This is a genomic window from Pseudarthrobacter sp. 1C304 (assembly GCF_052245515.1).
Taxonomy (GTDB): domain Bacteria; phylum Actinomycetota; class Actinomycetes; order Actinomycetales; family Micrococcaceae; genus Arthrobacter.
On the sequence record NZ_JBQQCH010000011.1, the window covers coordinates 56,921 to 114,591 of the forward strand.

Sequence of the window (57,671 nt, forward strand, 5' to 3'; positions counted from 1 at the left end):
GATTTCTTCGCGGGAGCGGGACCAGACGCGGGTGGCCCAGGCGGGGTGCTCGGCGAGGCCCACCACGTGGGTGGTGATCGGCGCGCGGCCGGCCGGGAGCTCGTCCAGGACGGACGTTTCAAGGTCGCCGAACACAGTCATGGCGACGGTCCTGGGGATGGGTGTTGCGGTCATGACCAGCAGGTGCGGGGGCTTGCTCGCCTTGGCCCGGAGCACGTCGCGCTGCTCGACGCCGAAGCGGTGCTGCTCGTCCACCACGATCAGGCCAAGGTCGTAGAAGGAGACGTTGTCGCTGAGCAGGGCGTGGGTGCCGATCACGATCCCGGCGGTTCCGGAGGCGGCGTCGAGCATGGCCTGCTTCCGTGCCGCGGTGGGCATGGACCCGGTCAGCAGGGTGACCTGGACGGCGTCGGGGCCGAGGCCGCCCAGGAGCCCGTCGCGGGAGAGCGGGCCCAGGGTGCGGCGGATCGATTCGAAGTGCTGCGCGGCCAGGACTTCGGTGGGCGCCAGCAGGGCCGCCTGTCCCCCGGCGTCCACCACCTGCAGCATGGCGCGCAGGGCCACAATCGTCTTGCCGGAACCCACCTCGCCCTGGAGCAGCCGGTTCATCGGCGACTCCCGGGCAAGCTCGGCGGCCAAGGTCTCGCCGACGGCGGCCTGGCCGGCAGTCAGCGTGAACGGCAGCTGCCGGTCGAAGGCGGCCAGCAGCCCCTCCGCGGCGGGGCGGCGGGCGGTGGCCTCCTCTGCGGCCAGCTGCGCGCGGCGACGGGCGAGGGCCGACTGGAGCACCAGCGCTTCCTGGTAGCGGAAGCGGTCCCGGGCACGCCGCCAGTCCGGCGGGGTCTCGGGGGCGTGGATGAGCCGGTAGGCGTCGGCGACAGGGAGGAACTTCTCCCGCGCCGCGATGTCCGCAGGCAGCGGGTCAGGCAGGGCGTCGAGGTCGGCGGTGGCCAGGAGCGTCTTGACCACTTTGTGGATGGCCAGGCTGGTGAGCTTGGCCGTGGCCGGGTACACCGGGATGGGCATCGCGGCGAGCTTTTCCGGGTCCATGCCGGCGATGTCCGGATCCTCGTCCAGCAGCTGGAAGTCTGGGTTGGTGAGCCCCAGGACGCCCTGGTACCGGGTGATCTTTCCGAAGAACAGGGCCCGTCGGCCCGGCAGCAGCTCGTGCCTGGCACGGTGCCCGTTGAAGAAGCTCACCTTCAGGGTGCCGTCGTCGTCGGTGATCACGACGTCGGTGAGCGAACCGCGGCGGGCGCGCATGGGACGGCTGTTGACGGAGAGGACCCGGGCGACGAGGGTCACCTCCTCGTCCAGCGGGACCTCGCTGATGCGCGTGAGCTCACCGCGGTTGATGTACCGGCGGGGGAAGTAGTTCAGCAGCCCGCCCACCGTGGTGATGCCGAGGTGCTTTTCGATGACCGCCGCGGAACGCTTGCCGATCCGCCGCTCGAGCCCCAGGGCCAGTTCATCGGTGCCGAAAGCCGCGCCGCCGGACGCGGCGCTCTTTACTTCAGCGGTCATGTCCGTCGAGGGCCGGGGCGGCTGATTCGCCGTGCGAGACGGCCAGCTCGCTGACGCTGATGTCCGAGGGGTCGCCGAGGGACCGGATCAGCGCCACAGCGGGTTCGGCATCCGGCACGTGGACGTGGATGCGCCAGCGGTACGCGCCGGCGGCATCGGCTGCCCCGCCCACCTGGCTCATGATGACGGAGTCACCCATTTCATCGAGCTGCTGGCGCATCATGGCGGCGTCCAGCGGCGAGAGGGTGATGGTGCACATGACCTCCACACCCTCGTCCCGGGGCATGGCCTGGTGGATGTGCGGGTCCTGGACGTCGTAGCCGTGGAGGCCGTCCAGGAGCTTGTCCTGGAGTTCCTCCCCCAGGACGGCGGAGCGGAGGCAGTCAAGGACCAGGAGCATCCCGACGCCGCCGGCATCCACCACGTGGGCATTGTGCAGCGCCTCGAGCTGGTCTTCGGTGCGCACCACGGCTGCGACGGCGGCTTCCACGGCGGCGTCCAGGGCCAGGCCCAGCGTGTGGTTGCTGTCGTCGCCGTCGTGCGCGGCGTCCACGGCAGCAGCGGCGCGGGCTGCGGCCTCCATGACGGAAAGCATGGTTCCGGGTACGGGATCGCTCAACGCGGACCAGGCCCGGATCTGGGCGCGGTTCAGCGCGGCGGCCAGCAGCGGGGCGCCCAGCCGGTGGTGGCCGGCCAGGGGTTCGGCGGCGGCGCAGAGGAAGACGGCGAACAGGGTACCGGAGTTGCCGCGGGCCTGTTCCATGGCGGCCTGCCCGGCGCGGGCCAGGACAGCGCCGACATCGTTCATCGCCGGGTCCGGCGGGCCGAACGCGTGGACCGGCGGCTGGCCGGCGGGCTCCGCGCCGACCTGCGGCAGCGCCGCCGTGTCAAGGCTTTGGAGCGCCTGCGCGGCGGCGCGGACGGTCAGGTACAGGTTGGTGCCGGTGTCGCCGTCAGCGACCGGGAAGATATTGATGGCGTTCAGGCGGTCGCTGTGGTTACCAAGGGTGGTCTCCGCCTTGCCCAACCACCGCTTCATCGCTTGCGCGTTGGCGGCAATCCTAGTCTGCAAAGTGATCCCATCCCACGGTGTCAGCGGGCCTGCCCGCGATCTTGACGCCCGTGCTGTCCGTTGGTGCAGGGGCTTCTACCGAGCCTATCGCAGTGAAACCGGCAGGCAGCTGAAGGTCCGGGGGGAATGTGGCCAGGAGGCCGTGGTCCTCCCCTCCGCCCAGGACCCAGGACATGGGGTCCGCACCGAGCAGGTCCGCCGCCGGGACCAGCGGAACTGCCAGCTCCTTCAGCGCCGCCGGATCCAGGTTCAGGACAGCGCGGGAAGCGGACGCCATCCGGGCGCCGTCACGGACCAGTCCGTCGGAAATGTCCATCATGGCCGTGGCGCCGGAATCGCGGGCCCGCGGACCGGCCGCGAGGGGCGGCCTGGGCCGGCACTGGAGGTCCAGCAGCGCGCGCTGCTCCCGGGTCAGGGACTCGACGGGAGTGGCCGATTCCAGCAGGGCGAGGCCGGCCGCGGCATGTCCCACGGTGCCGGCGAGCGCCACGGTGTCCCCGGGCCGGGCGCCGGAGCGCAGCACAGCGGCCCGGCCGTCGAGGGTGCCCAGGATGGCGACGCTGACGGCCAGCTCGCGGCCGCGGCCCAGGTCACCGCCGGCCACGGCGCAGTCGTGGGCGCCGAGTTCCCGGATCCCGGCGCTCAGGCCGTCGGCAAAGTCCTCCACCCAGGCCACCCGGGTTTCGGGCGGCATGGTGAGGCTCACCACCATGGAGGTGGCGCGGGCACCCATGGCATTGATGTCGCTGAGGTTCTGCGCGGCGGCCTTCCAGCCGACGTCGTAGCCGGTGGTCCGGTAGCCGTTGTTCCATTCGAGCCGGAAATCCTGATCCGTCACCTGCGTGTCGATGCTGAGGACCGTCCGGCCGTCCCGTGCCGCCACAATGGCGGCGTCGTCGCCCGGGCCCAGAATCAGGGACGGGTTGTGTTCCTGGCCGTAGTGCAGGCGCGGGAAGATCCGTTCCAGAAGCTGCGATTCCGAGAGGTCCGCGACGGTCAGGGGCGGCGTTATGTTCAAGCGTTCAGGCACAGCCCTACGCTACAGGCACGCGCTGACACCGGCTGGGGCCCCGGGCGTGGGAAACTCATAGGCATGCCCCCGCCACTGCCCGCGCTGACAGCCGTCCCCCGGCGCGTCCGCCGGGCTTTGGCCGCCGTGTTAGGCGCGGTGCTGCTGTGGCTGGTGGTCGCCGTCCAGCTGTTCGTGAACGTGGATCCCTTGAGTGTGCACCGCACGGACGCGGTGGTGATGCTGGGCGGAGCCGCCGCGGAGCGCCTGCCGGTGGCGCTGCGGCTGCAGCGGGAGTTCAACGTGCCGGTCCTGGCGCTGTCCCACACCGACACCCCGGGCAACGCCGCGGCGGATGAGCTCTGCAATACGGCTGCCTTCCCCAGCCCGGACCTGATCTGTTTCCGCCCCGGCGGCATGGACACCCGCAGCGAGGCGGACGTCATCGCTGACCTCGCCGCCGCCAACGGGTGGCGCTCAGTCACCGTGGTCACCTCCAGCTACCACGTCACCCGGGCCGGCCGGCTGATCGGGCAGTGCACGACGGCGGACGTCCAGATGGTTGCCTCGCATTCCGTGCTCAGCCCGGGGCAGTGGTTGCGCCGGTTTGTGATCGAAACGGGTGGCCTGATTGATGCCTCGCTGCGGCCGGAATGCACGGTTCAGGGGTCCGGAATGTAAGAATTGGAGGCGACCCAGGTTGAAGCCGTCAGCCTGGCACCAATGTTTTAAGGCGAGGAGGACCGGCTGTTGGACAACTCTGCCGACCACGCTCCCCGCCTGGTGGCGGCCCCGCGGCACCTGCGCCGCCGCATCCTCCAGGAAGAGATTCCCGACGAACTGCTGGTTCCGGGGGCGGAGCCGTTTCCGATGGCCCAGCGGAGCGCATCGCCGGCCAAACGCGCGGCAGAACTGGACCCCGACGACGAGGAAATCTCCTACCGCCGCAAACGCCTGGCGGCGCTGGTGGCGGTTATCGTCGTGTGCATCAGTGTGCCGGCATTGATCGCCGCGCTCCTCCTGCTCGGCTGAGCCCGCCCGGCCCGGCAGGCCCCTCCACCGCCCGCGTCTCTTTGGGAGATATCCATGCACAGCATCATGCCGGTCTTCGGCACCAGGCCTGAGGCCATCAAAATGGCGCCGGTGATCAATGCCCTTGAAGACTCCCCGCTGTTCCGGTGCATCGTGACGGTGACCGGCCAGCACCGGGCCATGCTGGACCAGGTCAACGAGCTCTTCGGCATCGTGCCCGACCACGACCTCAACATCCTCCAGCAGGGCCAGTCCCTCTCCGGCATCCTCACACGGACCGTCGACGGCCTGGAGGCCCTGTTTGCCCATACGCGGCCCGATGTGGTGCTGGTCCAGGGCGACACAACGACGTCCACCGCCGCCGCCGTCGCGGCCTTCTATCACGGCATCCCGGTGGTCCACGTCGAAGCGGGACTGCGCAGCGGCAATCCCCTCTCTCCGTTCCCGGAAGAAGCCAACCGTAAGATCACCGGCCAGATTGCCAGCCTGCACCTGGCACCGACCAGGGCCAGCAAGGCCAACCTCCTGGCCGAGGGCGTCAATGCCGCGGACATCGTCGTCACCGGAAATACGGTGATCGATGCTTTGCTGGCCATTGTCGGCAAGGAGCTGCCCTTCAGCGACCCGGAACTGGAACGCGTCGCCGCGACCGGCCGCAAGGTGCTCTTGGTCACCACGCACCGGCGGGAAAACCAGGGAGATGCGATGCGCGGGGTGGGCCGGGCGCTGGCCCGGATCGCCGACGCCGAACCGGACCTCGTGATCGTCCTGCCGGCCCATAAGAACCCCGTCGTGCGGGAGGCCGTGCTGCCGGCCCTGGCGGGCAGGCCGAACGTTCTGGTCACCGAACCCCTCGCCTACGGTGAGTTCACGCGCCTGCTGTCCCTGGCCCACCTCGTCCTGACCGATTCCGGCGGCGTCCAGGAGGAGGCGCCCAGCCTCGGCAAGCCGGTCCTCGTCATGCGGGACAACACCGAGCGGCCTGAGGCCGTCGATGCCGGAACGGTGACCCTGATCGGGACGGATGAGGACCGGATCGTCACAGAAGTCGACCGGCTGCTGAACGACCGGGAGCACTACGACTCGATGGCCACTGCGGTTAACCCCTACGGGGACGGATCGGCTGCGGCGCGGACAGTAGCGGCGATTTCGGAGCTTCTGGGCGTCGGCTCACGCCTCGGGGAATTTACCAGCTGATAGTCCGGCACCGCCCCCGTTTCCCGGGAAAGCCGCGCAGGAACGTTAACGCAGGCTGAACGTAAGGTTGCTTTCTTTCTTGGGGTGCCGGGGGGCTACCGGCTATGCTGGGCTGCGGGGGAAGCTCACCTTGGACCGCTGCACGGTTCCCGGACGCCCGCTCGAGTGATGCTACGGCTCGCCGCTCCCCGTCCCAAGCACACTCGTTGAAGAGGAAACCAATGAAAATTCAAGCCGTAATTCTGGCTGCCGGAATGGGCACGCGCCTGGCCCGTCCGCATCCCAAACCCATGACCGAGCTCAGTGATGGCAGGACCATCATGCACCAGCAGGTCCAGAACCTGCAGAGCAAGTTCGGCAAGAAGCTGCGCCTCACCATCGCCGTCGGCTTCAAGCTCGAAATGATCCTCGAGCACGTTCCCAACGCTTCGTTTGTGTACAACGAGAATTTTGACCAGACCAACACGTCCAAGAGCCTCCTGAAGGCGGTGCGGAACTCCTCCAAGGGCGGGGTGCTGTGGATGAACGGCGACGTCGTCTTCGACCCGGACATCCTCGAGATGCTGGTTCCCTACATCCAGCGGGATGAATCGTTCATTACCGTCGACATTTCCTCGGTGTCGGATGAGGAAGTCAAGTACACCACCGACGCGGACGGCAAGATCCTGGATCTCTCCAAGATTGTCCCCGCGGACGTGGCCCACGGCGAGGCTGTCGGCATCAACTACGTCAGCTCGAAGGACAAGAAGAAGCTCCTCAAGCGCCTTATCGAAGTCGAGGACCAGGACTACTTCGAGAAGGCCATCGAATTGACCATCAAGCAGGACGACGTCAAGTGGACGCCGGTCGACATCAGCGACTTCTACGCCGTTGAGGTCGACTTCCCGGATGACCTGGTCCGGGCGAACGCCAGCATCTGAGTGCGGCGCCAAGGCAGGAACCACGTATCGCGGCGGGAGGCCATCAAATGGTCCCTCACCGGCGCGACCGGAGCCACCCTGCTGGGGTTGACCGCGTCCTCCGGACCGGCGGGCAGCACGCCTGCCGCCGGCGCACACCGGACAACTCCGCCTGCTTCAGCGCTGACCACCCTGGACGCCACCGTGGTCCTCGGCGAGCAGTTGGCACCGGGGCTGCCCTACCGGCAACTGGCCTACGGGCCGCCCTTGGACACGCTGGTCCGTGAGGACCTGTGTGTCCGAGGGGACCAAGAGGACACCCGGCGGGCTGCGCTGGCCTCCTTCGGCCACCTGACAGACAGCCACGTCCTCGATGCGGCCAATCCCGGGCGCCTGTCGTTCTTTTGGCAGTTCTTCGACTTCTCCGACGGTTATCCTCCCTCCGGTTTGTTCCGTCCCCAGGACCTGCTGACCGTCCACGTGCTGGACGCGGCGGTGCGCAAGCTTAACGCCGTCGGACGCGGCCCCGTCAGCCGGCGGGCGCTGGATTGCCTCGTTCTGACGGGTGACCTCACCAATGCCTTTGCCCTGAGCGAGTTGTCGGCCGCCGTCGGCGTCTTCCAGGGACTCCCGGTGAGCTCCCACCCGGCCGAGAAATACGAGGGCGTCCAGGATCACGGACCGGCGCCCCTCGAGCTGTCCCGGAACATCTGGCATCCCGAGCCGGAACCGCTGCTGGCGCCCCCGGATGACTGGAAAGCCGTGCACGGTTACCCCACGGTGCCGGGCCTGCTCGCCGCAGCCATCCGGCCCGTGCCCGCGGAGGGTTCAAACTATCCCTGGTTCGTCGGCGTCGGAAACCACGACGAAGCCGGCCGTTCAACGGGAGAGCCGGTGTCGCCGAAGACCGACTTCGTCGATGAACTGCGCATCGGCAGCAGGCTGCCGATGCGGCTGCCTCCGGGCGTTGACGAACTGGACTTCTGGGACACCATCGACGGCTCCAGCGCGAACCAGCGCCGGGCCCTGATGGCGTCCATGCCGTCGCGGACGGTGGAGGCCTCGGAGCTCCGCCGCGAATTCAGCAAGGAAGACTTGCTGGAGGCTGTTGCCGGGACCGGAGCGTCCGGCACCGCGGCAAAGCCCGGCAGCCTGCCGTACTACACCTTCGACATATCGGCGCAGGTCGCCGGCATCATGTTGAACACCGCGAGTCCCGACGGCGGCGCCAAGGCAGTGCTGGATGCGGCACAGGCTGCGTGGCTGGAGGAACAGCTTGAGAAGGTGTCCCGGACGTCGTACGGTCCGGACGGGAAGCCGGCCGCCCGGACGGTGGAGGACCGGCTGGTGGTGCTGTTCAGCCACCACCCGTTGCCCTACTTCGACGAGGACACGCGGTCAGAGGGCAGCGGCGGCGCTCTGTCGGAGGAAAAGCCAGCGGAGGAAGAACCGGCGGAGGAACCTTCGCTGGAGGAGCCTCCGCTGGATAGGGCGGCCGTGCTGCGCCTGATCGCGCGGTTCCCGAACGTGGTCCTCTGGATGAACGGCCACACGCACCGGCACCAGGTCACACCCCATCCCGCCGAATTTGATGAGGGCGGATTCTGGGAAATCACGACGGCGTCGCTCATCGACTATCCGCAGCAGTCGCGGGTGGTCGAGGTCCTGGACAACGGAGACGGAACCCTGTCCATTGCCGCGACCCTGGTGGACCATTCCGCCCCGGAGCAGGTCGCCCGTGAGGGAATCCACACCCCGGCTTCGATGGCCGCGTTGAGCCTGGAACTGGTGATGAACCGTCCTGGCCTGGAACCGGCGGACGTAATGCGGGAGGCTGGGGACCAGAACGTCGAACTGGTCCTGCGGAAACCTTTCTAAACGACGTCCAACGGACAGCTGGACCCGGGGCCGTGCCACTATTGACCAGCCCCACCATTGACCTGCAGCACATGAAGATGACGGACAACCACGGGTTGGACACCGACGAGGGAAGCGAACCAAAGAATGCCAGGAGCCAAGCAGAGCCAAGCAGTAGCTGCGTTGAAAGCTGCCGCCGAGAGAAATCTCCGACGGGTGTGGCGGGCGCTGCCCCCGGAACAGCGGCAGCAGATCCGCAAGGTGGCGCACCCGGCCAGCCTGGCGAAGCTGCAGAGAACTGCTGCGGCGAAACCTGCCGCACCCCTGCAGCGGCCCCAGGTCAGCGTTGTCATCCTGCTGAACGACGCCGCCGGCGATCCGGCGGTGACGTTGCGCAGCCTGCTCAGCCAGGAACCTGCCGCGATGGAAATGATCGTCGTGGACACGTCCGCGGCCGGACAGGGCCGGGGGCCGGTCCGGACGTTCACCAAGCGGGACAGCCGTGTCAAATACCTGGCCCTGGAAGGCGCCACCGATGAAGCGGCCCGGGCCGGAGCCGCCGGGCAGGGCCGGGCGCCGTATGTGATGTTCCTTTCTGCGGGGGACGTCGTTGAAACGGCCAGCCTGGAGGCACTGTTCCGGTCCCTGCGCCAGACGGGCTCGTCCTTCGCCGTCGGGATGACCGGAATCCTCAAGGGCAAAACCAGCACCACGCCGGCGTGGCAGCAGGACCTCCATGCGGTCCCGCGGCCGGCCGTGACTGTTGCGGAGCTGCCGGCAGTCCTGCGGGACGGCGCCCTGGGCAACAAGGTGTTCCGGCGGGACTTCTGGACCGAAGCCACCGCGGGAATCTCGACCGGACTGCAGCACTGGCAGTACGAGGCCGTCCCCACCCTTTACTCCCGTGCGGCCTCCTTCGACATTGTTGACGTCAAGGTCTTCACCACCTCGGCGGACGCTTCCGTCCGGCCCATGGCACGCGAGCTGCTGTGCCAGCTGGACTACCTGGCGGACCGGCTCAGCAGGCTTGAGTCGCTCGCGGCCGGGCTGCGCCCCGTGCTGTACCCGGAGGCCTTCCGGCGGCTCCTCTCCCATGAACTTGGCAACGGGCTCTTCCGCTTCTACGAGGTGGTCCCCCGCACCGATCAGGCCTACTGGGACAAACTGCACACGACGGTCCGGCGCCTCAGCGAAGGCGTGGAGCTGGACTGGGATGACATCAGGATCCACAACCGGCTGATCCTCTCGGCGGTGCTGGCAGACCGGCGGGAGGACGTTGTCCGGATCTGCAACCACCGCAGCGACTACAGCTCCAGCTTCCCCACCCGGACCACCGGATCCACCCTGGAGGCCCAGCCCCAGTATCTTCCCGAGCTCTCACACTACGAGCCGGAGCTCCTGTCCTGCCGCGACATTGACCTGCGGCTGGTCAGCAAGATGACGCACTTTGCCTGGCAGGCGGACGGCCGGCTGGAAATCGGCGGACACGCGTACATCTCATCCGTTGACCCCGCCGCGGGCAGCCTGACGATCGAGGCGTCCCTGGTCAGCTCCGGCGGTGGGGACGCTGTCCCCTTGGCGGTGCAGCGCCACACGGACCCGTCCATTGACTGGGAATCCAGTGACAACTGGACTTCCTACGCCGACGCCGGGTTCCGGACCGTCATCGACCCTGCCGTCATGCTGGACGGCGTCACCGGGGCACCCTCCGAGTGGCATGTGCTGCTGCGCGTCTCCGCCGGCGGACGGACCCTCGAAGCGCCGTTGACGCGCCGCGACGTCAATGGCTCCACGGGCAGCCTGCCGGTCGGCCCCATGCTGGGCACTGCCCGGGCGGCCGTGGAAATGCGCCCGGCCACCACCGGCCTGACCTTCATTCCGGTCACTCCCCTGTACGTCGCCACCGCCCTGGAGCTGGCGGGACGCACCCTCACGCTCACCGTCGAAGCCCATTCGGCTCCGGTGGCCGCGAAGGTCTCGGTCGAATCGCCCAAGTTCGGCATCCGGGCGACGGCCACCTGCCTCGACGTGGTGGGAACCACGGCGCACTACTGCGTCGATGTGCCCGAGCTGGCTGCCGGCGCGGCCCCCACCGCTGAGTATGAGTGGCGCCTCCGCCTGGACAGCGGTTTCAAGACTCCGCAGCCCGTGGCCTGGCCGGACGATTCCACCGCATTGGAATCCCAGTCCGACCACACCCGGAGCCTTCGCCTGGGACTGACGGGCTACGGATTTGTGACTCTCAAGGAGCGCAGGACCCGCGTTATCGCCTCATCGGTCGAGGTGTTGGCGGATCAACGCACCCTGCGGATCGAAGGCACCGCGGACCTCCCGGTCATCCACGCACCCCGCATCGTCCTCTCGAGCGGTAAGGCAGTGATCCCGGCGACGGACGTGGCCCTGACCGTCCGGACCAACGACGGAAGCAACGCGTTCACCGCCGATTTCCTGCTCCCCCAGAACCCGTGGGGTGGCGAAGAAATCATGCCCGAGGCGGGCGCGTACAGCGTCCGCTTTGTCCTTCCGGGAGCGGCCGACCACCAGGGCTACTGGTTCCCGGTGTCGCCCGCGCTCCAGACGCAGATGCCGCGCAGGATCCCTGCCGACCGGGTGGAAGTCGGTGTGAGCCGATCCCCCAAGAACGCCGCCCTGACCATCCACCTGCGGCCTCCCTTCGCTGCGGATGAGGTGGGCCGGTACAACCAGCAGCTGATGCGCACTCCGGTGACGGCCGGCGGGGAGGCCGGGCTGAAGGACGCCATTGTCTTTATGTGCTTCGGCGGACGCCGCGCCACGGACAGCCCGCGGCGCCTGCTGGAGGAATTCCAGCGCCGGGGAAGCCAGTGGCCCATGTACTGGGCCGTTGCTGATTTCTCGGTGCCGGTGCCCGCTGGTACCGAACCAGTCCTCATCGGTTCCCGGCGGTGGTACCAGCTCCTGGTCGAGTCCCGGATCCTGATCAACAACAACAACTTCCCGTTCTACTTCCGCAAGCGCGAGGGCCAGGTCTATATCCAGACCTGGCACGGAACGCCGCTGAAAAAGCTCGGCAACGACGTCGCGCGCACCAACTTCTCGCTGTCGTATTGGAACCTTATGTGGCGGGAGGCGGAGTACTGGGACGCCCTGCTGGCACAGAACGACTACGCCGCCGGCGTGCTGGCCAAATGCTTCGGCTTTGACGGGCGCGTCGTCGCCGACGGGTATCCGCGCAATGACAGCCTCACCCCGGCGCGGATGGAGCAGGACAGGCCCGCCATCCGGAGCCGGCTGGGCATCCCCGAGGGGAAGACCGCCATCCTCTACGCACCCACGTGGCGCGATGACGCCAAGAACGCCTCGCGGCAGTACGAAATGGTCACATACCTTGATTTCGAGAAGGCCCAGCAGCAGCTGGGCGACGACTACGTCCTGCTGCTGCGCGGACACCACAACATCGCGGGCCAGCGGCAGACGGCGGCCAACAAGTTCGTCATTGATGTGACCGAATATCCCGAAGTCAACGACCTTTACACGGCGGCCGACGTCCTGGTCAATGATTACTCGTCCGTGATGTTCGACTTCTGCGTCACCGGCAAGCCGATCATCTTCCTGACGCCGGACATCGCCCAGTACCGCGATGAGACCCGCGGTTTCTACTTCGACCTGGAGGACATGGCGCCCGGGCCCCTCCACAACACCACCGAGGAAGTCGTCCGGTCGATTAAGAACATCGCGTCCGTGTCCCGCCGCTACGCACCCAAGTACGAGGCCTTCGTCGGGATGTTCGCGCCCTATTGCGACGGCAACGCCACCGCGCGGGTCTTTGACGCGCTGTGGCCCGACGGCCCGGGGCAGCCGGTGTCCCCCGGCACGGACCGGTCGCCGTCGTCGTCCCTGGGCTAAAGCGGCCCGGGCCGCAGCGAACGCAACAAACATTCCCGGCCCCGGCCGGGCCACGCCATCTGGCAGCTACACATTGAGGACGCAGTAAACAGCATGAGTTCCCCGCACGAAACGATCGAACACGGCCTCCTTCTTGAGGAGCAGAAAGACTGGACGGCGGCAGTCGGGCTTTATACATCACTGCTGGACAGCGGAAACGGTGACAACGCGGAACTTGCGTACCGGATCGGGCATGCCCACTTCCACCTGAGGCAATGGGCTGCGGCGGAAGACTTTCTCCGGCAGGCGACGGACTGGAACCCGCGGGTGGCTCCGTGGCACTACCGCCTCGGATTCGTCCAGGAACAGCTCGGGCTTTTCAGCGAAGCCGCCGACAGCTACACGGCAGCGCTGGACCTGGAGCCCCACCGGGCCCGCTGGCAGCATAAGCTTCGTGCTGCCCGGGCAGCAGCTGACCTTGCCGACCCGGAGGGTTCCCGCACCCGGCTGCAGCACGGGAATCCCGCGTACCACTCAGACAAGCTTGAGCGGCTGCGGGAGAACAAGGCGCCCCTGTGGCAGCAGCTGGAGGTCCTGGCAGCCGGAAAAGAAGCCCATGAGGCCAATGTGGACTGGACGGTCCAGCTCGCTGCCGCCCAGTACGGCATGAAGCGTTTCAGCGATGCGGCCGAGAGCTACGCGGCGGCCAACACGCGCCGTCCCGGCAACGCCGACTGGTACTTCCAGGCCGGCCATGCCTACGAGCTGAGCGGCGACGCGCGGGAAGCCGAACAGTGCTACGCCCAGGCCATCCTGCACGACAAGAGCCTTAAATCGGATGTCGTGGGAATCGGGGCGTTCTTCCAGAAAAAGGGCGCGTGGCCGGACGCGCTGGCACATTACCAGGAGAAACTTCGCCGGGAGCCGGCCAACGCCCAGGTTGCCTATCGGGTGGGCCTTGCCTTCGACCGCTGCTACCGGTGGGCCGACGCAGCCGAAGCTTACGAGTACGCGGTGGTCCTGTCCCCGGATGTCCCGTACTGGCACTACAAACTGGGGTTGGCCCGCGAGCGCTCCCTCCGCTGGAGCGACGCTGCAGAAGCGTACGGGCATGCCTGGCGCCTGGACAACTCCAAAAGATACTGGGCCTACCGGGCCGGCTATGCGCTGGAAACGGCCGGGCAGGCCCAAAAAGCCTGCGACTACTACTTGGCCTCAACCAACTATCCGCAGCCGGGAGCGACGGCCGACGGGCCGTCCGGCGCGGCCGGCAAGGACCGCGGCTACCTCCAGGACGTGCTCAGCCGGCGGCTGGGCGCTCTGGCATCGGTACAGTCGTCCGAGGTAATGCAGCGCGTCGGTGACCTGGCCGCGCAGCTGGGCGACTGGGACACCGCGGAGGCGGCCTTCGCCGACGTCGTCTCCCGGAGCAACGACTTCGATCCCCGTCAGTTTTACCAGCTGGGCGTAGCGCGCCACCGGGCCGGCGCCTTCACGGCCGCCTGTGATGCCTTCCGCCAGATGCGGCTGTTTAAGGCCTCCGACGGCATCGACGTCGAAAGCTACCTCAAGAACAAGGCCCAGAAGACGAGCCTCGAGTACGTGGAATATTACGAGTCCCTCCCCCTGGAGCCGCACACCATCCTGTGGGAGAGCAACCACGGGGCCTCGATCGGGTGCCACCCCCTCGCACTTTTTGACGAGGTCTGCTCGGACCCCCGGTTCCAGGACTTCAACCATTACTGGGCCATCAATAACCAGGACAACATCCCCGACCGTCTCCGCGGCCGGAAGAATGTCCGGTTCGTCCGGACAAATTCGGACTTGTACAAGAGGGTCCTGTCCTCTGCGGAGCACCTTGTTAACAACGTGTCCTTCCCCCCGTATTTTGTCCGGAAAGACGGGCAGAAATACCTCAACACGTGGCACGGGACGCCGCTGAAGACCCTGGGCCGCGACATGGCCGGCGGCCCCGTCGCCCACGCCAACATCGCCAGGAACTTCCTGCAGTCGACCCACATCATGAGCCCCAACAAACACACCACGCAGGCCCTGATCCAGCGGCACGATATCGAGGGCCTGTTCCAGGGCAAGGTCGCCGTCACCGGCTCTCCGCGGATTGACGGCCTGGTCAACGCGGGCTCAGCCAAACGCCGCGACTTGCGCAGCAGGCTGGGTATCGCTCCCGACGACCACAGGCCCGTAGTCCTGTACGCGCCGACATGGCGCGGTGCCTCGGATGACCGTCATGTGGACGCCGTCCGGCTTCAGGAGGACCTGAACGCCATGCGCGGCGCTGACCACCACGTGTTCTTCCGCGCCCACCGCCTCACAGAGGGCCTGCTGAGCGGATTCGACGCCGGCACGGCGATCGTTCCGGGGGACATTGACACGAATGACCTCCTCGCGGCGGTTGATCTGCTCATCACGGATTACTCGAGCATTTTCTTCGATTTCCTCCCGACCGGCAGGCCCATCGTCTTCTACGCCTTCGATCTGGACGACTACGCAGAGAACCGCGGACTGTATTTCGACATGCAGGAAATGCCGGGAACCGTGGTCCAGGAGCGTTCAGGGCTCACCGCAAGCATCCGGTCCTCGCTCGCGTCCGATCCGGCCTCCGACCCGCGGTACCTGTCGGCGAAGGAGCAGTTCTGCCCGCAGGAGGACGGGCGCTCAGCCGCCCGGGTGGTCCGCTTCTTCTTCGGCGACGATCCGGATGAACTGGCCGACGAGCCGGCCGATGCGAAGTCCACCCTTCTGTTCCACCACGGCCTGCTGCCCAATGGAATCGCGACGTCCTTCCGGAACCTGGTGGCGAGCCTTGACACGTCCCGTTTCCGCGCCGTGTTGGTGGTTGAACCGGCTGTCCTCGCAGCCGACCCGGCGCGCCTCGCGAAGCTCAGGGAACTGCCGGACCATGTCCAGATCATCGGCCGGACAGGGGTCCAGTCCCACACCCCGGAAGAGCGCTGGATTTCGCGCAAGCTGACAGCGACCCTGGACCTGGCCTCTGACGCGCAGTGGAGCATCTACCGTTCTTCCTTCAAACGGGAATTCCGGCGTATCTTCGGCGACAGTGTCTTCGACTCGGTCATTGAATTTGACGGCTATGCGCCGTTCTGGACGAGCCTTATCGCGTTCAGCCCGGAGGGACCCCACCGGTCGATTTACATGCACAACGACATGGCGAACGAAAAGCAGATGAAGTTCCCCGTACTGGAAATCATCTTCCGCCTCTACGCGGACTTCGATGCGCTGATTTCCGTGGCCTCCGGCGTCGCGGACAAGAACCGCCGCCTGCTGGCCGGCCCGTACGAGCTGGACCGGGAAGCTTTCACACACTGCGACAACCAGATCGATCCGGGCAGGGTGCTGTCGGGAGCCACAGAAGCCTTGGACGCGGACATCTCGGAATGGTACGACGCCGGACGCCAAAACTTCGTCACGATTGGCCGGCTGTCGCCGGAGAAGGACCACCGCAAGCTCATTCGCGCGTTTGTGCGCTTCCATAGCTCCAATCCCGGGGCCAGGCTCATGATCATCGGGGACGGCCCGCTGCGGTACGAGCTCGAAAAACTGATCCAAAACCAGAAGGCATCCGGGTATATCTGGCTCGCCGGCCAGCGCCAGAATCCTTATCCGGCTTTGAAGCACGCTGACTGCTTCGTGCTTTCTTCCCTCCACGAAGGCCAGCCCATGGTGCTCTTTGAAGCCATGATCCTGGGGCTTTCGATCATCTGCACGGATATGCCCGGGCCACGGGATGTGCTGCAGGACCGTTACGGACTGATTGTGGAGAATTCCGAGGACGGCGTTCTTGCCGGCCTGGCGGCGGCCGTGGGCGGTACCATCCCAACGGAACGCTTCGGCACATCACAGTACGTGCAAAGCGCCCTCGACCAGTTCCTTGCCCGCAACCTCAGCGGCCGAGCGGTGTCCCCTTGAAACTGGTCAGCCCCTATAGCGCTGGGCCGCGTCCGGTGCACTTCAAGTTCCGGCCGGCGCGGAAGGGCACCCGGCACCTGATCGTCATCTTTACTTCCATCCGGGCCGACATGGACTGGCTGGACTTCGACCACGATGGTCCCCTGCTCGCCCACAACCGGGCCAACCTGTTGTGGATCTACGATAAGTTCGGGGCCGAATACTCCTACTACCTGGCAGAGGGGCGCAGCTTCGACATCGAGGAATCTGTGGCGCAGCTCGTCCAGGAAGTGCTGGTGAGCCTGGAGCTCACCAGCAAGGATTGCACCATGGTGGGCATGTCGAAGGGCGGTTCGGCGGCGCTGCGCCTCGGAATCAGGTGTGACGCCAGGAACATTCTGGCGCTCACGCCCCAGCTTGCCATCGGTTCCTACCTGCTGAACCGGAAGAGAACAGAGATCATCAGGTTCATGAGCGGCAGTGCCGAACGGCAGGACGTGGAGTGGTTGAACTCCCTGGTTCCGGACAGGATCCGAACCGATGCCAACCGGGACCGGAACGTTTACCTGGTGACATCCCCTTACGACCCGCATTGCATCGATTATCTGGATCCGGTGCTGCCCCATTTCCGTGGCTACTCAAATTTCAGCCTGCTGTCGACGGCCTCGGACCTGGCCCGGAACCATCTCCAGACCCTGCACTACAATATTCCGATGGTTGTGTCGTTGCTGGGCATCCTGGCGGAGGGCCTCGCCCCTCGTTTCGGCGAGGACTCCAACGGTTTTGGCTTCGATGGAAGCGGCCACAGGGACCGCCACTTTAAACTCGGGCAGAAGTTCGGCGGGCTGCTTCCCGGACCTTCCCGGACCACCTAAGGAACGCAGCCCTGACATGACCAGCCAGCAGATCCCTGCGCCGGAGCAACCACCCGTTGCGGAAGCCGATGCCCACTCCTGCCTGCCTCCCCAGCACGGCACTCCCCGCCCTGACACCTACCTGGCTGCGGTCAGCCGGGCTTTGGCGCAGGGCCTGCCGGGCCTGCAGGCGTCGAAGTTATGGTTCTTCACGCCCCGCTGCCTGGTCCTCGACATGGAATGGAGCAGCCAGCGGGTCGCGGTCGACATGGTCCTGACCGACGACAAAGACATTCTCGTCAAGCTGCATGCACGGTCTGAGGACGGCTACGCCCTGCTGCAACGGGTGACCGCGCGGACAGGCTGCGTTCAGAAATCCGGGAAATACCCGATCGCCCGGGTGCCGCTCAGTGCCGGCGCGGACGCCACCGGCCAGGCGCTTCTCGGCGTGCTCCATAATCTCCGGGCGCGGAGCCAGGCGCCGTTGGACGCTTCCTAGTCTTCCCCGCCGGGGTGCCCCCGCGCAGTTCCGGGCGGGCGCCCGCCTGGTTAGCCGTCCAGCTGGTCGGCGGAAAAAATCGAAGGCACGCTGTCGGGGATCTCGTGCATTTGGAGATGCTTGCGGACCCAGTTGACCTTCTCCCGGTGGACCGTCGCTGGCGACCCCAGGGCCAGCGAATGCGGCGGCACGGGTCGGGACTTGGTGACGACGCTTCGGGCACCGATGACGCAGCCGCTGCCGATGGTGGAGCCAGGCATCACAAAGACCTCCTGGCCTATCCAGACGTGGTTGCCGACAGTGATGGACTGGGAGTGGTTGATCCGTGCGCCTGTCACTCCGTCATAGATCGGGTGGGAGTCGTCGGCCCGGATGCGGCACTGGTTGGCAATAAGGACATCATCGCCGAAAGTGACGTCCGCACCCTCGGCCGTTGTGATCTGCAAATCAAACCCGCTGTAGAACTTGTCCCCCATGGACACGGCGCAGTCCAGGCCCAGGGTAATGCGGCCCCGGTACCAGGCCCACTCCCCCATGGTCACCGAGGAATTGTCCCGATGAAAGACGATGGCGCCACCAAACTTGGACCCCGGCCCGAACGTGACCCGGCAGTTCGAGCCCTTGAACTCAACCGACGCGCCTGGGGAACAAGCGGGCGTACCCACCACGCTGTTGCCCAGCTCATCCGAATAGTTCTGGATGTCCTGGCCCTTTAATACAACAGTCATGGTCCTCCGCTGGTCGCCCGCCCGCAGCCCGGGCCACCAAATACCCTATCGCACGCCTCCGGCCGGGCTGTCGGGCAGGGACAACAGTCAGGGCAGGCCGACGGTTGCCACGAGCATGTTGTGGTCGGAGGGAATGATTCCAACGAACCTTCCCGCAGCGTCGATGTTGGCCACTGTTTCCCACTGCGAGACGCGCATCTTGGACGTCAGGATGTAGTCGATGTACGAACCGTTGGCAGCCGTGTTGGCCACTGCCGGCGCCACGCTCTGGAACCCGTTCCAGCTGTCCAGGTGCGTGTTGATCCGCTTCTCGGCGGTGGCCGCCATGCTGGGGAAATCCTGCCAGTAGTCATTGCCCAGCGGATCGACCAGCCCGAAGCCCGTGAAGACGTCGTAAGGGGCGTTGGACGGCTTCTGCCACTTGCTCGAGTTCAGGTCGCCGGCCAGGATGACCGGCAGTCCCGCGGTGTTCTCCTGCCTGATGACGTTGACAATGGCCTCCGCCTGCTGCTTCCGGAGTTCGTAGAATCCCTCGGCCTTGCTGGTGGACAGGTGGGTGTCGCCGAAGAAGAACAGTTTCCCCGTGGACTTCTGTTTGGCCACGGCCCAGGCGAAGAACCGGGGGTTCTCGGGGACACTGGCCTGGGGAAGTGCCTTGGATCCTGTTCTGACCAGCTCGACCTTGGCGGGATTGTAGAAGATCCGGGTGCCCTGGGAAGCGCCCTGGTCGGCGTAGACGCAATTGGTGGGGGTGGTGGAGTCCACGCAGTTGTTGCGCTTGGCGTTGCTGAGGGCGTAGTTGCCGCCGGCGCCGTTGAGGCGCTGCAGGAGGTCCTCGAACTGGGAGAGCCCGCCGGTCTGGCCGGGCTCGTTCAGCCAGCCCTGGGAAGCCTCCTGGACGCCGATGATGTCGGGCATCCTTGACGTGATGGTGCTGACGACGGCGCTGCGACGGTCCGCCCACGCAAGGGCGGTGGAAGTGGTGTCGCTTTCGGCGGTGCAGTTGGCGCACATGACGTTGTAGCTTGCCACCGTCAACGGGTTGCTGAGCGCCGGCGGAGCCGGCGGCTCCGCTTTGGTCGCGATGTTCAGCACCGGGGTGTAGGCACTCAGCCCCGTTCCGGCGTCGTCAATCACCCTGACCTGGAAGTAGTAGTTGGAGAGCGGATTCAGTCCCCTGATTTCCGCGGTGTTGGTTCCGTAGTAGCGGCGCCACTCGGCGTCGGACATATCGGGTTTCGTGGCGATCGCCAGCCGGTAGCCCGGCGCATTGGGTACAGCGTTCCACGCCAGGTCAGCTGTGCGGTACGTGGACGTGCCGGTGAAGCCGCTGGGCGTCGGATAGTTGTCCACCGGCGTCGAGAACGTCACAGCAGGTGAATAAGCCGTGAGGTTTTCGCCGTTCGGTCCAATGACCCTGACCCTGGCGAAGTAGGCGGTCTGCGGAACAAGCCCGGACATGGTCCCCGACGTCGTGGTGAACCGTTTGTAGACCGAGTCGCTCATGTCGGCCTTGCTGTAGACCTGCACCCGGTACCCCGGGGCACCTGCCACGGCGTTCCACGAAACGGAGATCGTGGAAGGACCGGTGGCAGCAGCTTTCAGGCCCGTCGGCACGGTGTACGTGGGCGCAGCAGGCGCAGCCGCCGTGGTCGCGGTGATCGCCGCGGAGTAGGCCGTCAGGGACACCAGCCCGTCGGCGCTGATCCCCCGCACCCGGAACTTGTACTGCGTGCTTTTCGCCAGGTTCGGAATCACCACCGCCGACTCCGTGAACCGGTAATACACCGCATCACTCATGTCCGCCTTCGTGTACACCTGCACCCGGTACCGCGGAACATTCGCCGACTTCACCCACGACAAACTCACCGTCGTATCGGTCTGCCCCGTCGACTTCAGGCCCGTCGGCACGGCGTAGGCCGGATCATAGGCGAACGACGCAGGCGCCACCGCGGCGCCGGAGAGGACCAGGAGCGCCGTCACAGCCGCGATTGCGAACTTGCGAAGCGCCCGGGGCAAGCGTTTGGTCTGCATCTGTCACCCTTTGATACTCGAGCAGCGGCCGACGTCGGAAACGGGTTCCGGAGCGGTCCTTCGTCCTGCTGCCGGCGACATCGCAGAAAGAACCGGGCAGGTGCTTTTACGTCAACTGTCGGCAGGCAGCCAAACGATGCTATCGGCCTCGGGCACAGCGGAGGCACAGGGAAGACGCAAATTTAACGCAAGCTACTGTGAGCCCTTTGCCGCCGCGGGGACCGGTGCTGCCCACAGTTTCCGTTCGACGGCTTCGCGCATGGCGGACCCCCAGGCCTTGACCACCATGTCGTCATTAAACGCATGGGCCCGGGCCACCGCGGCCCGACGCATGTCCTTGAGCTCCTGCTCGCCCATGGCGCTGAGCCGGCGGATGCTCTCGGCCAGTGCTGCGATGTCGCCCGCCTTCACCAGGAATCCGTTGACGCCGTCCTGGATGATGTCAGCCGGGCCGTAAGGGACGTCGTAGGAGATCGGGATGCAGCCGGCGCTCATGGCCTCGATCAGCACGAGGCCCTGGCCCTCCAGTTTGCTGGTCAGCAGCGTGAAGGAGGCACGCTCGAACTCCTTCCGGGCATCGATGGAATAGCCCCGCAGTGCGATGTGGTCCCTCATGCCGATTGAATCGATCAACGTCAAGAGTTTCGTCTGGTCCGGCCCTTGCCCATAAATCTCCAGCTTGTAGTCGCCGTCAGAAGATTGCCGGGCCTCCGCTACCGCGCGGATGGCGTGGTCCAGTCTCTTGCGCCCGGTCAGGCTGCCCAGGATGACACCCAGGTCGCGGGTATGCCCGTTTTCCGGATCCGACACCGCAGGCAGAGACCTGCTGTTCGGGATGACGCAGGTGTTGCGGGGGTTGTCGAAAACCAGATCCACGTCTTTCTTCTGGCTTTCGGTCAGGAAGACGACGGCGTCGAAGGTGCCCAGCCGCTCAAACACATAACGCCGTGTCGGGCTCAGCTCACCGTACGGCGGGAGGGCGCCGCTGGCCATGTGCGAATTGTGCACCAGGTGCATGGTGACGACGTTGTCCCGCCGGTACCGGGTCATGAAATTGGCAGTCGACTTGCTGTCCACGATCATGAAGGTCTCGCGGCCGTGAACCACGCGATCGAGCCAGAAAAGATAGAGCGGCCAGATTTGGTTCCAGGAGGCCACGGGACTGCCGTCTGATCCGCACAGGGTGATGAGCCGCCCACCCTCAGCTCCCTTGACGGTGACGTCCCGCCGGTCGGACGCCACAATCGTTCCGTCCGCCCGGAAATAGTCGAGCTGGAGGACCGTCGTCCCGTCGGAGGCGTAACGGACCCTGCGGCGCAGGACCCCGGCGCTCGTTTCGTCCGTCGATTCGTCTTCAGCACCGATAGGCGAAAATTCGCCGACGACGTTCTTGCCCGGTTTCGCGGTTTTCAACTCAGTGTCCGGGAGCTGGGTCAATTCCTCCCAGAGGTTTCGCAACCGCAGCCCTGGGACCAGCTCACCGGCAGCCTCCAGCTCGCACCGGATGTCGCCGTAGTCCAGTGACCAGGCAAAGGTCAGGACGTCGACCGGCATCCCCGATGCCTGGATAAATGCGCGCGAACGGTGCAAGAGGGCATTCGTCATGCCGCCGTACTCCGTGGGGATCCCCCACGTGATGGCACAGTGGTAGCCCTCGGGCAGCGCCGGCCGGCTGCCGGCCGCGTCATCGCGCACGTCCTGCTGGTTCATCATGATCTCCGAAAGTTTAGACTGCATTGGCTGTGGCTGGTGAGGGTACGGGCCGAAGGCTCAGGTTTCCGTGCACCGTCCCATAAACGTCCATCGGCACGGGGGCCGGTGCGGTGAAGGGCAGCCGCGTGGATACGCGGCGGCCCAGCAGGTGGGTTTCGAGGGAGGCGTCGACCGTGGATCCACTGAGCGCCCGCATCACCTCCGGCGCGAAGCGGAAGATACTGGAGAATTCCCCGCCGGACGTTGGTTCGGCAGTGGTCCCCGCCACCCTGAAGAAGGACTCGGTGCCCCGGACTCTGAGCTGGCACAGGAACCGGGGCGCCTCCGCGTCAAGGCTGTCGCTCTCTGCGGTCAGCCGGGCGGTGACGCGCACATCGAGAGCGCCATCGGACCATGTGCCCCAGGCGGTGTCCGTCACGGCCACTTGGAGTTCCGGGGCGGGGATGGCTTTCCTGGCGGCCGCGGCCCGGAAGGCTTCAGACCACAGGGCGACCACCGGGGCGTCGGAGAAGTCCGCTGCCCTGGCGATCGCGGCCGCCCTCAGCTTCGCCTTCTCTTCGGCCGGCAGGGCCAGGAACGCCGCCACGCAGTCCGCCAGCGCCCGCTCGTTTCCATACTCAACGATGTAGCCGTTGACCCCGTGGGTGATGATCGAGGACGGTCCGTAGTGGATGTCGTATGCGATCGGAATGCACCCGGCGGACATGCTCTCGAGGAGCACCAGCCCGAACGATTCGGAGGAACTGGTCAGCAGCGAGAACGAGGCCTCCCCGAACGCCGTGGCCGGCGAATGCGTGTGCCCCTTGAGCTGGACCTGGCCGGAAACACCCAGCTCCTCGATGAGTCCTTGCAGGTTGGGGCCTTCGGCACCTTCTCCGTAGACGTGAAGGCTGGCGGCGGTGCCGAGCCGGCGGTTCACGTCGGTGACGGCGCGGATCGCGTGGTCGATTTGTTTCAGGGGCCGCAGCTGCGCCAGGAGAACGCCGCGGGTGGCGTCGCGGTCCGTCTCGACGGGTGGAACCGAGAGCGAGCGGCTGTTCGGAATCACGTGGATGTTGCCGATATCCCCCACGCGCGATCGAATGTCCCCGGCCTGCTTGTGGGTCAGGATGGCCACACCGTCGAAACCGTCGAAACGGGGAACCACCACCTCGCCCGAGCCCGACAGCGGCGAGGCCGGTCCGTTGACTGCCGTGGCGAGGTGGGAGTCATGGACCATCAGGAAGACGGTGGCCGTCGGCCGCCGGTAGGTCTTCATGAAGGTCGCCGCGTGCTTGTTGTCGACAATAAAGAACGAATCGTCACCGCCGGTCAGGTGATCCAGCCAGGACCGGTACATTTCCCACGATGACGGCCACTGCTGCACCGGCAGGCCCTGGGCATTGCAGAGGGTGAGCGCCCGGCCCCCGTGCCGGCCGGGGGTGTCGGTGTCGTTGCGGTCCGACAGGAAGAGGGTCCCGTCCTCCCGCAGGTAGTCCGTCTGCAGCAGCGTGGTGCCGTCAGCGGCAAACCGCTGTGTCCGCCCGCTGGGGCCGCCCTCCACCGTGGTGACGGGGATCCCTGCCGCGCCGAGCGGACTGAAACCGGGGACCTCGCCGGGGAGGACCGGGGCGTCGCCGCCGAGGGAGGCCAGATCTTCCCAGATGTTGCGTAGGGTGACGCCGTCGGTGAGCTTCCCCTGCTCCGTCAGCGTCCTCCGGATGTCCGGATAGTCGCGGAAGTTATCGAACGTGAGAATCTCGACGGGCGCGCCGCCCTCGGTGGCGAAGGCGCGTGACCGGTGGAGCATGGAGTTCGTCCGGCCCCCGTGCACCACGGGCACGCTCCACGTGACCGCGAAATGCCTGCCGGGCGGCAGCTGAACTGGCTTCTCACTTCGGTTGTGCATTTATCTCCCTTGGGCCGGCCGCCGTCAGCGGCCTGTGCCCTCGTTTTTCGTTGACTCCCTCAAGCGCCTGTGCCGCCGAGGTCCCGTACTTCAGCGCCAGAAGCCCCGCGTGTCGATCACGGTCTTGCCTTCAAGGCTCGACGGGTCGATGTCACGGAACCTGTCATGGTCCACCAGCAGCACCACCACCCGGGCCGCGGCGACGGCATGGTCCGTCTCCGTGAGGCGGACGTTGGCATAGGCAGCCAGCTCCGGGGGCAGCTCATTCTTGTGTGGCGCAGCGACAAGAATATCGGCCGCCGGGTGCATTGCGGCCACCCGCCGGACGATCTCCACCGCAGGTGACTCCCGCACGTCATCAATGTTGGCCTTGAACGCCAGCCCCAGGCAGGCAATGACGGGCCGGCCGTCGTCGCCGACAGCTTTCCGGACCTGTTCCACAATGTGGCCGGGTTTGGCGTCGTTGACTTCGCGGGCGGTTCTGATCAGGGCGGAGTTCTCCGGATCCGCAGCCACAATGAACCACGGGTCCACGGCGATGCAGTGGCCTCCGACGCCGGGACCCGGCTGGAGGATGTTGACCCGGGGGTGGTGGTTGGCCAGGCGGATGAGTTCCCACACGTCAATGTCCAGGTTGTCGCTGATGACCGACAGTTCGTTCGCGAACGCGATGTTGACGTCGCGGTAGGCGTTTTCCACCAGCTTGGACATCTCCGCCGTCGCGGCGTCCGTCAGGTGGATCTCACCCTTGCAGAACACCCCGTAGAGCGCGGCCGCGGCGTCAGCGGCCTCGGTGGTGAGTCCGCCCACCACACGGTCGTTGGTGACCAGCTCGATCATGATCCGCCCCGGCAGCACCCGTTCAGGGCAGTGCGCCACCAGGACGGCGGGCCTGCCGTCCCGGCCGTCAAGGCTGAGGTCGGGACGCAGGCCCAGGATGAGCTCGGCGAGCCGGCGGGTGCTTCCTGGCGGCGAGGTCGACTCCAGGATCACCAGCTCCCCGCCCTCCAGCTGGGGCGCGATGGCCCGGGCGGCGGCTGCGATGTAGGACATGTCCGCCGATTTGTCGGCCTTGAACGGCGTGGGCACGGCCACGATGTAGGCATCGGCCCGGGGGGTTTCGAGCTGGGCCCGGAGCTTCCCCCGGCTGACCGCACCTGCCACGTGGATGCCCAGGTCCGGCTCCACGAACGGCACGTTGCCGTTGTTGATGGCGTCCACTGTCTCCGGGTTGACGTCAACGCCTACGACGTCGAAGCCGTTGGTGGCCAGGATGGCTGCCGTCGGCAGCCCGATGTAGCCAAGACCGACGACGGCGACCGTCCCGATCGCCGCGCCGGTGTCGGCGGCCTTAGATGTCAACATGTTCGTGAAGCTTTCCGTAGAATTTCAGGTCGCCGGAGGCGATCAGCTCGGCGTCCTCGACCTGCCAGGTGTGCCCGTGACCGGTGCGGACCTGGTAGTAGTTGAACCGGTCCGCCGAGTAGATGACTTTACCGGCGGCATGGACGGCCCGGAGAAATCCTGTGTCCTCGCCGACGGCAACCGGCTGGAACGGGTGGTCCAGGAAGACCCCGCGGCCGGCCGTGATGGTTGGTCCCATCACGAAGTCGGTGAACCGGTGCTCCTTCTCGGCAAACCGCAGGATTGAGGCGTTGGACGCCGCCAGGTGCATGTAGTGGGCCTGCTTGCCCACAACGTCCGCGCCCGAGTAGGCCAGGGCATGGAGCTGGTCGCTGAGGTAGTGCGGTCCGTAGTGGTCGTCGTCGTCCATTTTGGTGAGGACCTCGCCGCCGGACGCGGCGACGCACCTGTTCAGGCACTCCCCCAGCGGCACCTCCCGGGACGCGTCCAGCACCACAACGTTCCGGAGCCCGGACATGTCGGACAGTTCCGCGAGCCGTCCCGCGGAGAGCCGGAAACCGTGGGTGAGGAGCACGAGTTCCGGGTCGACGCCCTCCTGGCCGGCCAGGGTCCGGAAGACGTGTTCCAGGTTCTGGGGCCTGATGGTGGGCATCAGCACGGAGACGGTGGGCCGCCGCACGCCGGCATCGAACCCCGGAAGCGCGTGCTTCAGCACGGTGTTCGCCCGGTGGGCGTAAGTGTGGCCCGCCCAAATGATGCGCTGGGCCAGGTGCGCGGTGCGGTCATTGAGCTCCGGGTTGGCCACCAGCGCCCGGGTCAGGTGCTCCGCCTGCTTGCGGGTGGCAGCCACCGGCACCGCCGCGGGAGGGAAGAACTGCTCCATGGCAAGGCTGGGAGCGGTCACCACCGGCGTCCCGGAGGCCGTGATCTCAAAGATGCGCCTGGCGCACATGCTGGGCGAGTCGACGACGGAGTTGACGTTGAGGAAGACTTTGTACGCCTTGTAGGCGGAAAGCGTCTGGGCGTAGGTCAGCGAACCCACCACCCGGGAGTCAAGCGGTGCCGGGAACTGGTATTCGGCGTTCCCGCCCAGTTGGCGCGAAAAAATCTCCAGGCCCGTCCGCATCCTGGCGGACGCGTCCAGGGCGCCGCCGAGGAGGAAGTCCATCTGGGCCCGGCGCTCCGGGTACTTGTGCGCAAAGTACATCCCCGCAAAGGCCACGTCCCTGCCGTGCCGTCCGTGGGCGGGCCGGACGGGGTTATGGATGGCCGGCTGGGCGGCGAAGGGAAGGGCGCTGATCCGGTCATGGCCCAGGTCCGTCCGGTACTGCGCGATCCTGCCGGAGTCGGACGTGAACACCTGGTCGAAGAGCCGGGCGGCGGGAAGGAAATCGTCGTAGTGGGGCGGATCTTCCTTATTCCAGAACACCGTGGGAATGCCCTGCTCCCGGCACCAGGCCACCAGTTGGCGGAACTCCGTGCTGGGCCCGTCCGGGCCGGTAAGCTTCCCGCGCCACAGCCCGTCGTTGCCCGCCCACGCCGATTCGACGAACAGGATGTCAATCGCGCCCGGTGCCAGGTCGCCACGCCAGGTGTGCGGATGGACGGCAACGGTGGACCACTCGTAGCTGAAGGCCAGCGCGGAAAAATCATCCAGGATGACGGCGGCGCGCACCTCCGGCCGGGATGGTGCCTGTTGCGGCTGGGTGGCCGGCAGCAGGGACAGCCGCCGCCTGCGTCCCTTCCCGGTCCAGGCCGCCTCAACGCCCTGGACGTTGCGGGGCGCGGCAAAGCCCCGTTCAACCCGCTGGCGGGACCGCCACGACCTGAACTGCGCCGGCCCGCCCCTGCGTAGATGCCAGAGCCCGGTCCGGATGGTCCGCAGGTCGGCCATCAGCCCCGGCTCCGGCGCGAGGACCGCCCGCGGACCTCGGTGGCCACAAGGTTCGCTTTGGCCTCGTCGAGGATCCTGGCGGCCGAAATATTGTTCCCTTTGGAGAGGTGGCGGGTGAAGTCCTGGTAGGCCTTGATGGCGGTCTCCGGTTCGCCGTCCATGATCAGGTCGCCTTTGTCGAGCCAGATCACCCGGGTGCACATGTCCTTGATGGTGTCCAGGCTGTGGCTGACCAGGAACACGCAGCCTGCCTGTTCGCGGAGTTCATCCATCCGCAGCTTGCTCCGGTCAGCGAACTGGGCATCGCCGGTGTTGAGTGCCTCGTCCACGAGGAGGATCTCCGGGTCGACGCTGGCCGCGATGGCAAAGCGGAGCCGGGACGCCATGCCGGACGAGTAGGACTTCATGGGCAGGTGGATGGACTTCTCCAGGCCGGACAGCTCCACGATGCTGCTGAATTTCCTGTCCACCTCCGCCCGGCTCATCCCCATGGCGAGGCAGCCGAGGATCACGTTCTGGTCGCCGGAGAGGTCCTGGACCAGGGCGGCGTTGACGCCGAGCATGATGGGGGTGCTGGAGGCGTACACGGCGCCCTTGGAAGGCTTGGACTGGCCGCTGATGATCTTCATCAGTGTGCTCTTTCCCGAACCGTTCCGGCCGATGATGCCCACGGACTCGCCGCGTTCGACCACCAGGGACAGTTTGTTCAGGGCGTGCACGGTCACCATGTTGGATTTGTTGACGGCGCGGCGGAAGAAGCGCGGCGCGGTGTCCTGGGCGCCGGCGTCGGAGGCGGCGCTGGAGGCCACCCTGTATCGCATCTCGACGCTGTCCACCACCACGCAGGGGTGGCCTTCGATGTAGAGCTCCTGGTCATCCGCGTCCATAGGATTCCTCCCCCTTCCAGAAGTAGACCAGGCCCACACCCAGTGCCCCGAGGGCCCAGGCCGCAAGGATGGCCCACGACTGCCACGGCGGAACAGTCGCATAGAGGACGCAGTTCCGGACGATGTCGATCACGTTGAACAGGGGGTTGAGCTTGATGATGGCCAGGATTTGGGGATGGGTGACAAACCGGTCATAGGAGAAGAAGATGGCGGAGCCGTACATCCACGCCCGGAGTGCGAAAGGCAGCAGGTGCGTCACGTCGTGGACGCGCGAGATGATGCGGGCCAGGATCAGGCCCACCCCCAGGTTGAAGAGCGCCTGCAGCATGATGGCCGGCACCACCAGAATCCAGAGCCAGGTGATTTCCTCGCCCGGAGGCAACAGGACCACAATCAGCAGCATCGCAAGGATGAGCGGGACCGCCCTGAGCAGCTCCCGCACGTTGGCGCCGATGGGAAGCGCCGCCCGAGGGAAGTTGAAGGCCTGGACCACTGACTTGTTGTTCCGGATCGAGCGCGCGCCGGACGTGATGGCACCAGAGCTGTACTGGAAGACGAAGATGCCCACCACCAGGTACCCCACGAAGTTCTCGATGCCCCGGCTGGTGTTGAGCAATAGCCCGAAGATCAGGAAGTAGGTCAGGCCGTTGAAGACCGGGTTGAGCAGCAGCCAGGCGCTGCCCAGCCGGTCCCGGCGGGTTCCGCTCTGGATGCGGGCCCGGGCGTCGTAAAACATGAACTGCCGGAAGTCCCAGAGCCGGACGAGGTAATCAAGGAACGATGGCCGCGAACCGACGCGGGTCAGCCGCCGCATGTCCACGGAGAGCGGCTGTACAACTACCGGCTCCGGGTCTATGGCACTATCTGCGGACACTACGCGTTCTCCTCATGGTCATGGTGCAGCCCAGCGTAACGCGTGGCCAGGGCCTGGGCATTCGCCGCCCAGGTCCTTCCGGCCAGCACCGCAGCGCGGCCGTTCCTCCCCAGGCGCGCCCTGCGGCCGGGGTCCGGGAGCAGGGCTGAAATCTTCTGTGCAAGCTCACGGGGATCTTCGGCAGCGGCGAGAAGGCCGTTGCCGCCGTCGTCTATTATCTCCCGGAGAGCGGGCAGGTCGCTCCCCACCACCGGCCGGGCACTCGCCAGAGCCTCCACCGGTTTGAGCGGGGTCACCGCCCGGGTGACGTCGAGGTCCTTGCGCGGGATCACAAAGACGTCCAGGGCCTGGTGGTAGAGGTGGGCCGCGCCGCGCGGCACCCGCCCCGTAAAAATGGCCCGGTGGGACAGTCCCGCGGCTGCGACCTGCTCTTCGAGGGCCGGACGGGAAACGCCGTCGCCGACGATCATCAGGCGCAGCTGCGGGAAGTCCGGTGCAAGGACCGCAAACGCGTTCACCAGGTCATCGAGGCCCTCGTAGTCGACCAGGCTGCTGACGGTCCCGATATAGAGTCCGTCTTCCGGCAGGCCCAGTTCGCGGCGTGCGGCAGCCGCTTCCAGTGGTTCGTCGAGGAAGGCCCCGCCCACGGCGTTGGGCGCGATGAGGATTTTCTCCTGCGGTACCCCTGCGGCCGCGATGTTGGCCTTCATGGCCTGGCCCAGCGTCACCACCAGGTCGGCATCGCGCATCACGCCGCGTTCCCGTTCCTGGAAGAGCCGGTATTTCTCGCTGTCCCGCGCCTCGGGGCCGCGCGTGGCTGCCCAGGTATCGGCGAGCTGCCCGCGGACCTCGTACACCCAGGGGATCCCCAGCGCGTCGGCCACGGCCCGGACCACCAGTCCGTTGACGAAATGCGTTGTGGTGTGCAGGACGGCGGGCTTGAAGTCCAGCGCGACCTTCAGCAGTTCCTCGGCCTGCTGCTGCAGGCGCGCGTCCATGGTGGGCGCCAGATGCGGCGGGAGCAGCCGCCGGTAGGTGACCCCGTCCACGGTGTCGCCGGCGCGGGCCAGGAGCTTCCCCACCTGCACCGGGTAGGCCAGGCGCGTGACGGCGAGGACGTCCCAGCCGGCCGCCCGCTGGGCTGCCATGACCGAGTGGGACCGCTGCGCGTAGCCGCTGGCGGTGTGCGGCAGGGAGTTGGTCAGCATGTGCAGGACGCGGCCGGGCACCGGGGTAAACGGTTGGCGGGGCAGCGTGGGCGCCGCACCCTGGTAGAGGGCTGCCTCGCCGGCCAGCCGTGCCCGCTGCCGACGCCCGGCCCGGCCGGCCCCGTCGAGGGCTGCGATGGCTCCGCTGAGGTCGCCGGCGTACCAGAGCCTGCGGGCCTGCGCGGACCCCAGCCTGGGCGCCGTTCCCGCGCCGGCCAGCAGCACGTCCGTGAGGTCCGGCCGGTTAGCGACCAGGGCGATGTCGGCCAGGCGCCGCGCCCGCTCCCCCGAGACGTTCCGGTCCGCGGCGAGCCGCAGGCGGCGGGAGACGTCGTCGCCGTCGCCACGGATGAGGGATGCGAGCAGCGCCGGGACACTCACGGAGCCGTGCGGTGCCATGGCGGACGTGAGGCGTGCAAGGTTCCGGGCCGACGCCGGCGGGACGCGCCGGGATACCTGGAGGAACAGCAGCATCGGGTCGTCCGTGAGGTGCTGCCCGGCGGTCTGTGCGGCGAGGCGGAGGTTTCTCAGGGCCTGGATCATGGGGTGCTTGCGGGCGTCTTGCCCAGGAGCCCGGCGATGAGGTCCACGTAGCGGCCGGCGAGCAGGCCGTACTCGGCGTGGGTTTTGACCCACTGCCGGCTGTCACCGTTGCGGACAAGGCGTCCCCGGTCCGCGGCCAGCTCACGCCACAAGGCCGCCAGGGCCTCGGGGTCGCTGGCCACGATGTCGCCGGCTTCCGCGTCGGCGATGACACGTGCCGCCTCGCCGCGCACCATGGCCGTCACGTGGCGGCCAACGGCCAGGACTTCGTAGGTTTTGGACGGAACCGTGGTTTCGAAGGATTTCCAGTCGTCCCGGAGCGACACAAGGCACGTGTCGGCGGAGGCGTAGCGCTCCATCATGGCCTCGCCGTGAAGCGGCGCGTGGAAGGTCACCGGCGCCTTGAGCTCGCGGGCCAGCTTCTCGAGGGCCCGGCGGCGGGTGCCGTGTCCCACCATGTGCAGGTGCATCGAGTCGCCCACCAGGGCGCTGGCGCGGATGGCCACCTCCAGGCGCTGGCTTTCGCCGTGGTTGCCCAGGTACAGGGCCTCGAAAACGGGCCGCTCCACCGCCGGCGGGTCGAGGACCGGGATGGCGTCCAGGTGCAGTCCGTTGCTGATGGTGGCGACGTTGCGGACCCCGCGGGAACGGAGTGTCTCGGCGAAGCCCTCGGTCACGGTGACCACCAGGTCTGCCCGGTGCTGGACGAAGTCGACCACGTGTTCGACGAGGCTTTTGACGCTGCCTTGGACCAGACGAGCATCGCGGGCAAGGTCGGGCCAGGCGTCGCGCATTTCGACCACCAGGGGCACGCCCCGCAGCTTTGCCAGGGCGTAGCCGGCCAGCAGGGAGGGCAGGGCCGGCGCGGTGACAATGACGACGTCGGGCTTCGGCAGCAGGATCCCGGCCGGAACCGAGACCGCTGCTGAAAAGGACTGGTCCAGCAGGCGCGCTGCACGGGAATTGCCGTGCCGAAGATAAGGCACGCGGAGCACCTTTTCGGTGAATTGTCCTGGCTGCCGGCGGAAGGGCCTGCCGGCCAGCGGCCGGGCCAGCGCGCGGCGGCCGAACGGGTAGTGCGCTACGGGGGCGATCACGTCGACGTCCCAGCCGGTGCGGGAGAACTCTTTAATCATGGCGGTCCAGCGGCGCTGGGGCGGGCTGTGCTCGGGCCAGTAGGAATGCGTCAGGAGGGTGATGCGGACCGGAGCCGTGTCAGTCTGGGGGCGGGCAGCCTTGAGCCACCTCTTGCTAAATCGCTTCAGGATGTTTACTTCCCCGTCCTGGCGGCGACGCCCGGGGCCCGGCCGCCGAGGAACCGGAAGTAGGCAAAGCCTGCGCCCAGAAGAATCAGTACCGTGATGGCCTGGACCCCAACGGGACTGCCCGTGGCCACGGCGACGGCGGCCTGGATTTGTGTCTGCGCCACGGCGGGTGACGCGGCCGCGGCTGCCGGCGCCGGTGACGCCGGGGCGGGAACCGGGGACGGCGCCGCCGGTTCCTCGGCAGGGACCTGCGCGGCGTCGGCGGTTCCGGCGGTGGTCGCGGCGTCGGCGGTTTCGGCGGCGCTTGGCAGTGACGGGCGGGGGGCAGCCGGCGGGACCACAGCCGGCGGGACCGTATCGCGGACGGCCGGGGCGGCGGCTGGTTCCACCGGAGCCGCAGGGGCTGCCGGCGGGGTCTGGCTTTGCGGCGGAGCGGCGGGAAGCTCAGCAGCGGGCGGCGACGGCGCGGGCGTGCCGGTAGACGGTTCGGGCTCGGCCGTGGGCGCCGGGGGTGCCGGAACAATCGGGGCGGTGACCACGTCCACCGGAGGCTCGGGCAGGAGCCCGTCCTCGGCGTGGGCGGCAGGGGCGGTGGCCGCCACGGAGAGCGCCACAAAAACTGTGGCCAGTCCGGCCCTGGCGGGCTTCGAATTTCGGATTCGCGACGTCACCGACAGTACCTCCCCCAAATACGAGAATGAATGGAATGTGTGCGGATGCGGCCGGCACTAACGTCGTCGTCGGCAGAGCCTCAGCATTGCACGATCCTCCCCAGTCTACTCGACAGCCCGTCACCGCCGGTTCACCGCGGCGCCACCGCTGGTTCACCGCAGCGTCGTCCGGGCGTCCTCGGACCTGCATGCGGCGGCACGAGCTGGTGGTCTGCGCCGCCGCGGCGTACGCCGGGCCGGGATAGGCTTAAAGCATGCAGCCCTTCCGTTTCCCGGCCTCCGCACGCCCGTTCCGCCTTTTCGCCGCGGCGGCCGCCGCAGGGATCGTCCTGAGCGCATGCTCCCCGGTGGTCGACGTCGAGCCCGCCAAGGACGCCGCGAACGCCGCCTGCGCCCCCATGATGGTGGCGCTGCCGGATGAGATCGGGGAGGCCAAGCTGCGCAAGACCAACAGCCAGGCAACCGCGGCATGGGGCGACCCGTCGCTCGTGATCCTGCGCTGCGGCGTGAACGTTCCGGGCCCGACGACGGACCGCTGCGTCTCCGTGAACGGGGTCGACTGGGTCATCAAGGAAGGCAACCCGGTGTGGACACTGACCACGTTCGGGCGCGAACCGGCCACCGAGATCCTGATGGACCCGGACAAGATCAGCTCCGCCACCGTCCTCGCGGAGCTTGCCGCCGCGGCCGCGAAGGTGCCGGCGGCGCGGAACTGCGTGGGCCAGGCGGACCTGCAGAACCTGCCGACCGGAAAGTAGGCGTTAGCGCAGGCCGGTCTTGCGGTGCAGGGCGAGATAGATCAGTTCGTCGATCAGCTCCGCGTAGCCCAGGCCGGACGCCTTCCACATCTGCGGGTACATGCTCTTCGGGGTGAACCCGGGCATCGTGTTGATCTCGTTGATGATCAGTTCGCCCTCGGGGGTGTAGAAGAAATCAACTCGGCTGAGCCCCTCGGCGCCCACTGCGTCAAACGCGACGGCGGCCAGTTCGCGGACCCGGGCTATGGCTTCGTCCGGGAGGTCGGCCGGGCAGCTGAGCGCCGCGGCGTCGTCCACGTACTTGGCGTTGAAGTCGTAGAAGTCGTGCCCGCCGCCGGCCACGGAGATCTCCCCCGGCATGGACGTCCTGGGAGTGTCCGTACCCCGGCCCTCCAGCACGGCGCACTCGATCTCCCGGCCCACAATGCCGGCCTCGATGACCAGCTTCGGGTCGTGTTCGCGGGCGGCCTCAATCGCGGCGTCCAGGCCTTCGAGGGAATCCACCTTGGAGATGCCCATGGACGATCCCGCCCGGGCGGGCTTGACGAAGACCGGGAAACCCAGCTGGTCCACACGCTTGCGGACAGTCTCCGGATCGTTGCGCCACTGCCGGTCTGTGACCGCGATGTACGGCCCCACCCGGAGTCCGGCGGATTCAAAGACCACCTTCATGAAGTGCTTGTCCATGCCGACCGCGGACGCCAGCACGCCGGCCCCCACGTAGCGGGTGTCGGAGAGCTCCAGGAACCCCTGGATGGTGCCGTCCTCGCCGAACGGGCCGTGCAGCAGCGGGAACACCACGTCCACGGCGCCCAGTTCCTGCGGCACCTCGTTCGGGGAAGCGACAATCAGCTGGTGTTCGCCGCCGATTTCGGTCAGCGCCACGGTCCGGGCCGACGATGCGACCTCAGGCAGGGACGACGCCGACAGCGACCAGTTCCGGGTGTCGGCGGAGGCAAGGACCCACTGGCCGGTCTTGGCGATCCCGATCGGGATCACCTCGTACTTCGTCTGGTCAATGGCGCCGAGCACGCCGGCCGCCGTCACGCAGCTGACCGCGTGTTCGCTGGAACGGCCACCGAACAGCACCGCCACGCGGGGCCGGGCGGCCTGGCCTTCAGTGGTCAAAGTTTCTTCGGTCACGCTCAGTAATCGCCTTCGGGTTTCAGGTCCCGGGACAGCAGGAGCGGCCCCAGTTCGTCAACGGACAGTTTTCCGGCCAGGACGGCAACCACCGCGGCGGTGATGGGCATTTCGACGCCCAGCTTGCCGGCCAGCTCATGAACGGCCTGGGCGGACTTGATGCCCTCGGCGGTCTGCGTCATTTCCGCGGTGACCTCGTCCAGGCTCAGGCCCTTGCCCAGCAGCCGGCCGGCCGTGTGGTTCCGGGAGAGCGGCGAGGAACAGGTTGCCACGAGGTCCCCCAGGCCGGCGAGTCCGGCCATGGTCTGGGCCTGGCCGCCGAGGGCCAGGGTGAGGCGTGACGTTTCCGCCAGCCCGCGGGTGATAACCGACGCTTTGGTGTTGTCGCCCATCTGCTTGCCCTCGCAGATGCCGACGGCCAGCGCAATGATGTTCTTGACGATCCCGCCGATTTCGACGCCGACCACATCGCCCGTGGTGTACGGGCGGAAGTACGGGGCGGTGCAACTGCGTGCGATCCAGCCGGCCGCCACGGGGTCCGAGCAGGCCACCACCGAGGCGGTGGGCTCTTCCCGGGCGATTTCCATCGCCAGGTTGGGCCCGGAGACCACGGCGATCCGGGCGGCGGGGATCCCCAGCTCTTCGGAGATGACTTCGCTCATCCGGGAATCGGAGTGCAGTTCCAGTCCCTTCATCAGGGACACCACCAGCGCGCCCGGCGCCAGGAGGTTTTTCCACTCGCGCAGCTGGGGCCGCAGGGTCTGCGCCGGGACGGCGAGCACCACCAGTTCGGCGTCCGCCAGGACCTCGGCGACGTCGGCGGAGGCGGTGATGCTCGGCGGAAGCGCGATGTCCTTGAGGTATTGCTCGTTCCGGTGCTTTAGGTTAATCTGCTCGACCACCTCGCCGCGCCGGCCCCAGACCCGGATGTCGCGTTCGACGCCGGACGCCGTTGCGGCGTCAGCGAGGATCTTCGCAAACGTGGTCCCCCAGGAGCCCGCTCCGAGTACAGCTACCTTGGTGGCCGACGGTCCCCGCATTTGATCGAATGTCATTGGGTGCTGTCCCCGGTCTTCTCGTTCGGCCCGGCGGGACGGCTGCCAGCGCCGCCCTCCGTGAAGCGCCCGTGGGTGGACTGGTTGTGGGCCGCGGGGTCCCAGCGGACCAGCGGCGGCTGGCCGCTGCGCAGGGTGGCCAGCAGCTCGGTGATGGCCTCCATGATCACATTGGTGGCTTCCGTCAGCGTGGCCTTGTCCAGCGGGCGGCCGGCGAAGGCACTGAGGTCCACCGGATCGCCCACCACCAGGCGTGAGGTCTTGCGGGGGAAGATGTGGAGCCGCTTGGCGTAGCGGGGAAGGACCTCGTGGGCACCCCAGTGCGCCATCGGGACCACGGGGATGCCACTTTCCAGCGCCATGCGGGCGGCGCCGGTATGGCCTTTCATCGGCCACAGGTCGGGATCCCGGGTCAGCGTGCCCTCGGGGTAGATGATGATCGCTCCGCCCCCGTCCACCACTTCCTTGGCGATCTTCAGCGAGCGGTTGGCGCCCGCCGTCGAGCGCTCCACCGGGATCTGCTTGGTGGCGCGCAGCACGAACCCCAGTACGGGCACCTTGAAGAGCCCGGCCTTGGCCAGGAAGCGCGGCATCCGCTGCTGGTTGTAGAGCATGTGTGCCACCACCAGCGGATCGATTTCGGTGCAGTGGTTGGGCGCCGCAATGAAGCCCCCGGCCGGAAGCTTCTCCAGGCCGATCCACTCCCTCCGCATCAGCAGGTTCATGACCGGCCGGACAATGCCGGCAACAACAACAAAGGTGACGTGGCTCTTGGCCGTTTCCTTCACGTCGGCGCCCGCTATTCGGCCGAGGTGATGTCGAAATCGGCGCCCAGGCCGGCGAGCTTCTCGGTGAAACGCTCGTAGCCGCGGTTGATGATGTCGATTCCAGTGACCCGGGAGGTGCCGTTGGCGGCCAGTGCCGCGATCAGGTGGCTGAACCCGCCGCGGAGGTCCGGCACGTCGATGTCGGTGCCGGTCAGCTGGGCGGGCCCGGAAATGACGGCCGAGTGCAGGAAATTGCGCTGGCCGAACCGGCACGGGACGCTGCCGAGGCACTCGCGGTGGACCTGGATGTTGGCGCCCATCCGGATCAGCGCCTCGGTGAAACCAAAGCGGTTCTCGTAGACCGTCTCATGGACGATCGAGACGCCTTCGGCCTGCGTGAGCGCCACAATGAGGGGCTGCTGCCAGTCGGTCATGAACCCGGGGTGCACGTCCGTCTCGAGGACCAGGGGCGTGAGCTTGCCGCCCTTGTGGTAGAACCGGATCCCGTCGTCGCCGATGTCCATCCCGCCGCCCACCTTGCGGTAGGTGTTGAGGAAGGTCATCATGTCGCGCTGGGTGGCGCCTTCGACGAAGATGTCGCCGCGCGTGACCAGGGCGGCGGAGGCCCAGGATGCCGACTCGTTGCGGTCCGAGAGCGCACGGTGGTTGTAGCCGCCAAGATCCGGGACACCCTCGATGCGGATGGTGCGGTCCGTCTGGACGCTGATGATCGCGCCCATCTTCTGCAGCACGGCGATCAGGTCGACGATTTCCGGCTCGGTGGCCGCACCGGAGAGTTCGGTGATGCCCTCGGCCCGGGTAGCGCTGAGCAGCACCTGCTCCGTGGCGCCCACGGACGGGTAGGGCAACGAAATCTTGGCGCCCTTGAGGCCGCCCGGAGCGGAGATGTGGATGCCGCCGGGCCGCTTCTCCACCACGGCGCCGAACTGCCGCAGCACGTTCAGGTGGTAATCGATGGGGCGGTCGCCGATTTTGCATCCGCCGAGGTCCGGGATGAACGCCTCGCCGATCGCGTGGATCAGGGGCCCGCACAGCAGGATCGGGATCCGGGAATCGCCGGCGTGCGCGTCGATGGCCGTGTGGGAGGCGGTCTTGGCGTTGGTGGGGTCGAGGGTCAGGTCCCCGGTGTGGGGGTCCTTCTCGACCGTGACGCCGTGGAGCTGGAGCAGGCTGGTGACAACCTCGACGTCCTTGATCTCAGGGACGTTGCGCAGCACGGACGGCTCGTTGCCCAGCAGGGCGGCCACCATGGCTTTGGGGACAAGATTCTTGGCCCCCCGCACGGTGACGCGGCCAGTCAGCGGGACGCCTCCGCGGATTGTCAGAACACTACTCATATACCGGTTTCCTCACGACTACTCGCCCCCAAATCCTTACAAAGGCACCTGCTAAGCATAGGAGCTTGCGTTACCGATCTGAAATACGGGCGCATTCCGGCGCGGCTACGGCCGCTCTTTCCCCGCGCGTGCGGCCCCAAACGGGGGCCCCGCCCGGGGTACCTGCTTTTCGGACGCCGCCTGCCAGTAGCCGGCGGCAAAAGACGGGTGCTCCGGGGGGCGAATCGGGTATGCGTCCTCGTGGTGTGAGGTGTCCCACGGCCACCATCCTCGACAGTAAGGGCCCGCCACAGCCCCGGCGGCAACGGGCAGGGCGGTTGCCGCCAGAAGCAACTGCACGCTGACCAGTGAGGTGAGGCACATGCCGTTTCCCCGGCTCCGCCGATTGTCCCGGGCCCTTCTCGCAACCGGAGCCGCGGTTGCGCTTGCCGGGAGTATGGCCACCGCACCCGACGCCGCGGCTGCTCCCGGCTGCCCCGCGGGGTCGACGATGAACATTGTTGCCCACCAGGATGATGACCTGATCTTCCAGAGCCCCATGCTGCTTTCGGCCGTCCGGGACGGCCTGTGTGTGCGCACCGTCTACCTCACGGCCGGGGATGCAAATGACTCCGAGGACTACTGGAGTGCGAGGGAGGACGGGGTGAAGGCCGCTTACGCGCATCTCGCCGGGGTTCCGGACGCGTGGTCTGTCTCGGACGCCGGGGTTGCCGGGCACCCGATTCCGGTTGCCACCCTGGACGGGGCGGCCCGGCTATCGCTGGCGTTTATGCGGCTGCCGGACGGCCACCGCGACGGGCGGGGCGGATCCAATTACGGGTACCAGAGCGTCCAGAAGCTCTACAGCGGCGCGATCGGCACCATCACGGCCGTTGACCGCTCGTCGTCGTACACTCTCGCAGGGCTGCAGGGCACCCTGCTGGCCCTGATGAACAGCTACCAGCCGGACCGGATTTCCACGTTGGACTTCGCCGGCACGTACGGCGACGGGGACCACAGCGACCACCACTCCGTCGCCTACCTCGCCCACGCCGCGCAGCAGCAGTACAGCACGGCCCATACCATCACCGGATACCAGGGCTACGGCACTTCCCAGCGCCCGTCCAATGTGTTCGATCCCGACCTGTCGGACAAGACCGAAGCGTTCCTGGTCTATGCCCAGCACGATTCCAAGACGTGCACCACCGCCCTCGACTGCTCCAACAATTCGATCGGCAAGTGGCTCTCCCGGTCCTACACCGTGTCCGGGCCTGCGGCGGTTCCGGCGGCCGGGCCCGATCCCGCGAACGTCGCGGCCACCGCGGCGGTGACGGCGAGTTCGGAGAACACCACCTCGGGGCAGGCCGCGGCCAAAGCCGTCGACGGCGTGATCGCCGGGCACCCCGTGGATGCGACCAAGGAATGGGCCACCGTCGGCGGGAAAGCCGGAAGCTACCTGAACCTCGCCTTCCCCGCCGCCGTCACCCTCAACCGCGTGGTCCTCTATGACCGGCCCAACAGCAACGACCAGATCACCGCCGCCACCATGGCCTTCTCCGACGGCACCACCGTCCCGGTCCCGGCGCTGAACAACGCCGGCCAGGCCACCACCGTCACCTTCCCCGACCGCGCCACCACCAGCCTCCGACTCACCATCACCACCGTCAGCGGCACCACCCGCAACATCGGCCTCGCTGAGCTCCAGGCCTACGGAAACTGAAACCCCGCCGTCGAACCCCCGCCTTAAACAGCAACGCGGGGTCACTTCCGGCCGGTCCCAAAGGGATTTATCGGCCGGGAGTGACCCCGCGTTGCAGTAAAAGTGCAGCGGAGCGGCGCAGTCAGGAGAGCTTGGCCGGCAGCGTCTTTGGCTTGAAAGCGGGCCGGGTGGCCTCGTAGGCGGTGATGTCGTCCTCGTGCTGGAGGGTCAGGCCGATGTCGTCCAGGCCCTCGAGCAGGCGCCAGCGGGTGTAGTCGTCGATCTCAAACGGGGCCACGATGGTGCCGCACTGGACCGTCTTGGAGACGAGGTCCACGGTGACCGCGGTGCCCGGGGCGTTCTCCAGCTCCTTCCAGATGAGCTCGATGTCGTCCTGGGCCACCTCGGCGGCGAGCAGGCCCTGCTTGCCGGAGTTGCCCCGGAAGATGTCGGCGAAGCGGGAGGACAGCACGGTCTTGAAGCCGTAGTCCTTGAGCGCCCAGACGGCATGCTCGCGGGAGGATCCGGTGCCGAAGTCGGGCCCGGCCACCAGGACGGAGCCGGCGTTGAACGGCTCCTGGTTGAGGATGAATGACGGGTCCTTGCGCCAGGCCGCGAAGAGCGCGTCCTCGAAGCCGGTGCGGGTGATGCGCTTGAGATAGACAGCGGGGATGATCTGGTCCGTGTCGACGTTGCTCTGGCGCAGCGGGACGCCGATGCCGGTGTGGGTGGTGAACTTTTCCATGGCGGGCTCCTAGGCTGCGTCGATGCGGACGGCGGGTTGCGGGGCGGGGTCCAGGTCCGACGGCGAACTCAGGGTGCCGCGGATTGCCGTGGCGGCAGCCACCACCGGGGAGACCAGGTGGGTGCGGCCACCCTTGCCCTGGCGGCCCTCGAAGTTGCGGTTCGAGGTCGAAGCGCACCGCTCCCCCGGTTCCAGCTGGTCCGGGTTCATGCCCAGGCACATGGAGCAGCCGGCAAAGCGCCACTCGGCGCCGAAGTCCTTGAACACCTTGTCCAGGCCCTCTGCCTCCGCCTCGAGCCGGACGCGGGCGGAGCCCGGCACCACCAGCATCCGGATGTTGGGATCCTTGGTGCGGCCCCGGATGATGTCCGCGGCGGCGCGGAGGTCCTCCATCCGGGAGTTGGTGCAGGAGCCCAGGAAGACGGTGTCCACCCGGATCTCCTTCATCGGGGTTCCGGCTGCCAGGCCCATGTACTGCAGGGCCCGCTCGGCGGCCGCCTTCGCGTTCTCGTCGGCGAAGTCCTCGGGCGACGGCACCGTGGCGGACAGTGACACGCCCTGGCCCGGGTTGGTCCCCCAGGTCACGAACGGCTCCAGGGTGTCGGCGTCGAGGTCCACCTCGACGTCGAACGTCGCGTCGTCCTCGGAGCGGAGGGTGTTCCAGTACTCGACGGCGGCGTCCCACTCGGCGCCCTGCGGAGCGTGCGGCCGGCCGAACATGTAGTCGTAGGTGGTCTGGTCCGGAGCGACCATGCCGGCGCGGGCGCCGGCCTCGATGGACATGTTGCAGATGGTCATCCGGGCTTCCATGGACAGCGCCCGGATCGCGGAGCCGCGGTATTCCAGCACGTAGCCCTGGCCTCCGCCGGTGCCGATCTTGGCGATGACGGCGAGGATGATGTCCTTGGCGGACACACCCGGCTTCAGGGTCCCTTCGACGTTGATGGCCATGGTCTTGAAGGGCTTCAGGGACAGCGTCTGGGTGGCCATGACGTGCTCCACCTCGGACGTGCCGATGCCCATCGCCAGGGCGCCGAACGCCCCGTGCGTGGAGGTGTGGGAGTCGCCGCAGACCACTGTCATGCCGGGCTGGGTGAGGCCCAGCTGCGGGCCGACGACGTGCACGATCCCCTGTTCGGCGTCGCCCAGGGAGTGCAGCCGCACCCCGAACTCCTGGCAGTTGTTCCGCAGGGTCTGGATCTGCGTGCGGCTGGTGAGATCGGCAATTGGCTTGTCGATGTCCAGCGTGGGAGTGTTGTGGTCCTCGGTGGCAATGGTGAGGTCGGGCCGGCGCAGCCGGCGCCCGGCCAGGCGGAGGCCCTCGAAGGCCTGCGGCGACGTCACTTCGTGGACAAGGTGCAGGTCGATGAAGAGGAGGTCGGGCTGGGCGTTGGCTCCTTCGCCGTCACCTTTGCGCACCACGTGCGCGTCCCAGACTTTCTCGGCCAGTGTCTTTGCCACGGCCTTCTCCCTTCACTGCGGTTTGGTCCTTGCGGGCTTGCTCCCACCACTGAACCAGCCTGCCTGCGTAACGCGCCAGCGCGCTGACTTGCATCTCAGATAATGAGACGGCAATATCATTCCATGGACAATTCTAGTGGAGTCGGTGTCATCGATAAAGCGGCCCATGTGCTTGACGCACTTGAGGCCGGCCCAACCACCCTGGCGCAGCTTGTCGCAGCCACGGGACTGGCGCGGCCCACCGTGCACCGGCTGGCACTGGCGCTGGTCCACCACCGGCTGGTCAGCCGGGACATCCAGGGCCGCTTTGTGCTGGGCAGCCGCCTCGTTGAGCTCGCGTCAGCGGCCGGCGAGGACCGCCTGATTGCCTCCGCCGGTCCTGTCCTCATGCAGCTGCGCGACGCCACGGGCGAGAGCGCCCAGATTTTCCGCCGGCAGGGCGACTGGCGGGTCTGCGTGGCGTCCGCCGAACGGCCCATCGGGCTGCGGGACACCATCCCGGTCGGCACGCAGCTGTCCATGAAGGCCGGCTCCGCGGCCCAGGTGCTGCTCGCCTGGGAGGACCACGACCGCCTCCTCGAGGGCCTGCAGGCCGCCCGCTTTACCCCCACTGTTCTGGCCGGCGTCCGACGCCGGGGCTGGGGCCAGAGCCTCGGCGAACGTGAGCCCGGGGTCGCCTCCGTGTCTGCCCCGGTGCGCGGGCCCTCCGGCCGGGTGATTGCCGCGGTGTCCATCTCGGGCCCGATCGAGCGCCTGACCCGCCAGCCCGGCCGGCTGCACGCCGAAGTGGTCTGCAACGCGGCGCGGGTGCTGACCGAGGCGCTCCGCAAAACCGGCGACTGAGCTTAGGCTGGCCGCATGAGCAGTTATGCGGTATTCCTGCGCGGCGTAAACGTCGGCGGCATCACCATCAAGATGGCCGAACTGAAGGAGGCCCTGAAGGGCTGCCCGTTCTCGGGCGTGAAGACCCTTCTGGCCAGCGGCAACGTAGTGCTGTCCAGCCAGCTGTCCCCCGCCGACGTGAAGGAAGAATTCGAGGCCTGCCTCCGGGAGCGCTTTGGCTATGACGCTTGGGTGGTTGTCTTGGCTGCGGACCGGGTGGGCGAACTGGTGGCCGCTTGCCCCTACCCGGCGGACGACGAGTCCACGCACACGTACCTCACGCTCGGCTCGGATGCCGGTGTGCTGGCGGAGTTGTATGAGGCCGGCACCGCACTGGACGGGGTCGAGCTGACCAGCCTGGGTCCGGAGGTGCTGGCGTGGCTGGCGCCCGCCGGCGGCACGCTGCAGAGCCCGTTCAGCAAACTGTCCGCCAAGCCGAAGTACAAGGCCTCCACCACCACCCGCAACCTGCGCACCATGATCAAGGTCCGGGACGCCGCGGCGCTCCTCTAGCCGGTCTGCGGCGAGGCGGTCACCGTGCCGCCGCCTGCACAGCCTTGTTGAAGGACCCCAGCCGGCTCACCTCCAGCTCCACCGGCTCCACCACCAGCTTCTCGCCGACGGCGGCGACGGCCGACTGGAGCCGCTTCCTGGCCGCGGCGCCCCGTGCCCGCGCGGCGGCTCCCGCGATGAACTTCGCCAGGATGGCCAGGACTATGCCCAGGAGCGCTCCGCCGGCGATCATGACCGTGGGCACCGGCCAGCCCTCCACCCGGGCCACCTCCGGCACCGGGAGCTGGAAGTAGCCCAGCACAGCAAGCGCGCCCAGCCAGGCAAAACCGCCGAGTGCGGTCAGCAGCGCCAGCCACTGCACGATGTTGAAAGGCGTCCACCACCAGGCCTTGCTTCCGGCCTTCAGCTCGGTCGAGGCGATGGCCTGGTCCAGCGCGTCGGGCAGTTGCTCCCGGCCTTCGCGGGCGGCGCCCCGGATGACGGCGCGCCACGGCCCGGGTGCGCCGTCGGAGGCCGCATCGGCAAAGTCCCGGACGGCGGCGTCCGTGCGGGCCCGCTCCGGGGCTCCGGCCGGTGGCAGCGAGGTGCGGTTCAGCTCCGGCCGGGATCCCTCGCGGCGCAGGTTGAGCCGTCGCAGCGGATCAGGCCGGAACCGGACCAGCCAGCGGGTGACGGGCCAGCCGGTGCGGCGGGTCGATTCCAGCTGGTACGACCGGACCACGGCGTCCACCACCACCGGGACGTTGGCCGCGACCGCCAGTTCCTCTGCCAGCCGCGCCCGGGACGCCGCCCTGACTCCGGCCGCCTCCCCCGCGCCGGAGGCCTCGGCCAGCTGTGCCGAGGCCCGGGTGACATCGGCCCCCAGGCGCTGGGACTGCGCCTGGCGCTGCGTCGCCACCTGGCGGATGGCGGCCCGGACCCTGTCCACGCCGGTTCCGGTCACGGCGGAGGCACCCAGAACCTGCACTTTGCCCAGTCCGTCGCGCGCCAGGATGGCCTTGAGTGATTCCAGCACCGGCGGAACGTCCCGCTCCGGGAGCCGGTCGATCTGGTTCAGCACCACCAGGGTGACGGCGCCGTGGGATGCCAGCGGGGTGAGGAAATCGTTGTGCACCGCGGCGTCGGCATATTTTTGCGGATCGAGCACCCAGACGAGGACGTCCACCAGCCCCACCATCCGCTCCACGATCTCGCGGTTGGCGGCGCGGGTGGAGTCGAAGTCGGGAAGGTCCAGGAGGATCAGGCCGGTGGCCTCGTCCGCGAAGCCGGGCACCGGCCGGGCGTGGTGCCGGTTGCGGACATCCAGCCAGTCCAACAGCTGGTCGCTGCCCTCGGCGCCCCAGATGCCGGCCAGCGGTTCCGAGGTGGTGGGCCGCCGGGCGGCCGCCGTCGCGATTTCCTCGCCGCTGACGGCGTTGAACAGGGACGACTTTCCGCTGCCGGTGGCCCCGAAGAACCCGACGACGGTGTGGTCCGCCGAGAGGGAGCGCCGGGTGCTGGCCCGGTCCAGCACCTGCAGCACTCCGTCCAGGACATCCTCCGGGAGCGCACCGGCGGCCAGTTCGCGGGCCTCGTTCAGGGCCTCCAGCCGGCGGTCCAGCCGGGAGGCCTGCGCAGCGGCACCATGGCGGCTCATGCGGAGGCCGCCAGCCGGCGCAGGGCAGCAGCATGACCGGACAGAACCTCCGGGGCCACACCGCCGGGGAGCTCAAGCCGGGACAGGAAACGCTCTTGTTCATCCTGCAGCAGGCTCTCGCAGCGGGCGTGGAGGTCCTCGCGGGCCTTCTGGGCTAGCCGGCGCACGGCGTCCTCGCCGAACACCGCTTCCAGCAGCCGCTGCCCGGCGATGGCGGTGCCGCCGGCGACACCGACTTCCAGCCCGGTGAGTCCGGCCGTCATGGAGAACACCACGATCATCAGGGCGGCGCCGAGTCCGTTGATGCCAAAGGACAGCCAGCGGGCCTGGGTGCGTTTGCCCTGGCCCTCGGTCCGGATCAGTTCCATGAGGCTCCCCTGCCAGGCGCGGATCTCGGCGGCCGCCTTGTCGGCGAAGCCGTCGGAGGTTCCGGACAGGTCGTCGCCGCCCAGCAGTTGGCGGCCGGCCGGATCGGAGCGCCAGCGCGCGTCCGCATCTTCGGCCGCGTTGGCCGCCTCGTCGATGATCACGGCCTGCAGGCCGGTTTCGATCGCCGTCTCCACCCGCACAGCCGGCGCTGGCTCGCCGCGGAAGAAGGCACCCAGCCGGTCGCGGAAGCGTCCGATGTTCTGTTCCATGGCCCGGAAGAACTCGCCCGTGCCCACGAAGTCCTGCCAGCGGGCCAGGACCTCGCCCCGCAGGAGGGCACCGTCCCGGGTGGCCGCCAGAATCCTGGCGACGGCGTCCCGGTAGGCGTCGCGCGCGTCCCCGGCGAGGACGCCGGCGGCACGTTCCTGCTCTCCGGCAGCCACCGCGACAGCCTCCACCCGGCTGCCAAGGGCCTTGACGGTCCCGTTGAGCGTCCGCCGGGCAACGTCCGCGCGGCCTGCGGCGTCCGCGGCAAGCTCCTGCAGCCACGTCCGCAGCGGCTCCACGGCGGCGGGAGGGAGCATGCCCATCGCGTCCAGGGGCGCCTCGGGGACCACAAAGAGCCGGGCCCCGCCCAGGCCCTCCCGGCTGAGCATGGACTGCAGGTCGGCGCTGACCTCGGCCTCGGCGGCCGGCGGGACACGGTCCAGGACCACGGCCACCATGATGTCGCGGGAGGCCGCGTCCAGCAGCAGGCGCCAGGGGACGGCGTCGGCGTAGCGGTTGGCGGTGGTGACGAACACCCACAGATCGGCGGCGGCCAGCAGCTGGCCGGCCAGCTTGCGGTTGTCCGCGGAGATCGAGTCGACGTCGGGGGCGTCCAGCAGCCCGATGCCCTGCGGCACGGCCGTCTCGGCCACCAGAACCAGCGACGTGATGGCGGCGGCGTCCGGGGCGGGGCCGGCCTCGCTGGCCGGCACCGGCTCCGCGTTCACCGTGCCGCGGATCCGGGCCAGGCTCGGCAGGACCCGCTGGTCCTCGAACCAGCGGCCGTCGCCGGGGTGGTGCAGCAGGATGGGCTGGCGCGTGGTGGGACGGATGGCGCCGGCGCGGGTGACCGCGTGGCCCACGAGCCCGTTCACAAGGGTCGACTTGCCGGCGCCGGTGGAGCCGCCGACGACGGCCAGCAGCGGCGCGTCCAGGCTGCGGTACCGGGGCAGGATGTAGTCATCGAGCTGGGCGAGGGCGCTGCGGATGTCCTGCCGGGCCTCATCCGAACCCGGCAGCGCCAGCGGCAGCGCCGTTGCCGCGAGGTCGCGGTGGACGGCTTCCAGCAGGTCTACGGCGTGCGGGTCTACGGCGTCCGGGTCTACGGCGTTCGGGTCTACGGCGTTCGGGTCTACGGCGTTGCCGTGGGTTTCTTCGAAGCTCACCGCTTCATCATGCCAGTTCGGCGGTGCCCGGGTTGCGAGGCTCAGTTCCGCGCCACCGGCAGGCCGGGCCTTGGCCCCATGCTCCGGGCAAATGAAAAACGGCCCCGGGCTGTTGCCCGGGACCGTCTTATCTGTGACCCCAGCGGGATTCGAACCCGCGTTACCGCCGTGAGAGGGCAGCGTACTAGGCCGCTATACGATGGGGCCGTGTACTTTCCGGAACAGCATTCCTGCCGTTCAGGCTAAGTGAGTATTTCACACACCTAGCCAGTGTTTCAAATCGGCGGACCGATTCAAAACCCCTGATCAGCCGCGGATTTCCGCGGGTTTTTCAGAGCTGGGATACCAGGACTCGAACCTAGAATGACGGTACCAGAAACCGTAGTGTTGCCAATTACACCATATCCCAATGGAACTTTCGGGCCGCTTCCGAAGGTCTAAACCCTCGCTCCCGGCGCCTCAGCACGAGTAATTACTTTACCCGAGAGTTTTCCCGAGCACAAATCGGCCCGTCCGACGCCTGCCGGACCGCCCCCGGGCACTTCGCACGGCCTGGCGGGAGCCAAAAATCCTTGCCAATCCGGGGCGGACAAGTTTGGCCTCGTTAATTTACCAGCGAGTAACCACCCCTCTCCCACGTCGTTGCGGGCAGCTGCGCGGGCATTTTTCGGTGTTAGCTGCACCACACGCTGGCGCAGCACAGGCGGACGACGGCGCCGGGATGCTCTCTGCCGGGGGTCGACAGGTGCACTCATCACAGCCGACGCCCGGGAGCTTGATGGGGGTGCGTTCCTTGGCGCTCGTGTCAGGCGCCTCGGAACCCTCGACACGCGCCGCGGCGGAAGCTTAGGCCAGCAGCTCCAGCAGGGAACCGATCTCGCGGCCGGCAAAGCCCGGGGCCGGTTCCCCGCCGCGGTTCAGCCAAACGCCCAGGAGCCCGGCCGCCGTCGAGCCGTCCGCGTCGAGGAGGCGGTTGTCGCCCACGTAGAGGGTTTCGCCGGCGCCCGTGCCGAGGCGGCGGACGCCCTCCAGGTAGATGGCCGGATCCGGCTTCGCCGCACCCACGGTGTCCGTGCCCACCAGCACGCTGATGCGCGAAAGTCCCGCGGCGTCCAGCTTGACCCGCTGGTAGTCGTGGACGTTGTTACTCACCGCGCCATAGGAGATCCCGGCGGCGTCCAGCGCATCCAGCACCGGGGCGACGTCGTCGAAGGCGCGGATGTAGCCGTGCTGCCGGCTGGCGTAGGAACTGACCCAGTGCTCGGCTTGCTCGCCCTCCTCCAGCTCCACCCCGAAGTGGCCCAGGGCGGCCCGACCGCGGAGCAGGCGCTGTTCGTTGAACGTCAGCTCCCCGGCCAGGTAGCGGTCATAGAAATGGGTGGTCTCATGGGTGAAGATCCGGCCGAACCTCTCCCACCCGGCCTGGTCCAGGCCGGGCAGGAGGTGTTCGCTGACATCGCGGAGGGCCGACGTCATGGAGAACTCAAGGTCCACCAGGGTGTCGTCGATGTCGAACAGCACCCCTTTGACAGCGCTGCCACCCAGGCCGGCGGCGAGGGCACTGGTCTCCAAGCCGGCCTGTGGACCGGTGGCGGCTTCGGGTGCGCTCATCATCAGCCGCGGAAGGCGCGCAGCCGGGCCAGGGACGAGTCCTTGCCCAGGATCACCATGGATTCGAAGAGCGGCGGGGAGATCCGGCGGCCGGACAGGGCCGTGCGGACCGGCCCGAAGGCCAGCCGCGGCTTGACGCCAAGGCCTTCCACGAGGGCTTCCTTGAGGGCGGCCTGGATGCTTTCGGCGGTCCAGTCGGCCAGGGGTTCGAGCGCGGCCAGGGCGGCGTCGAGTACTTCGGTGAGGTTCGCCGGGAGGCCCTTGCGGGCGTCATCGGCGACGTCGATCGCGTCGTCGGCCTTGAACAGGAAGGCGAGCATCTCGGGCGCCTCGCCCAGCAGCGAGATGCGCTCCTGGATCAGCGGGGCCGCCTCGGCCAGGATCTCCTCCTCGCGTGCGGTCAGACTCTCGCCCACCAGCCCGGCGGACTGCAGGTACGGGACCAGGCGGCCGCGGAAGTCCCCGGCGTCGAGCATCCGGATGTGCGTGCCGTTGATGGCCTCGGCCTTCTTGATGTCGAAGCGTGCCGGGTTGGCGAGCACGTCGTTGACGTCGAAGTGCTCGATCAGCTGGTCCACCGTGAAGATGTCCTCATCGGCGGAGAGGCTCCAGCCCAGCAGCGACAGGTAGTTGAGGAGGCCCTCCGGAATGAAGCCGCGGTCGCGGAGCAGGAAGAGGTTGGACTGCGGATCGCGCTTCGACAGCTTCTTGTTGCCTTCGCCCATGACGTAGGGCAGGTGGCCGAAGACCGGAAGGTAGCTGGCCACGCCGATGTCCATCAGCGCGCGGATCAGCACCACCTGGCGGGGCGTGGAGGACAGCAGGTCCTCACCGCGGAGCACGTGGGTGATGCCCATCAGGGCATCGTCCACCGGGTTGACCAGGGTGTACAGCGGGGAGCCGTCGGCGCGGACAATCACGTAGTCCGGGATGCTGCCGGCCTTGAAGGTGATGTCGCCGCGGACCATGTCGGTGAAGGTGACGTCCTCGTCGGGCATCCGCACGCGGAGCACGGGCTGGCGGCCCTCGGCTTTGAACGCGGCGAGCTGTTCCGCGGTGAGCTCGCGGTCGAAGTTGTCGTAGCCCAGCTTCGGATCGCGTCCGGCCGCGCGGTGGCGGGCCTCGACTTCCTCCGGGGAGGAGTAGCACTCGTACGCGTAGCCGGCCTCAAGGAGCTTGGCCACCACGTCCTTGTAGAGGTCCAGGCGCTGGGACTGGCGGTACGGCTCGTGCGGTCCGCCGACCTCCACGCCTTCCTCCCAGGTGATGCCGAGCCACCTCAGGGCCTCGAGCAGTTGCTGGTAGCTCTCCTCCGAGTCGCGCGCCGCGTCCGTGTCCTCGATGCGGAACACGAAGGTGCCCTTGGTGTGGCGGGCGTGGGCCCAGTTGAACAGGGCCGTACGGATCAGGCCGACGTGCGGGGTGCCGGTGGGCGACGGGCAGAACCGGACACGGACCGGGGTGTCGGCGGTGACTTCGCTGGTCACACTGGAGGCGGAGCTGGAGAAGGCGTCGGGCGCGGAGGGAGTAGTCATAGTGACTCCAACTTTACCGCCTGCGGCCGGGCGTCCTACCGCCGGGGTCCGCGGGCGGGCCGGGGGCGGGAGAGCGCCTTTCCGAGGTAGTATCCGGCCAGCACCAGCCCGGCCGCGAGGAATGCCAGCGCCAGCCAGAGCGGGCCGTCCAGCGCGTGGACGGCGCGCGCCGCGACCGAGAACGTGCCTACCGACCCCAGCGCGAAGAGCAGGAAGGAACGGCGCTGCCGGTCGCCTTTCGCGGCACCGGCCACCCTGCGGAGAAGCATCAGCATGGCTCTGCCCGGCCTAGCGGCGGACGATGGGGTTGGAGAGCCGGCCGATGCCCTCGATGTCGACTTCGAACCGGTCGCCGGCTTCAACGAGTCCGACGCCGGCCGGGGTGCCGGTCATAATGACGTCCCCGGGCAGCAGGGTGAAGGCCTGCGAGACGATGGAGACCAGCTCGCGGACGCCGCGGATCATCTGGCTGGTGCTGCCGTCCTGGCGGAGCTCGCCGTTGAGCCGGCCCTGGATCTGCAGGTCCTCGGTGTCGAGCTCGGTCTCGATCCACGGCCCCAGCGGTGCGGAGGTGTCGAACCCCTTGGCGCGGGCCCACTGCAGGTCGGTTTTCTGGACGTCCCGGGCGGTGAGGTCGTTGCCGCAGGTGTAGCCGAAGATGACGTCGTCGACGCGCTCCTCGGGGACGTCCTTGCAGATCCGGCCGATCACGACGCAGAGTTCGGCTTCGAAGGACACTTCGTCGGAGAACTCCGGCAGGATGACCGGATCGTTCGGGCCCACCACGGAGGTGTTGGGCTTCAGGAAGAGCAGCGGCTGCGCCGGGACCTCGTTGCCGAGTTCCTTGGCGTGTTCCACGAAGTTGCGGCCGACGCCGATGACTTTGCTGCGCGGGATGATCGGGGCGAGGAGGCGCACGTCCTCAAGTTTGTGCCGCACGTTGGTGCGTTCCACGCCGTTGAAGAAGGGGTCGCCGTTGATGACAGTGACTTCCTCACTGCCGGGCTCACCTTCCACAATGCCGTAGAGGGGATCAGAATCGACTACAAACCGGGCGATACGCATGGCTCCAAGCGTACCGTCTCCGGCGTGCGCCCCGGTCTTGCGTCAGGACGCGCCGCCGTCCCGGCGCAGGTACTGCAACTGGGCGGCGACGGAGAGTTCGGCCGCGGGACGGACGGCGGGGTCGACGGCGGCGTACACGGCGTCCGCCACGGCGGCCACCCCGGCGCCGGCGCCAAGGTCCTCGAGTGCGGAGCGGATCTGGGCGAGCCGGTCCTCGCGGTGGTCCCGGTAGGCGCGGACGATCGCATCCAGTGCCGGCAGCATGGGCCCGTGCGCCGGCAGGACGGTCGCGGCACCGAGGCTTTCCAGCCGGTCCAGCGACGCCAGGTAGTCCCCCAGGGTGCCGTCGGGGTAGTCCAGGACCGTGGTTCCCACGCCGAGGATGGTGTCGCCGGTGAGGACAGAACCCCGGGCACCGTCGCCGGGCAGGTGGAAACAGACCGAATCCGAGGTGTGGCCGGGGGTCGCCAGGACCCGGATTTCCGCCCCGGCGGCGTGGATGACCTCGCCGTCGGACAGCGGGCTTCCGCCGTGGCAGTGGGCCGGATCCATGGCGCGGACCGGCGCCCCGGTCAGTTCGGCGAACCGCACTGCGGCGGCGGTGTGGTCCGCGTGCCGGTGCGTGACGAGGATGAGCTCGACGGCGCCGGCCTTGGCCAGTTCCTGCAGGTGCGGCTCGTCCAGCGGGCCGGGATCGACCACCACCGTGCCGGCCGCGCCCGGGCCTGAGATCACGTAGGAGTTGGTCCCGTGCAGGCTCATCGGCCCGGGATTGGGGGCCAGCCTGAATCGGGTCAGCTCTGTGCTGCGCACCATGGCGCGGGGGTCATCCGGGATCACACGTCCATCTTCCCACCGAACTGGCGCTTCCTACGAGCCGCCTCACGCGAGCAGCAGCACCGCGATCACAGCGGGCAGCAGCGCTTCGGCGATGGCACTGGCCCACAGCCGCCGCTCCGACAGCACCAGGATGATGCCCAGCAGTACATGGCCCAGGCTGGCGAACAGCAGCAGCGCCTGGCCGGCCGCCGGCTCCGGGCCTGTCAGCAGCACCGCGCCGATAATCGCCCCGACGCCCCAGATCATGTTGTAGAACCCAAGGTTGAAGACCCACATCCGCACGGTCTCCGTGTCTTCGGGCTTGATGAGGAACAGCCGGTGGAAGCGCTGGTTCCGGAAGAAGAAGGACTCCAGGATCCCGACGAGGATCAGCAGGATCCCGAAAGTGATGCCCAGAACCTGAATGAGTCCAGTCATGGGCCATATTGTGCCCCTGGGGTCTGCGCGCTGCCAGAGGCTTCCTGCCCCGCCGGGCGGTTGTCGGCCGACGCAGGGGCGGTTAACGCCCGACGGCGGCCGGCACCGGAAGGTACGGACCGCCGTCGGGCGTTAAGTGGGAGCGGGACTTTGCCGTTCAGGCGAGCCGGGTCAGCCAGCCGTGGGTGTCCTCGACGGTGCCGGTCTGGATGCCCAGAAGCTGTTCGCGGATGGCCATGGTGGTCTCCCCTGCCGTCGCGTCCTCGGAGCCGATGAACTCGGTCTCGTCCTTGAGCACGCCGATCGGGGTGATCACCGCGGCCGTGCCGCAGGCGAAGACCTCGGCGATCTCGCCGGAAGCCACGCCGTCGCGCCATTCATCCAGGGTGATCTTGCGTTCGGTGACCTCGCGGCCCATGTCCCTGGCGACCTGGATGACGGACATCCGGGTGATGCCTTCCAGGATGGTGCCGCTGAGGGCAGGGGTGACCAGGGAGCCGTCCTTCATCACGAAGAACACGTTCATGCCGCCGAGCTCTTCCACGGCGTTGTCGTTGAACTGGTCCAGGAAGAGCACCTGCTTGCAGCCGTGGGCCTCGGCTTCCTGCTGTGCGATCAGCGACGCGGCGTAGTTGCCGCCGCACTTCGCGTCGCCGGTGCCGCCGCGGCCTGCACGGGCGTAGTGGCGGGAGATCCAGATGGAGACGGGCTTGAGCTCGCCGCCGAAGTAGTTGCCGGCCGGGGACGCGATGACGCGGAAGGACACTTCGCGGGCGGCCCGGACGCCGAGGAACGCTTCCGTGGCGATCATAAAGGGACGCAGGTACAGGGCTTCGCCGTCGCCGGCGGGAACCCATTCCTTGTCCACGGAGACGAGTTCGCGGATGGCGCCGAGGAAGTACTCTTCCGGCAGTTCGGGGAGCGCCAGACGGCGGGCCGACTTGTTCAGGCGGGCGGCGTTGGCTTCGGGTCGGAACGTCCAGACGGAGCCGTCCGCATGCCGGTAGGCCTTGAGGCCCTCGAAAATCTCCTGCCCGTAGTGGAGCACCGCGGCGGAGGGGTCCAGGGAGATGGGGCCGTATGCCTCAATGCGGGCATCGTGCCAGCCGCCCTTGCCCTCGGCGTCGACGCTGTAGTCGACAATGGCGGTGTGGTCGGTGAAATGGTTGCCGAAACCCGGGTTCGCCAGGATGGCAGCACGTTCTTCAGCGGACTTCGGGGTTGCCGAAGGATGCTGGGTGAATTCGACGCCATGGGCAGTCTGAGTCATGGTTCCTCCACGGTCGGCTGCCTGGTGTGAACCTGGTTCGTCGTCGGACCACGGCAGCATGTTGGTGATTCGAAACAAGCTTACGCCCGCTGCGGCACGGCGCCGGCGGCCCCGTGCCGCAGCGGGCCTGGGAGCAGGCCTACAGGGCGGCGGCGATCGCATCGCCGATCGCGCTGGTGCTGCGCGCGGTGCCGTCGCGGCTTTCGACGTCGGCCTCCACAGCGGCCTCGATCCTGCGGGCGGCGGCGGCGTAGCCCAGGTGGTCCAGCAGGAGCGCGGCGGAGAGGATGGCCGCCGTCGGGTCCGCCTTCTGCTGGCCGGCGATGTCCGGCGCCGAGCCGTGGACGGGTTCGAACATGGACGGCGCGGTGCGTTCCATGTTGATGTTCCCGGACGCTGCGAGGCCGATGCCGCCGGTCACCGCGGCGGCCAGGTCGGTGATGATGTCGCCGAAGAGGTTGTCCGTGACGATCACATCGAAACGGGCCGGATCCGTGACCATAAAGATCGTCGCGGCGTCGATGTGCAGGTAATCGTGCGTGACCTCGGGGAACTCCTGGGCCACGGCCTCCACGGTGCGCTTCCAGAGGTGGCCGGCGAAGACCAGGACGTTGTGCTTGTGCACCAGCGTGAGCTTCTTGCGCGGGCGGTCGTTGGCGCGGCGGAAGGCGTCCCGGACCACGCGCTCCACGCCGTGGGCGGTGTTGAGCGAGACTTCGGTGGCTACCTCGTGCGGGGTGCCGGCACGCAGGGTCCCGCCGTTGCCGACGTACGGGCCCTCGGTGCCTTCGCGGACCACAATGAAATCGACGTCGCCGGGGTTGGCGAGCGGGCTGGCGGTCCCCGGGTAGAGGCGGGAGGGACGCAGGTTGACGAAGTGGTCCAGGCTGAAGCGCAGTTTGAGCAGCAGTTCCCGCTCGATGATGCCGGACGGGATCCGCGTGTCGCCCGGGGCGGCGCCGACCGCGCCGAAGAGGATGGCGTCACGGGTGCGGAGATCGGCGAGGGTGTGCTCCGGCAGCGTCTCCCCCGTCTCGAGCCAGTGCTGCGCACCGAGCTTGTAGGAGGTCTGCTGCAGCACAATGCCCTCCGCCGCGGCAGCCTTTTCGAGGACCTTCACGGCCTCCGCCGTCACCTCGGGGCCAATGCCGTCGCCGGGAATAACGGCCAGATCAATTGTGGATGCGCTCATGTTTTCAGGGTAGCCAAGTGATCCACATGCTGGTCAAGTCGTCTCAGCATCCGAAACGCCCGGCCCCCGGCGCTCCCGCAGGTCCTGCAGGAAAAGACAAAACGCTCCCGCACCTCTCATTCAGAAGTGCGGGAGCGTCGGTCGAACCGCTGCAGGATCTGCGGGAGCGTCTCGTTACGCCTCGGCGGGCTCCTCGTACTTGGGGAACACCGGGGCGGGGGCGGGCAGCTCCGTGCCGGCGGCGATTGGCGTGCCCAGGGCGGTGAACTCCCGGGCCTCGCCCTCCGGCTGGCCCAGCGTGTGCAGGATGGCGCCCGCGGCCGCCGGCATCACCGGCTGGGCGAGGATGGCCACGATCCGCAGCACCTCGAGGGTGACGTACAAAACCGTGTTCATGCGCTCGACGTCGGTCTTCCGCAGCACCCACGGCGCCTGCTCGGCGAAGTAGGCGTTGGTGTCCCCCAGAACGTTCCAGATGGCCTCGAGGGCGCGGCTGAACTCCTGCTTTTCGAACGCGGCGCGGGCGATGTCCAGCAGCCCGTTCGCCTGGCCCAGCAGTGCGGCGTCCTCAGCGGTGAAGCCTCCGGGGACGGGCACGGCGCCGCCGCAGTTCTTCGCCACCATGGACAGCGACCGCTGGGCCAGGTTGCCGAAGTTGTTGGCCAGGTCCGAGTTCATCCGGCCCACGATCGCGTCGTGGCTGTAGGAGCCGTCCGCGCCGAACGGCACTTCGCGGAGCAGGAAGAAGCGCACCTGGTCCAGGCCGTACTGGGCCACCCATTCCGCCGGGGCCACCACGTTGCCGAGCGACTTGGACATCTTGACGCCCTGGTTGTGCAGGAAGCCGTGGATCATGACCCGCTTGGGCAGCTCCAGCCCGGCGGACATCAGGAACGCGGGCCAATAGACGGCGTGGAACCTGGAGATGTCCTTGCCGATCACGTGCACGTCGGCCGGCCAGTACTTCCGGAACAGCTCCGACTCGGTATCCGGGAAGCCGACGCCGGTCAGGTAGTTCGTCAGCGCGTCCACCCAGACGTACATAACGTGGTCCGGGTTGCCGGGGACCGGGACGCCCCAGTCGAAGGAGGTGCGGCTGATGGACAGGTCCTCGAGGCCGCCCTTGACGAAGCTGATCACCTCGTTGAAGCGGCTGTGCGGGGCGCCGAAGGACGGGTGGTCGGCGTAGAGCGCCAGCAGCCGGTCCTGGTAGGCCGAGAGCTTGAAGAAGTAGCTCTCCTCCTCGGTCCAGGTCACTTCGGTGCCGGTTTCGGAGGCGTAGCGGAGGCCGTCGGCCTGCACCTCGGTCTCGTCCTCCACGAAGTAGCGTTCGTCGCGGACCGAGTACCAGCCGGCGTACTTGGAGAGGTAGATGTCCCCGTTGGCTTCCATCCGCTGCCAGAGGGCCTGGGCCGCCTTGTAGTGGTCCGGGTCCGTGGTGCGGATGAAGCGGCTCAGGGAGATGCCCAGGTCGTCGCTCATCTGCCGGAATGCGGAGGAGTTGCGGTCCGCGAGCTCCTTGACGGGGATGCCTTCCTTTTCCGCCGTCTGCTGCATCTTAAGGCCGTGCTCGTCCGTGCCGGTCATAAAGAACACGTCGTAGCCGTCCAGGCGCTTGAAGCGTGCCATCGCATCGGTGGCGATGACCTCGTAGGCGTGGCCGATGTGCGGCACGCCGTTGGGGTAACTGATGGCCGTGGTGATGTAGAACGGGGTTTTTTCGGAAGTGGTCACAGCTTTAACCTAGATCAGTTCGGTGAGGGTATCGCTCTGGCGGACAAGTTCGTGGTCATGTGAAGCCACCAGCACGGCGATTCCGTCCGACGTGGTGTCCTTGAGGATGCTGATGATGCGGTTGGCCGCGGACCGGTCCAGGCTCGCGGTGGGTTCGTCGACCACCAGCACGCGGGTGCCAAGGATCAGGGCACGGGCGATCGCCACGCGCTGGCGTTCGCCGCCGGAGAGCTGGGCCGGGCGGTGGCGCATGCGCCGGCCCAGGCCCACCAGGTCCAGGAGGTCCTTGGCCATGTCGCGGCGTTTCTCCACCTCGCCGTCGGGCACGGCGGGCAGCAGCACGTTCTCCAGCGCGCTCATCCCGTCGATCAGCGCACCGCCCTGGTCCACGTAGCCGATCAGGGCGCGGCGGCGGTCGGCGATTTCGTCGTCGCCCATGGTCTCGAGGGAGTCGCCTTCCCAGAACACCCGGCCCGACGTCGGCAGGGTCAGGCCCGCGCCGACGGTGAGGATGCTGGTCTTGCCGGAGCCGCTGCGGCCGGCGACGCAGTGCATCTCGCCGGCGTGCAGCGTCATGTTGAAGTCGTCCACGACGTTGACGGCTTCGGCCCCGCCCTTGCCTCCGCCGTAGTGGATGGTGATGTTGCTGAGTTCCAGCGGCGTGGCGTGGTCGGCGGCCTTCACGATCGTGTTCGCGCGCGTCTGGTGGCCACCGCGGCGGGTGCTCGCCGTCATCCGCTCGTGAGCCTCACGGTCAAGGTTCAGGTCGTTGTTCATCGGACCACTTTCGTTGCAATTGGAATCCAGCAAAGTACGGCCACGAGCCCGGCGACAGCGGCCCAGAGCGCGGCATAGGGGGCGAGGAGGAGGCCGACGCCCAGGGCGCCCAGGACACCCAGGGGCAGCGCGACCGTCCCCACCATGGCATTTTCGAAGAAGCGGACCTGGCCCAGCATGTCCGGGTTCCAACCCATGGCCTGCAGGGTGCCGAGGTACTGGCGTTTGGCCTGCAGCTCGAAGCGCCCGGTCACCATGGTCAGGATCAGCCCGACGGCAACGCCGGACAGCCCGAGGATGATGCTCGGCAGTGCGATGGACGTGGCGGCCAGGCCGCTGAGCGCGCTCGCCCCGGCGGCGCGGGGAATGTCGATCAGCAGGGCCACCATGCCGCCCACAGCTGCCGCGAAGACGCCGACGGCGACGGCCAGGGAGATGGTGTTGAACTTGTTGGTGCTCAGCTGGCGGTTGGCGAAGGTCAGCGGTGAATCGACGGCGATGAGGCGCTCGTCGTGCTGCGGCTCCTGGTCCACCACCTCGCGGTGGCGCAGCTGCTGGGCGGCGAAGAGGGCCGCGCCCGCATAGAGCACCAGCACGGCAGCGGAGACGATCGCCGTGGCGGGGTTCC

At 67.8% G+C, this 57,671-nt stretch carries 46 protein-coding genes and 2 tRNA genes (2 of these 48 running past the window's edge); 13 read left to right on the top strand and 35 right to left on the bottom strand.

Annotation, left to right across the window (positions count from 1 at the left end; all coding sequences use genetic code 11):
* The 3 genes in view from ACTWQD_RS17050 to ACTWQD_RS17060 are tightly spaced (at most 22 nt apart) and all read right to left on the bottom strand, a layout consistent with a single transcriptional unit that may run on beyond the window.
* Positions 1-1,524, bottom strand: the 5' portion of a protein-coding gene (locus tag ACTWQD_RS17050; RefSeq protein WP_443197316.1) for an ATP-dependent DNA helicase RecG. It extends 732 nt beyond the left edge of the window; 1,524 of the gene's 2,256 nt are visible here — the first part of the coding sequence; its start codon is at positions 1,522-1,524; the stop codon falls past the left edge of the window.
* On the bottom strand, positions 1,514-2,563 hold the full coding sequence (locus ACTWQD_RS17055) for a DAK2 domain-containing protein (protein ID WP_443197317.1): 1,050 nt from the start codon (positions 2,561-2,563) through the stop codon (positions 1,514-1,516). The genes ACTWQD_RS17050 and ACTWQD_RS17055 overlap by 11 nt, the downstream gene beginning before the upstream one ends.
* 22 nt (positions 2,564-2,585) lie before the next feature.
* A complete protein-coding gene (locus ACTWQD_RS17060) occupies positions 2,586-3,626 on the bottom strand; it encodes a thiamine-phosphate kinase (RefSeq protein ID WP_443197318.1) in 1,041 nt (346 codons plus the stop codon).
* A gap of 63 nt (positions 3,627-3,689) precedes the next feature.
* On the opposite strand from ACTWQD_RS17060, the gene ACTWQD_RS17065 reads away from it, so the two are divergent.
* The 9 genes from ACTWQD_RS17065 (at position 3,690) to ACTWQD_RS17105 (ending at position 17,734) form a co-directional block, all read left to right on the top strand.
* Entirely contained in the window at positions 3,690-4,286 is a 597-nt protein-coding gene (locus tag ACTWQD_RS17065) for a YdcF family protein (protein WP_443197319.1), read from the top strand.
* A 69-nt stretch (positions 4,287-4,355) separates the two neighbouring features.
* Positions 4,356-4,637, top strand: a complete 282-nt coding sequence (locus ACTWQD_RS17070) for a hypothetical protein (protein WP_443197320.1) — start codon at positions 4,356-4,358, stop codon at positions 4,635-4,637.
* A gap of 54 nt (positions 4,638-4,691) precedes the next feature.
* Positions 4,692-5,834, top strand: a complete 1,143-nt coding sequence (wecB, locus tag ACTWQD_RS17075) for a non-hydrolyzing UDP-N-acetylglucosamine 2-epimerase (RefSeq protein ID WP_443197321.1) — start codon at positions 4,692-4,694, stop codon at positions 5,832-5,834.
* Positions 5,835-6,055: 221 nt separating this feature from the next.
* Positions 6,056-6,754, top strand: a complete 699-nt coding sequence (locus ACTWQD_RS17080) for a phosphocholine cytidylyltransferase family protein (RefSeq protein WP_443197322.1) — start codon at positions 6,056-6,058, stop codon at positions 6,752-6,754.
* Positions 6,755-8,611: a hypothetical protein gene (locus ACTWQD_RS17085; RefSeq protein WP_443197323.1), complete on the top strand. Its 1,857-nt coding sequence runs from the start codon at positions 6,755-6,757 to the stop codon at positions 8,609-8,611.
* Positions 8,612-8,737: 126 nt separating this feature from the next.
* Positions 8,738-12,475 (top strand): CDP-glycerol glycerophosphotransferase family protein, encoded by a 3,738-nt coding sequence (locus tag ACTWQD_RS17090; protein ID WP_443197324.1) that lies wholly within the window; start codon positions 8,738-8,740, stop codon positions 12,473-12,475.
* Positions 12,476-12,568: 93 nt separating this feature from the next.
* Complete coding sequence (locus ACTWQD_RS17095) at positions 12,569-16,402, top strand: CDP-glycerol glycerophosphotransferase family protein (RefSeq protein WP_443197325.1); 3,834 nt, start codon at positions 12,569-12,571, stop codon at positions 16,400-16,402.
* 35 nt (positions 16,403-16,437) lie between these two features.
* Positions 16,438-17,256, top strand: coding sequence for a hypothetical protein (locus tag ACTWQD_RS17100; protein ID WP_443197326.1), 819 nt, complete (start codon positions 16,438-16,440; stop codon positions 17,254-17,256).
* 16 nt (positions 17,257-17,272) lie between these two features.
* Complete coding sequence (locus ACTWQD_RS17105; protein ID WP_443197327.1) at positions 17,273-17,734, top strand: hypothetical protein; 462 nt, start codon at positions 17,273-17,275, stop codon at positions 17,732-17,734.
* 50 nt (positions 17,735-17,784) lie between these two features.
* Here ACTWQD_RS17105 and ACTWQD_RS17110 read toward each other — a convergent pair whose 3' ends face one another.
* The 11 genes from ACTWQD_RS17110 to ACTWQD_RS17160 form a co-directional block, all read right to left on the bottom strand.
* Entirely contained in the window at positions 17,785-18,462 is a 678-nt protein-coding gene (locus tag ACTWQD_RS17110) for an acyltransferase (protein WP_443197328.1), read from the bottom strand.
* Between the two features lie 87 nt (positions 18,463-18,549).
* Entirely contained in the window at positions 18,550-20,496 is a 1,947-nt protein-coding gene (locus tag ACTWQD_RS17115; RefSeq protein WP_443197329.1) for a fibronectin type III domain-containing protein, read from the bottom strand.
* 192 nt (positions 20,497-20,688) lie between these two features.
* Complete coding sequence (locus tag ACTWQD_RS17120) at positions 20,689-22,209, bottom strand: glycosyltransferase (protein WP_443197330.1); 1,521 nt, start codon at positions 22,207-22,209, stop codon at positions 20,689-20,691.
* A gap of 13 nt (positions 22,210-22,222) precedes the next feature.
* Positions 22,223-24,097: a glycosyltransferase gene (locus tag ACTWQD_RS17125; protein WP_443197331.1), complete on the bottom strand. Its 1,875-nt coding sequence runs from the start codon at positions 24,095-24,097 to the stop codon at positions 22,223-22,225.
* A 90-nt stretch (positions 24,098-24,187) separates the two neighbouring features.
* Positions 24,188-25,462 (bottom strand): UDP-N-acetyl-D-mannosamine dehydrogenase, encoded by a 1,275-nt coding sequence (gene wecC, locus ACTWQD_RS17130; protein ID WP_443197332.1) that lies wholly within the window; start codon positions 25,460-25,462, stop codon positions 24,188-24,190.
* Complete coding sequence (locus ACTWQD_RS17135) at positions 25,449-27,356, bottom strand: glycosyltransferase family protein (RefSeq protein ID WP_443197333.1); 1,908 nt, start codon at positions 27,354-27,356, stop codon at positions 25,449-25,451. The genes wecC and ACTWQD_RS17135 overlap by 14 nt, the downstream gene beginning before the upstream one ends.
* Entirely contained in the window at positions 27,356-28,243 is an 888-nt protein-coding gene (locus tag ACTWQD_RS17140) for an ABC transporter ATP-binding protein (RefSeq protein ID WP_443197334.1), read from the bottom strand. The genes ACTWQD_RS17135 and ACTWQD_RS17140 overlap by 1 nt, the downstream gene beginning before the upstream one ends.
* Positions 28,230-29,117: an ABC transporter permease gene (locus ACTWQD_RS17145; protein WP_443197335.1), complete on the bottom strand. Its 888-nt coding sequence runs from the start codon at positions 29,115-29,117 to the stop codon at positions 28,230-28,232. Before ACTWQD_RS17145 ends, ACTWQD_RS17140 begins: the two co-directional genes overlap by 14 nt.
* Complete coding sequence (locus ACTWQD_RS17150) at positions 29,117-30,868, bottom strand: glycosyltransferase family 4 protein (protein ID WP_443197336.1); 1,752 nt, start codon at positions 30,866-30,868, stop codon at positions 29,117-29,119. The genes ACTWQD_RS17145 and ACTWQD_RS17150 overlap by 1 nt, the downstream gene beginning before the upstream one ends.
* Positions 30,865-32,067 carry a glycosyltransferase family 4 protein gene (locus ACTWQD_RS17155; protein ID WP_443197361.1) on the bottom strand — a complete coding sequence of 401 codons (1,203 nt, stop codon included), beginning with the start codon at positions 32,065-32,067 and terminating at the stop codon, positions 30,865-30,867. Before ACTWQD_RS17155 ends, ACTWQD_RS17150 begins: the two co-directional genes overlap by 4 nt.
* A gap of 71 nt (positions 32,068-32,138) precedes the next feature.
* Entirely contained in the window at positions 32,139-32,804 is a 666-nt protein-coding gene (locus tag ACTWQD_RS17160; RefSeq protein ID WP_443197337.1) for a hypothetical protein, read from the bottom strand.
* Positions 32,805-33,058: 254 nt separating this feature from the next.
* Between ACTWQD_RS17160 and ACTWQD_RS17165 the strand changes: the two genes are divergently transcribed.
* The gene (locus ACTWQD_RS17165; RefSeq protein WP_443197338.1) at positions 33,059-33,562 is read left to right on the top strand and encodes a DUF3515 family protein; all 504 of its coding nucleotides are present in this window, start codon (positions 33,059-33,061) and stop codon (positions 33,560-33,562) included.
* A gap of 3 nt (positions 33,563-33,565) precedes the next feature.
* Here the strand turns inward: ACTWQD_RS17165 and ACTWQD_RS17170 are convergent, their stop codons facing one another.
* From ACTWQD_RS17170 to murA, 4 genes are read right to left on the bottom strand one after another with little or no spacing between them, the layout of a single operon-like run.
* Complete coding sequence (locus ACTWQD_RS17170; protein WP_443197362.1) at positions 33,566-34,711, bottom strand: D-alanine--D-alanine ligase family protein; 1,146 nt, start codon at positions 34,709-34,711, stop codon at positions 33,566-33,568.
* Positions 34,708-35,760, bottom strand: a complete 1,053-nt coding sequence (locus ACTWQD_RS17175) for an NAD(P)H-dependent glycerol-3-phosphate dehydrogenase (protein WP_443197339.1) — start codon at positions 35,758-35,760, stop codon at positions 34,708-34,710. The genes ACTWQD_RS17170 and ACTWQD_RS17175 overlap by 4 nt, the downstream gene beginning before the upstream one ends.
* Entirely contained in the window at positions 35,757-36,548 is a 792-nt protein-coding gene (locus tag ACTWQD_RS17180; protein WP_443197340.1) for a lysophospholipid acyltransferase family protein, read from the bottom strand. The genes ACTWQD_RS17175 and ACTWQD_RS17180 overlap by 4 nt, the downstream gene beginning before the upstream one ends.
* Before the next feature lie 11 nt (positions 36,549-36,559).
* Positions 36,560-37,885 (bottom strand): UDP-N-acetylglucosamine 1-carboxyvinyltransferase, encoded by a 1,326-nt coding sequence (murA, locus tag ACTWQD_RS17185; RefSeq protein ID WP_443197341.1) that lies wholly within the window; start codon positions 37,883-37,885, stop codon positions 36,560-36,562.
* Between the two features lie 436 nt (positions 37,886-38,321).
* Between murA and ACTWQD_RS17190 the strand changes: the two genes are divergently transcribed.
* Positions 38,322-39,584, top strand: a complete 1,263-nt coding sequence (locus ACTWQD_RS17190; RefSeq protein WP_443197342.1) for a DUF7402 domain-containing protein — start codon at positions 38,322-38,324, stop codon at positions 39,582-39,584.
* A gap of 121 nt (positions 39,585-39,705) precedes the next feature.
* Here ACTWQD_RS17190 and leuD read toward each other — a convergent pair whose 3' ends face one another.
* Together leuD and leuC are read right to left on the bottom strand one after the other, a co-directional pair.
* Complete coding sequence (leuD, locus tag ACTWQD_RS17195; RefSeq protein ID WP_443197343.1) at positions 39,706-40,308, bottom strand: 3-isopropylmalate dehydratase small subunit; 603 nt, start codon at positions 40,306-40,308, stop codon at positions 39,706-39,708.
* A gap of 9 nt (positions 40,309-40,317) precedes the next feature.
* Positions 40,318-41,769, bottom strand: coding sequence for a 3-isopropylmalate dehydratase large subunit (gene leuC / locus ACTWQD_RS17200; protein ID WP_443197344.1), 1,452 nt, complete (start codon positions 41,767-41,769; stop codon positions 40,318-40,320).
* A 123-nt stretch (positions 41,770-41,892) separates the two neighbouring features.
* Between leuC and ACTWQD_RS17205 the strand changes: the two genes are divergently transcribed.
* On the top strand, positions 41,893-42,612 hold the full coding sequence (locus ACTWQD_RS17205) for an IclR family transcriptional regulator (RefSeq protein ID WP_264354313.1): 720 nt from the start codon (positions 41,893-41,895) through the stop codon (positions 42,610-42,612).
* Positions 42,613-42,627: 15 nt separating this feature from the next.
* Complete coding sequence (locus ACTWQD_RS17210; protein ID WP_443197345.1) at positions 42,628-43,164, top strand: DUF1697 domain-containing protein; 537 nt, start codon at positions 42,628-42,630, stop codon at positions 43,162-43,164.
* A 19-nt stretch (positions 43,165-43,183) separates the two neighbouring features.
* On the opposite strand, the gene ACTWQD_RS17215 is transcribed toward ACTWQD_RS17210, so the two are convergent.
* The 15 genes from ACTWQD_RS17215 to ACTWQD_RS17285 form a co-directional block, all read right to left on the bottom strand.
* Positions 43,184-44,800, bottom strand: a complete 1,617-nt coding sequence (locus ACTWQD_RS17215; RefSeq protein WP_443197346.1) for a GTPase — start codon at positions 44,798-44,800, stop codon at positions 43,184-43,186.
* On the bottom strand, positions 44,797-46,506 hold the full coding sequence (locus tag ACTWQD_RS17220; RefSeq protein ID WP_443197363.1) for a dynamin family protein: 1,710 nt from the start codon (positions 46,504-46,506) through the stop codon (positions 44,797-44,799). Before ACTWQD_RS17220 ends, ACTWQD_RS17215 begins: the two co-directional genes overlap by 4 nt.
* Positions 46,507-46,736: 230 nt before the next feature.
* Positions 46,737-46,809 (bottom strand) — tRNA-Glu (locus tag ACTWQD_RS17225).
* 130 nt (positions 46,810-46,939) lie between these two features.
* Positions 46,940-47,011, bottom strand: a tRNA-Gln gene (locus ACTWQD_RS17230).
* Between the two features lie 437 nt (positions 47,012-47,448).
* Positions 47,449-48,213, bottom strand: a complete 765-nt coding sequence (locus tag ACTWQD_RS17235; RefSeq protein WP_443197364.1) for an HAD family hydrolase — start codon at positions 48,211-48,213, stop codon at positions 47,449-47,451.
* 2 nt (positions 48,214-48,215) lie between these two features.
* Entirely contained in the window at positions 48,216-49,748 is a 1,533-nt protein-coding gene (gene gltX, locus ACTWQD_RS17240; protein WP_443197347.1) for a glutamate--tRNA ligase, read from the bottom strand.
* A gap of 35 nt (positions 49,749-49,783) precedes the next feature.
* Positions 49,784-50,023, bottom strand: a complete 240-nt coding sequence (locus tag ACTWQD_RS17245; protein WP_066431071.1) for a hypothetical protein — start codon at positions 50,021-50,023, stop codon at positions 49,784-49,786.
* Between the two features lie 13 nt (positions 50,024-50,036).
* On the bottom strand, positions 50,037-50,813 hold the full coding sequence (locus ACTWQD_RS17250; RefSeq protein WP_443197348.1) for a fumarylacetoacetate hydrolase family protein: 777 nt from the start codon (positions 50,811-50,813) through the stop codon (positions 50,037-50,039).
* A 42-nt stretch (positions 50,814-50,855) separates the two neighbouring features.
* Positions 50,856-51,629, bottom strand: a complete 774-nt coding sequence (locus tag ACTWQD_RS17255) for an MBL fold metallo-hydrolase (RefSeq protein ID WP_443197365.1) — start codon at positions 51,627-51,629, stop codon at positions 50,856-50,858.
* A 66-nt stretch (positions 51,630-51,695) separates the two neighbouring features.
* Positions 51,696-52,070, bottom strand: coding sequence for a DUF1304 family protein (locus ACTWQD_RS17260; protein ID WP_443197349.1), 375 nt, complete (start codon positions 52,068-52,070; stop codon positions 51,696-51,698).
* A gap of 157 nt (positions 52,071-52,227) precedes the next feature.
* The gene (locus ACTWQD_RS17265; RefSeq protein WP_443197350.1) at positions 52,228-53,340 is read right to left on the bottom strand and encodes a branched-chain amino acid aminotransferase; all 1,113 of its coding nucleotides are present in this window, start codon (positions 53,338-53,340) and stop codon (positions 52,228-52,230) included.
* Between the two features lie 139 nt (positions 53,341-53,479).
* A complete protein-coding gene (locus tag ACTWQD_RS17270; RefSeq protein WP_443197351.1) occupies positions 53,480-54,532 on the bottom strand; it encodes a 3-isopropylmalate dehydrogenase in 1,053 nt (350 codons plus the stop codon).
* 174 nt (positions 54,533-54,706) lie between these two features.
* Positions 54,707-56,266: a methionine--tRNA ligase gene (gene metG, locus ACTWQD_RS17275; protein WP_443197352.1), complete on the bottom strand. Its 1,560-nt coding sequence runs from the start codon at positions 56,264-56,266 to the stop codon at positions 54,707-54,709.
* Positions 56,267-56,275: 9 nt separating this feature from the next.
* Positions 56,276-57,043: an ABC transporter ATP-binding protein gene (locus tag ACTWQD_RS17280; protein WP_443197353.1), complete on the bottom strand. Its 768-nt coding sequence runs from the start codon at positions 57,041-57,043 to the stop codon at positions 56,276-56,278.
* Positions 57,040-57,671: the 3' portion of an ABC transporter permease gene (locus ACTWQD_RS17285; RefSeq protein WP_443197354.1), read on the bottom strand. Its footprint extends 2,158 nt past the window's final position; the window shows 632 of its 2,790 coding nt (coding positions 2,159-2,790); its start codon lies off the right edge, out of view — the gene reads right to left on this strand; its stop codon occupies positions 57,040-57,042. Before ACTWQD_RS17285 ends, ACTWQD_RS17280 begins: the two co-directional genes overlap by 4 nt.

Bases quoted from the DNA above. Each gene is read 5' to 3' on its own strand.
- ACTWQD_RS17215 (WP_443197346.1), bottom strand. From the start codon at position 44,800: ATGAGCCGCCATGGTGCCGCTGCGCAGGCCTCCCGGCTGGACCGCCGG.
- ACTWQD_RS17135 (WP_443197333.1), bottom strand. From the start codon at position 27,356: ATGGCCGACCTGCGGACCATCCGGACCGGGCTCTGGCATCTACGCAGG.
- ACTWQD_RS17270 (WP_443197351.1), bottom strand. From the start codon at position 54,532: ATGAGCGCATCCACAATTGATCTGGCCGTTATTCCCGGCGACGGCATT.
- ACTWQD_RS17255 (WP_443197365.1), bottom strand. From the start codon at position 51,629: ATGGTGCGCAGCACAGAGCTGACCCGATTCAGGCTGGCCCCCAATCCC.
- ACTWQD_RS17115 (WP_443197329.1), bottom strand. From the start codon at position 20,496: ATGCAGACCAAACGCTTGCCCCGGGCGCTTCGCAAGTTCGCAATCGCG.
- ACTWQD_RS17175 (WP_443197339.1), bottom strand. From the start codon at position 35,760: ATGACATTCGATCAAATGCGGGGACCGTCGGCCACCAAGGTAGCTGTA.
- ACTWQD_RS17205 (WP_264354313.1), top strand. From the start codon at position 41,893: ATGGACAATTCTAGTGGAGTCGGTGTCATCGATAAAGCGGCCCATGTG.
- murA (WP_443197341.1), bottom strand. From the start codon at position 37,885: ATGAGTAGTGTTCTGACAATCCGCGGAGGCGTCCCGCTGACTGGCCGC.
- ACTWQD_RS17245 (WP_066431071.1), bottom strand. From the start codon at position 50,023: ATGCTGATGCTTCTCCGCAGGGTGGCCGGTGCCGCGAAAGGCGACCGG.
- ACTWQD_RS17265 (WP_443197350.1), bottom strand. From the start codon at position 53,340: ATGACTCAGACTGCCCATGGCGTCGAATTCACCCAGCATCCTTCGGCA.
- wecC (WP_443197332.1), bottom strand. From the start codon at position 25,462: ATGTTGACATCTAAGGCCGCCGACACCGGCGCGGCGATCGGGACGGTC.
- ACTWQD_RS17235 (WP_443197364.1), bottom strand. From the start codon at position 48,213: ATGAGCGCACCCGAAGCCGCCACCGGTCCACAGGCCGGCTTGGAGACC.
- ACTWQD_RS17120 (WP_443197330.1), bottom strand. From the start codon at position 22,209: ATGATGAACCAGCAGGACGTGCGCGATGACGCGGCCGGCAGCCGGCCG.
- ACTWQD_RS17250 (WP_443197348.1), bottom strand. From the start codon at position 50,813: ATGCGTATCGCCCGGTTTGTAGTCGATTCTGATCCCCTCTACGGCATT.
- ACTWQD_RS17260 (WP_443197349.1), bottom strand. From the start codon at position 52,070: ATGACTGGACTCATTCAGGTTCTGGGCATCACTTTCGGGATCCTGCTG.
- ACTWQD_RS17065 (WP_443197319.1), top strand. From the start codon at position 3,690: ATGCCCCCGCCACTGCCCGCGCTGACAGCCGTCCCCCGGCGCGTCCGC.
- ACTWQD_RS17105 (WP_443197327.1), top strand. From the start codon at position 17,273: ATGACCAGCCAGCAGATCCCTGCGCCGGAGCAACCACCCGTTGCGGAA.
- ACTWQD_RS17165 (WP_443197338.1), top strand. From the start codon at position 33,059: ATGCAGCCCTTCCGTTTCCCGGCCTCCGCACGCCCGTTCCGCCTTTTC.
- ACTWQD_RS17055 (WP_443197317.1), bottom strand. From the start codon at position 2,563: ATGAAGCGGTGGTTGGGCAAGGCGGAGACCACCCTTGGTAACCACAGC.
- ACTWQD_RS17210 (WP_443197345.1), top strand. From the start codon at position 42,628: ATGAGCAGTTATGCGGTATTCCTGCGCGGCGTAAACGTCGGCGGCATC.
- ACTWQD_RS17150 (WP_443197336.1), bottom strand. From the start codon at position 30,868: ATGATCCAGGCCCTGAGAAACCTCCGCCTCGCCGCACAGACCGCCGGG.
- ACTWQD_RS17080 (WP_443197322.1), top strand. From the start codon at position 6,056: ATGAAAATTCAAGCCGTAATTCTGGCTGCCGGAATGGGCACGCGCCTG.
- ACTWQD_RS17095 (WP_443197325.1), top strand. From the start codon at position 12,569: ATGAGTTCCCCGCACGAAACGATCGAACACGGCCTCCTTCTTGAGGAG.
- ACTWQD_RS17090 (WP_443197324.1), top strand. From the start codon at position 8,738: ATGCCAGGAGCCAAGCAGAGCCAAGCAGTAGCTGCGTTGAAAGCTGCC.
- gltX (WP_443197347.1), bottom strand. From the start codon at position 49,748: ATGACTACTCCCTCCGCGCCCGACGCCTTCTCCAGCTCCGCCTCCAGT.
- leuD (WP_443197343.1), bottom strand. From the start codon at position 40,308: ATGGAAAAGTTCACCACCCACACCGGCATCGGCGTCCCGCTGCGCCAG.
- ACTWQD_RS17190 (WP_443197342.1), top strand. From the start codon at position 38,322: ATGGCCACCGCACCCGACGCCGCGGCTGCTCCCGGCTGCCCCGCGGGG.
- ACTWQD_RS17110 (WP_443197328.1), bottom strand. From the start codon at position 18,462: ATGACTGTTGTATTAAAGGGCCAGGACATCCAGAACTATTCGGATGAG.
- ACTWQD_RS17140 (WP_443197334.1), bottom strand. From the start codon at position 28,243: ATGGACGCGGATGACCAGGAGCTCTACATCGAAGGCCACCCCTGCGTG.
- ACTWQD_RS17125 (WP_443197331.1), bottom strand. From the start codon at position 24,097: ATGCACAACCGAAGTGAGAAGCCAGTTCAGCTGCCGCCCGGCAGGCAT.
- wecB (WP_443197321.1), top strand. From the start codon at position 4,692: ATGCACAGCATCATGCCGGTCTTCGGCACCAGGCCTGAGGCCATCAAA.
- ACTWQD_RS17280 (WP_443197353.1), bottom strand. From the start codon at position 57,043: ATGAACAACGACCTGAACCTTGACCGTGAGGCTCACGAGCGGATGACG.